The following is a 57,671-nucleotide window of genomic DNA, read 5'->3' as shown; positions in this document are numbered from 1 at the left end:
ATTTACCAATTGAAGGCCAGAGCGACCACACGGTTGCGAATCGCGAACGTCGACAATACCATTACTTACCCGATTGCAGTGGAAGGTGCTGAGGCATGGGTCATCGCTATCGATGGTAACCCTGTTAAAACGCCCTATAAGCTATCTCAGCATAAAATTGGCCCAGGAATGAGGGTTGATATAGGTCTTATCGCTCCTCAAGCTGGTGAGCGTGTCTATGTTCGTCAAATGAAGGGGCGTTTCCCATTTCCTCTGTGTGAATTCGAAGTTGTCGAATCTTCTTTGCCTGAGTCTCAAGCGTTGCCCGAATTACCATTGAACCCAGTGCCGCAGCTTGATTTGGCTAATGCTGAGGAAATTGACTTTGTTTTTGAGTGGGAAGGAGCTGTTACTCCAACGAGTAAAGATGGCAAAGCTATGCCTAAATTCTGGCTAACCAACAAGCGAGCGTGGGAAGGAATGAGTAAAGATAATATCCCGGCTCCGTTGGCGACGCTCGAGTACGGTAAAACTTATATATTTGATTTAAAGAACGTTACCCAATATCACCACCCGATTCATATTCACGGTCATACATTCACAGTTCTAGAAATGGACGGTAAAAAGATTGCAGAACCGTTCCATACCGATACCGTACTGCTAGGTAAAAACGGTAGAGCCAAAGCGGCGTTTGTTGCAGATAACCCAGGACGCTGGATGTATCACTGCCACGTGATTGAACACATGAAAACCGGACTAATGGGTTACATCGAAGTAAAGTGACTCCTGTAACTTTTTAAATCTCAAAATTAATTTGAGACAATGTGTTGCGATTTTGATTCGAAAATAGCCTTATTCCAGATACAATACGGCAGAATTTGACAGGAGGAACCATGGGACAACTTTCTATACTTGGATTTATCGCATTAGGTGGTGCTTTTGGTGCATGCTCGCGATACTTGGTTTCAGAATTGTGTGTGGTATTGCTCGGGCGAGGTTTCCCCTATGGTACGCTGACGGTCAACGTTGTGGGTTCATTTATTATGGGCTTGTTGATTGCCGCATTTGAAAATGAAATGTTGGCCACCGAACCATGGCGTCAGATCATCGGCCTAGGCTTCCTTGGCGCGCTGACTACCTTCTCAACCTTTTCAATGGATAATGTACTTCTTATGCAGCAAGGTGCATTTTTCAAGATGGGGCTAAATGTACTGCTCAATGTTGTCTTGAGCATATCGGCGGCTTGGATAGGGTTTCAAATTCTGATCAAAAGCTAATACTTGATAAAATTGTTCTAAAAATAGACAACTCGGCTTGGTTTCACCAGGCCGTTTTTATATACTGATTTTACTTGTCGGAGTGCCATAAGGCTGAGACCGTTAATTCGGGATCCGTTGAACCTGATCAGGCTAACACCTGCGAAGGGAACAAGAGAAGATACCTACACCAGAACTCTCTCTGGGTGCATCTATCAAATAGTCGAAGTTGTTTCGGTGATCATTAGTCAACACTCTAATCGCATCACCTGTATTTTGACTCCTCTTGTCGCATCTATCCGCCAAGCATTTTTATCCAAACTCTTTTTATCTAGAATAACAAAGCAAGGAAAAATGCTATGTCGAGTCGCAAGCAAGCGAGACTGGAAGCAAAACAGTTCATTGATTCTCTTTCGGTACAACCGTACCCAAATTCGCACAAAATATATGTAGAGGGTTCACGCCCCGATATTCGTGTCCCGATGCGCGAAATATCTCTCGCAGATAGCTTAATTGGGGGTACCAAAGACTCTCCAATTTTCGAGCCAAATGAGCCAGTACGCGTCTATGATACTTCAGGTGTCTATACCGATCCTACTCATACAATAGACCTGTACAGCGGTTTACCTAAGCTGAGAGAGGAGTGGATAGAAGAGCGTAGCGATACAGAAGTACTCGATGATGTCAGCTCTGTGTACACCAAGCAGCGACTGGAAGATGAAACACTCGATGAGCTTCGATATGGCAATCTGCCACGCATCCGCCGTGCGAAAGATGGTCAATGTGTTACTCAGCTGCACTATGCACGCAAAGGCATCATCACACCTGAGATGGAGTATATTGCGTTACGCGAAAATATGGGCCGTGCAAAGTATCGCGATCAGGTTCTGAATCAGCAGCACCCAGGGCAAAGCTTTGGTGCTAATCTTCCCGACGAAATCAGCGCTGAATTCGTGCGAAAAGAAGTCGCCGAAGGTCGCGCCATTATCCCTTCAAACATCAATCACCCAGAATCTGAGCCTATGATCATTGGCCGTAACTTTCTTGTGAAGGTAAACGCCAACATTGGTAACTCCTCTGTGACCTCATCAATTGAGGAAGAAGTTGAAAAGCTGGTTTGGTCGACACGTTGGGGTGGCGATACAGTGATGGACCTGTCTACTGGTCGTAACATTCACGAGACTCGCGAATGGATTCTGCGTAATAGCCCAGTCCCAATTGGTACAGTTCCTATGTATCAGGCATTGGAGAAAGTGAACGGCATTGCCGAGAATCTCAATTGGGAGGTAATGCGTGACACCTTAATAGAGCAAGCGGAGCAGGGCGTGGATTACTTTACCATCCATGCAGGTTTACTCCTTCGCTACGTACCTATGACAGCCAAACGTGTGACAGGCATTGTCTCACGCGGTGGTTCTATCATTGCTAAATGGTGTCTTGCTCATCATCAGGAAAGCTTCCTCTATACCAACTTCCGCGAGATCTGTGAAATCTGTGCTAAATACGATGTAGCCCTATCGCTTGGTGATGGCCTACGTCCTGGCTCTGTCGCCGATGCAAATGATGAAGCCCAGTTTGCAGAATTACGCACCCTTGGAGAGCTTACAAAGATCGCATGGGAGTATGATGTTCAGGTGATCATTGAAGGCCCTGGGCATGTGCCAATGCATATGATTAAAGAGAACATGGAAGAGCAGCTAGAGCATTGCCATGAAGCCCCTTTCTATACGCTTGGCCCGCTAACCACAGATATTGCTCCCGGCTATGACCACATTACATCAGGTATTGGTGCGGCGATGATCGGTTGGTACGGGTGTGCGATGCTGTGTTATGTGACCCCAAAAGAACACTTAGGCTTGCCTAATAAAGAAGATGTAAAAACCGGACTGATTACCTATAAACTTGCCGCGCACGCTGCCGACTTAGCTAAGGGGCACCCTGGGGCACAAGTGCGCGATAATGCGTTGTCAAAAGCTCGATTTGAGTTCCGTTGGGAAGACCAGTTTAACCTTGCGCTCGATCCTGATACCGCGCGAGCTTTCCATGATGAAACCTTGCCTCAAGAATCCGGTAAGGTTGCCCATTTCTGCTCTATGTGTGGTCCAAAATTCTGCTCAATGAAGATCTCACAAGAAGTGCGTGAATACGCCAAAGATACCGAGCAAGTAGCAGCGGACCAAGCGATCAGTGTCAAAATGTTGGATGATCCACTTGAAGGAATGCGCCAGAAATCGAAGGAGTTTCGTGACACAGGCTCAGAGCTCTACCATCCTGCTGCTACGGCTGTAACGGAGGAGTAATGGCAACGATCCTTATTCCTACCGCGTTGGCTGACGTCAAACCCGAAATTGAGCAATGCTTACAGCTGGCCAAGGAAAAAGGCTTCGAGATAGAAAGTATTGAGCTGGGTGTCAGCCCAGCTCAAACAGTTCATATATCTCATGGCTCAGAATGGACAAAGCTGGCTACAGATTTAGTTGAGCCCGGTGTGGTGGGCGATGAACGTACGTTCTTTATCGAGTATTACTCTGGTATCACTATCGAGCCATCTAGGCCAAAAATAGATTCATCGCACGTTTACATTAATGTCTTGGATGTAAATCAGGTTCTAGATATTTGGTTAGACCCTAGTCGTGATCAAGCATGTGCGTTAGCGAGTTCAGTCAATCAATCAGAGTTTGATCGTAAACGTCACTTTGCATGGGTTGTCACCCTCATCAGCTTGGCGTTTACGTTTGAAGATGCTCTTACACTTGCACGAGCCATGGCGAATGTTTCACGTGAAACATGGGCAGAGAATATTATCGATTTTCCTTCCCCTGTTCTCGAAGAGCACCGACTAGGGATTAGCGCTGGTTGGACTAAATCAGGTAATCAATTGGCATTTCCATCGGTATCTAAATGTGATTTAGGGCTTTACCCAGTTGTTGATAGCGTTGAATGGGTCAAGAAGCTTTTAGAGAGTGGCGTCAAAACCGTTCAGTTGAGAATTAAAGATCCACTGGCAGATGAGTTGGAGCAACAAATTGAAGATGCAGTTGCACTTGGTCGCAGATATGACGCTCAGGTATTTATCAACGATTATTGGCGTCTAGCAATTAAGCATCAAGCTTATGGTGTTCATCTAGGTCAAGAGGATATTGAGGAAAGCAACTTAGCTGAATTAGCTAAATCCAGTTTGCGTTTAGGGCTATCGACCCATGGTTATTATGAATTGCTTCGAGTCGCACAGACTAATCCAAGTTATCTCGCTTTGGGGCACATATTTCCTACCCAGACAAAACAAATCGCAACCAACCCTCAAGGGCTAGTAAAGCTTGCTCTCTATCAAAAGCTGGTTAATACCATGCCTTATTTAAATTCATCAGGCGTACCTACTGTGGCGATTGGTGGTATCACGCAATCCAATGCGCATCTAGTTTGGAACTGTGGCGTTACTAGTTTGGCGTTGGTGAGCGCTATCACTCAAGCACCTTCGCTGGAACAAGCGATTGAATTCTTTACTCAGTTAACTGCCGATGAGCAGCGAAAAATCAGTACTGATGTTTCGAATGAGGTATCGGCATGCTAAGCGACCAAGATTTCTTACGTTATCAAAGGCAGATTTCACTGCCGGAAATTGGCGAATGCGGGCAGGAAAAGATTACTAAATCGCATGTTTTGATTATTGGCTGTGGCGGATTAGGCAGTGCGGCGAGTCTATATTTAGCTGCTGCTGGAGTAGGCCGAATGGTGTTGGTCGACGATGATGATGTTGATACTAGTAATCTGCAACGTCAAATTGTCTATCGCGAGGGCAATCTCGGTAAAGCCAAAATCGAGGCTATGCGCCAACAGTTAAACCAGCTTAATTCTGGTGTGCAAATACGTACCATCGGCAAGCGGCTATCAGCATATCAATTAGCACTAGAAGTGATGTTAGCGGATGTGGTGTTGGATTGTACCGACAATATTCAAACGCGTCAGTTGATCAATTTAGTCTGCTACCAACAGAGTAAGCCGCTTGTTTCCGCTGCCGCTATTGGTTGGCAAGGACAATTTGCTGTATTCGATTATTCATCGAGCAAAGAGTCAGGATGTTATCGCTGTCTCTACCCCTTTGATGAGCTAAGTCAGCCGAGCAAATGCAGTGAAAATGGGATCTTAGGTCCTGTCGTAGGTACCTTAGGCAACTATCAAGCATTAGCGACATTACAGAAATTGGCATTAGGACATTTTGATTTTCCTGTTGGCCAATTGCACTTATTCAATGGACTAAAACTCAACTGGCAAGTGATGACGATTGCGCGCGACCAGCAGTGTTCGGTGTGCAGTTAATGACAACCAAATTATATAAACAAGAAGTGAAGCAATGAGCGAGATACACATAATCATCAACGAACAGTCTCAGCGTGTCAGCGTAGGCGCGAGCCTAGAAAACATCATTCAGCAGTTTTCATTGCCTGAAGTCGGATGCGTCTTTGCTATTAACAATACCGTTGTGCCACGTAGCGAGTGGCCAACTACTTGCCTGAATGAAGGCGATGCGATTTCACTTTTTCAAGCCATTGCTGGAGGGTAACAACGATGCTTAAGATTGCAGACAGAGAATTCAAGTCACGACTGTTTACGGGCACTGGAAAGTTTGCCAACAAATTTTTAATGGAACAGGCGATTAAGGTGTCGGGCTCACAATTGGCCACCATGGCGTTGAAGCGTGTTGATATATACGATCAACAAGATGACATTCTTCAGCCTTTAATTGAAGCAGGAGTGCATTTATTGCCTAACACTTCAGGGGCGAAAAATGCCAAAGACGCAGTATTTGCTGCGCATTTAGCAAGAGAGGCTCTGGGTACCAATTGGCTCAAACTCGAGATTCATCCAGACCCTAAGTATCTAATGCCTGATCCGATAGAAACTTTAGCGGCAGCAGAGCAACTGGTCAAAGATGGATTTACGGTACTGCCTTACTGTCATGCTGATCCTGTTTTGTGTAAGCGATTGGAAGAGGTGGGATGTGCAGCAGTAATGCCTTTAGGAGCTCCAATTGGCTCAAATAAGGGCATAGCATCGCATGATTTTCTTGAGATCATTATTGACCAAGCTAACGTTCCCGTTATCGTCGATGCTGGTATTGGCGCGCCTTCTCATGCTGCGCGTGCGATGGAAATGGGTGCAGACGCCGTATTGGTCAATACTGCGATTGCAGCAGCAGCCGACCCGGTTGCGATGGCGACTGCATTTAAAATGGCCGTTGAATCTGGGCGAATGGCGTATGAGGCCGGTTTAGCTGGCCAGGTTTCTCACGCGGTAGCATCAAGTCCGTTGACGTCTTTTCTCGATGAACTGTAGTTAAAGTAGGTATTGAGAATGACTTTCGTTGATCAATTCAAAAAGCTGAACTGGGATGACATTTCGATGTCAATTTATGCCAAGACAGCTAAGGATGTTGAGCGAGCGCTAGCGAAACCCAAACGAGATCTAGAAGATTTCAAGGCGCTACTCTCACCAGCAGCTGAACCTTACTTGGAACAAATGGCGCAGCTATCATACGCGTTAACTAGAAAGCGATTTGGCAATACGCTTTCATTGTACATTCCTCTGTACTTATCAAACCTGTGTGCGAATGCTTGTACCTATTGTGGTTTTTCAATGGAGAATCGTATTAAACGCCGAACATTGAATAAGGATGAAATAGAAGCCGAGGTTGAAGCAATTAAACGCATGAAGTTTGATAGCGTGCTTCTAGTCACTGGTGAGCATGAAACTAAAGTCGGGATGAAATATTTCCGCGAGATGTTGCCCATCATTAAAGAAAAATTTAATTACTTAGCGATGGAAGTGCAGCCGCTTGATCAAGACCAGTATGCAGAGCTCAAAACATTAGGTCTCGATGCTATCATGGTGTATCAGGAAACTTATCACCCTTCGACGTATGCGGAACATCATCTGCGTGGCAACAAAACGGATTTTGAGTATCGCTTAGAAACACCGGATCGATTAGCAAAAGCAGGTATTGATAAGATTGGAATTGGTGCACTTATAGGGCTAGAAGAGTGGAGGACTGATTGCTTTTATGTTGCAACCCATCTCGATTATCTTGAACGTACCTATTGGCAAACACGTTACTCGATCTCTTTCCCTCGTCTAAGACCTTGTGAGGGAGCGCTTCAACCTAAGTCGGTGATGACAGACAAGCAACTAGTCCAGTTGATTTGTGCGTTTCGCTTACTAAACCCTGAAGTGGAACTTTCGTTGTCTACTCGCGAGTCACCTGAATTTAGAGACAATGTATTACCCCTTGGTGTGACATCAATGTCTGCCGCGTCGAAGACTCAACCCGGTGGTTATGCAAATGATGAAGCTGAATTAGAACAGTTTGAGATAAGTGATGAAAGAAGTGCGAGCTCGGTAGAGGCGATGATTCGAGCAAAAGGGTTTGACCCGGTTTGGAAAGACTGGCATTCAGCATACTCAGGCTGATATGTTTCACGTGAAACATCAAAGAAAGCTCTCCATAGGAGAGCTTTTTTATTTCTAGAAAAATAGCGATCAGCTATGCGCTATTGGCTGAGTGGCTGTTTCCAACCAGGCTTTGACATCGCCTTCTACTAATGGGCTGATATCGTTCCAAACTTTCTGGTGATATTCATTTACCCAATTCAATTCTGGCTTAGTCAACATGTCGACATTGATGTTTCTAGTATCAATAGGACAACGAGTCAGGGACTCGAAGCAAAGGACTGGGAAGTCACCATTAGTTTTTGTTTCTACGACCAGCTCAAGGTTTTCGATACGAATACCAAAAGCATCAGCGCGGTAATAGCCCGGCTCGTTTGAAAGCACCATACCTTCGACTAAAGGAACATCAATCTGTCGCTTCGATATACTAGCAGGGCCTTCATGGACGTTTAGGAAGTGGCCAACACCGTGGCCAGTGCCGTGGTCATAATCAAATCCCTCGGCCCACAAATGTTGGCGCGCTAGTGTGTCAATCTGATAACCACGTGTACCTTTCGGGAAACGAGCACGAGCAACACCAATATGGCCTTTCAGAGCAAGCGTGAATTGCTTAATCATTTCGTCACTTGGTTGACCAATAGCAATTGTACGGGTGATATCTGTGGTGCCATCGAGATACTGACCGCCAGAGTCGACTAGATAAAGTGTATTGAGTTCTAGCTTACCAGGCTCAGGTTGATTCTCATGATTATAGTGACACATGGCTGCGTTACCGCCTGCTGCGGAAATAGTATCAAAGCTAAGATCCATCAAGGTTGGATCTTGCCTGCGGAATGATTCCAGCTTGTCTGACAAAGTAGCTTCATCATGCAGTCTTTCATTTGCTATTTCATCATCTAGCCAACACAAAAACTGACTCATCGCTACGCCATCACGAATATGACAGGCTTTCATTCCAGCAATTTCAACAGCGTTTTTCGCTGCTTTTGGCATAAGACATGGATCGGTAGCACTTACAACGTTAGCACCATTGTTCTGAAGAACTAACTTAAACCATGCGTTGCTTGTTGCTGGATCGACTAAGACACTTTTTCCTGACAAAGCTTCGAGGCGCGTTTTTAGGGCTTCTGGGTGATGCACACTTACGCCTTCACCTACGTGTTGAGCGAAACCTTCAGGTAAGCGAGTAGGGTCTAGGAAATATTCCAAAGTTGAATCGGCATGGAGAATGACATGTGATAACAAAACAGGAAGACGAGATACATCTAAACCGCGCACGTTGAGCAGCCAGCAGACGGAATCCAAAGCGGTTATTACCGCGCTATCGGCACCTGCCTGAGCGACCAACTGGGCAATCTCTTTTCGCTTAGACTCACATGATTGCCCCACAGCTTCTGTTGCCATCAGACGCACGTCTGAAACGATGGGAGCTGGGCGGTCATGCCAAAGTTCGTCGATAGGGTTACTAGCAAGTACCTTTAGTTCCAGTGAACCTGAAAGCTTTGATTGTGCCATCGTTAGCCAAGCGGAATTGTGCATTCTTGGGTCTATCGCGACCGTTTGGCCCTGAGAAAGCTGGCCTTTCAACCAATCCAAAGCAGGTTCTTCGATCAAGTGACGATACTCGAATAGATCGGCTGGTACTTCTTTAGTCACCTGAACGGTGTAGCGGCCATCGACAAACATCGCTGCTTTGTCTTGTGTAATTACTGCTGCACCCGCAGAACCAGTAAAGCCCGTCAACCAGTGCAAGCGTTCGTTATGAGCGGGCACATATTCGCCTAAGTACTCATCTTCATGTGGGATGAGCAACGCATCAATATTGTGCTGAACCAGCCATTCACGAATGGCCGCCAAACGTTGTTCAGTAGTGGTAAGCATCTATTAATCCTTTATCATTTATTCACGCGTCCTTTCTAAAAAGCGGACGATGTGGCAATAAGCTACTCCTTTTACCGTCAGCCTGCAAATCATCTCAATGCGGTGGTTTTGTCTTTAATTATTCGACGTAACCAAGACAACGCAGGATCATTTTCTCTGTCTCTATGCCAGAACAAGGTGTAGGCCATCGGAGGGAATTCCAGTGGTAGAGGCAATACGGTGAGGCCCAGTTGTTTGGACGATAATTTCACGAAATGACTAGGTGCTGTGAAGATGAAATCGGTATAGGAACAGAGGCTGGCTGCGCTATTAAAGTCTGGTACTGTGATGGCGATATCACGCTCTTTACCTATGTCAGCCAGCCTGTAATCCAATAACCAGCGATCATTACCATCACAGCGAACCTGAACATGCCTTTGCTCAAGATAAGTATCAAGATTCCAGCTACCCGAGAGAATCGGGTGGTTGTGGCGCAACAGGCACATTTGGTTGTCGCGATAGATTTCCTGCTCACAGATGTCGTTGGGCGGTAGCATGGTCAACTTAGCATCGTTGATATCGATGTCCTTCCCCGTGATACCAAGGTCTATCTCACCACGTTGGATCTGTTTAAAAGTTTGGTCAGCCCAAGAATGTGTGCTGATGGTAACGCCTGGTGCCCGTTTAAAAATCTCCGGCAAGAAATGGGGCAAGATTAACGGATAAACACTTTCTACAGCGGCAATTTGAAATTTGTGATCACTCGAATCTGGAGCGAATTGCTCGGGTTGAGTGATTTGCTCCAAGTGGTTAATCAAGCTATCCAATTTGGGCTTGAGGAAGAGCGTTTTTGGTGTCGGCTTTAGCCCATGAGCGTGGCGAACAAACAGTGGATCTTCAAACTGTACGCGCAGCTTGGCGAGATTTTTACTGACTGCCGATTGGCTTAAACACAAACGATGCGCGGCACGAGTGACATTAAGTTCCTCTGCAAGCACTTTAAGGCACACCAAAAGATTGAGGTCGAGACGGGCTAGTTTTTCTATATGCACATGAAATTCCTTAGGGGAATATCTTTAATGATAAAGTGTCATTGGATGTCATATCTAGACTAGCTTACACTGCAAACAATTTCATCAATTCTTGGCGGGAGTCTTCTTCGTGCAAACTGCTTCTCAACAAAATCACGGTAAAATGCAAATGGTGTTGCTCACCTTGTTGGTGCTATTCAGCCCCTTGGCAATTGATATCTATCTGCCTGCTTTACCTCAGATTTCTCAGGCGTTTCACGTGGAACACGCACTTGCACAAGATACGATTACATGGTTTTTGTTCGCTATGGGTGTCGGTCAATTATTTGCCGGCCCTTTGGCAGACAAAGTAGGACGTCGAACTGTTGCATTGGGTGGTATTAGTATCTACGCATTGAGTGCCTTATTGGCGTGGGGTGCTCAAAACATTGAATGGATGCTAGCTGCTAGGCTGCTGCAAGGCTTAGGTGCGTGCGCGACATCGGTAGCAGCCTTTGCAACAGTTCGCGATATTTTTGGGCCGCAGAAAAGTGGCAAGATGATCAGTTATCTGAATGGTGCAATTTGCTTTATTCCTGCACTGGCGCCTATCTTGGGCAGCTGGCTTACACAGCAATTCGGTTGGCGCTCAAACTTCTCGTTTATGGCAGGCTTTGCCATGGTGGCTTTGGTTGCGATGTTCATCGGAATGAAAGAAACCAATCCTGCACCGAGCAAAGAACCAGTTTTTCGTCCCAGTCGTTATATGGCGGTGCTCAAAACACCTTCGTTCATCTTTCATGCTTCGCTGTGTATGCTCGCGATGGCCGTGATTCTTGCTTACGTAACATCAGCGCCAGTGGTGTTGATGGAGAACCTGGGTCTGAGCATGAACGAGTTTACTCTGTGGTTTGGTATCAACGCCGTGATTAACATTGCGGCTTGTATGACCGCGCCTAAATTTATGGATAAGTATGGTACGCATAAAACACTAGTTGTAGGAATCATGACCCTTGGCCTAGGTGGCGTTGTGATGTTGGTGATGGCACAGCAGCAATCGGCACTGGCCTTCATGTTGCCAATCTTTTTGTCGTCAGTCGGTTTCGCATGGGTGCTAGGTGCAGCTGCTGGTAAGGCATTGGCTCCGTTTGGTGACAAAGCGGGCACGGCTGCGGCGTTATTGGGTCTTTTCCAGATGAGCGGCTCAGGGCTGGTCGTAGGTACAGTGCAGCGCTTAGGTATGGAGCCTCAGGTGATGATCGCTGTGCAAATGTTTATCATCGTACCGGGTATTTTTGTACTGATGAGTAAAGCTGGTAAAAAATGGCATGCGGCAATTGCGTAAGTTTTGTCTAATTGCTTTGAACGACTAAAAAAACATTGTATATTTGTCCTTCACTTCTAATAACTACTGTGGATGCTAAACCTCGATGTCGATGACAACTTACGAAATGGCTCGTGTACTGGAGCAACTGGAAGATGCTCCGGAAAAAGTTATGTTTGGAAAACTATTAAACGAGCTGGGTAACCAAAGTGGTGAGCGCATTCGTAGTGCGGCGAAACAAGTCCCACTTCATATGTTGCGTGACATCGTTTACCAGTTTCAGCAAGTCGTTGAAGATCGCAAAGGGGAAGAAATTGCCTCGATTGCTAAAACCATTGCCGAGCAGGGCATCTCCGCTGAAGAGCTTAAGAAGTACCTCGAATCAAAATAATAAAAAGGCCCGCATCATGCGGGTCTTTTTATTGGATAATTTATTACGGATTTACGTTGCGATTGATTGGGTTTTGTAGGGAGATAAGAGTTTCAGTCGATTGCACTTCGTCAATCGCCTGAAGCTTATCAATCAGCACAAACTGTAGTTCTTCAATCGAGCGGCACATCAGCTTAACGAAAATATTGTATGCACCTGTGGTGTAATAGGCCTCAACCACTTCTTCTAATGCGTTGAGCTTTTCTAGAGCGGAGTGATAGTCACGCGCGGCATTGAGGTTAATACCGATAAAGCAGCACACGTCATAGCCCAGCTTTTTAGTATCGACGATCACTTCTGTTCCCTGAATAATGTCCGCGGCTTTCATCTTTTCAATGCGCACATGAATCGTGGCTGGGCTGACTTCAAACTGCTTAGCCATTTCAGCATAAGGCGTTCGGGCATCTTCCATCAGAGTTTTTAAAATGGCACGGTCGAGGTCGTCGAGCTTGGTGTTGTGAGCTTGCATCTTCATCTCTACTTAACGCTATGTCTTTAGTTCAAAATATCAACAACAGTGATACTATTAAACTAATCGCTAACTTTATCTGAGAGCTATTTTAGTGCGCTTTTGTCTGATTCTTCTAGCTGTATTTTTAACAAGCCTTTCTCATGCACACGCTAAAGATAAAGATGTACTGATTGTTCACTCTTACCATCCGGGCTTTTTCTGGACCGACGCCTTCCAATATGGTCTGGAAGATATTTTGCGTGGAGAAAGTATCACGACACGAGTGGTGTACCTTGATTCAAAACGACTACAGAACCCTGCCTACCTAGAGCAACTCTACAAGCTCTACCAAACCAAATTCTCTCAGGAAACCTTCTCTGCCATTGTTGTCAGTGACAATAATGCACTTAACCTGATGCAGCGTTTAGCGCCGGAAATTGGTGAGACACCTGTGATATTTGGCGGTATCAATAACTACAACCCGCAGATGCATTCTCAGCTCAGAGCGACAGGCGTGGTAGAAGATATTGATATCTACAGTAATGTCACGCTCATTGAACGTGTTCAACCAGAGGTGGAGACAATATACATTTTAAGCGATCACTCGGTGACAGGTGAGGCTGTCAGGCGCCAGGTCGAGCAATTTCTGACGCTCAATACCGAGTATCAAACTATGGTTGAACAATTGGTTCCGGAAACGTACCAACAACTGATCGAATTTACTTCTTCATTAGACAAATCCAGTGCTGTTTTGTTTTGGGTTTATTACCGAGACAAGAACGGGCGCGTTGCGACAGAAGATGAATGGGAGCAGCTCAATCAAGAGTCTAAATCGCCGATTTATATGGTACATGATTTAGGACTAGGTCATGGAGCGGTTGGCGGGGTAATTTTGAGTGGCAGAACACAAGGCCAGCAAGCCGCCCAGCAATTATTGAAAGTGCTGAATTCCACCTCGAAAACTCTACCTAAAGTGGAGGCGGGCATTCCGGAAATTAAACTTGATTATCAGGCGGTAGTGAGATGGGGATTAGGCATTGAAGGCGAAGCAATATCCACTTTATTTAACAAGCCTCAACCTTTCACAGTGCGGTTTCAAAAGGAACTTCGAGCGGTTGCCAGTCTGGTCGTGCTCTTATCCGTCATCATTGTGGTTTTGGTTTACTACCTGAGCCGAATGAAAAAAAGCGAGACCCTAGCCAAGGAAAGCCAGACATTAATCGAAATGGTCTTTGATCAGAGCTATCACTTTATCGGCTTGCTAGACGCTCAGGGACGGACTGTTTCAAGCAACAGTAAGCTCCAGGAATTGTTTTACCATCAGGACTTTAGTGTTGATCGGCCTATCTGGCAGCATCAGCATTGGGAAGATCAAGCAGCCCAGCAGTTGAAAAGCTACTTTAACACCGATAAATCAGAGCAAAACACTCAGTTTGAAGCCGAAATCTGGCACTCAGAACAAGGTTCAATTGTACTGGAAATCTCGCTTAAGCCTTTACCTAAGACTGGGCAGGGGGCTGATTTTCTGCTCGAAGCACGAGATATTACCTCAAGGAAAATTACCGAAGCGCGGCTGTACCAAAGGGAAGCGAATCTAAGCCATTACTACGACCAGCAACCTGTAATGATGATCACCTTAGATGACCACAACTGTATTCAGCAGGTTAATCACTTTGCTGAACAGCTGCTCGGCTATACCTCGAACCAAGTACTGGGCCACTCGTTGGGTGAATTCTATTTTCATCAAGATGCAGTCACTCCAAGGCAAGTTCTGTTGCAACCTAAGCAAGCGATGCGCGGCGTGTGGCGACGTGAAATTGAATATCGTCACGCGGACGGAAGAGCAGTCTGGGTTCGCGAGAACATTCGCCCGTTGGTTGAGTCTGGGCATTTGCTGATTGTTGGTGAGGATATTACCGAGACTAAGAAGCTGGCAGAGCAGTTGGAATATCAGGCTCGTCACGATTTGCTGACAGGAACGTTTAACCGAAATCATTTTGAAATGGAGCTGGCAAAATCGTTGCTGGAAGTAGAAAGCTACACCCGGACTCACGCTATGCTGTACTTGGACCTCGACCAGCTTAAAGTGCTCAATGATACTGCGGGCCATGAGGCAGGAGATACCGCTATCCAGTTCTGTGCCAGCATGCTGGAAGAGGTGCTGCCTTATAACGCTATTTTGGCGCGTATGGGTGGTGATGAGTTTGCAGTACTACTCAAAGACTGCACTGAGCGTGATGCTAAAAACGTTGCCAATACGATTGTCATGACACTCAGTGAGCAACCTTTTGTCTGGGATGACATCCGTCTCAATATGACGTGCTCGATTGGTATCCGTTTGATTGACCATACCGCTGACTCTCCACAAATGGTTCATGCTCAGGCGGATACGGCTTGTCATGCCGCCAAAGAGGAAGGGCGTAACCGCTACAACCTTTACTGTCAGGATGATGCTGATCTGCAGCGACGTGAGCAGGAAATGGAATGTGTCAGCTTAGTGCACAATGCGTTGGCGAATGATCGGATTGAATTGTTTGCCCAGCAGATTCTGGCTTTGAGCCAAGACGATGCGCCGATGCATTTCGAGATCCTCATCCGTATTCGCAATGCCGAAGGGGAATACATTTCTCCGGGTATCTTTATGCCAGCGTCAGAACGCTACAATATCGCACAGTTGCTGGATAAGCAGGTAGTGACTCAAACCCTAAATTGGCTGGCTGCCAATCCTGAGGCGTTGGCGAATCTTGGCATGTGTTCGATTAACCTCTCTGGCCACTCGATGGGTAATAAGGAGTTTATTGCTTTCCTACTGGATACGCTTCAGCACAGCCCTGTGCCGTGTGAAAAAATCTGTCTTGAAATTACTGAAACGGCCGCGATGAGTAACATGAATCAAGCGATAGAGCTGTTCTCTCAGTTTAAGCGGTTGGGCTGCAAAATTGCATTGGACGACTTTGGTTCAGGCCTCTCTTCGTTTGGTTATCTGAAGAAACTGCCAGTCGACATCGTGAAAATCGATGGCTTGTTTGTTCGCGATATCGACGTTAATGAAGTCGACCACCTAATGGTGCGTTCGATTAATGATTTAGCTAAGCAGATGGGCAAACAAACCGTTGCCGAATTCGTTGAGAATACCCGCATCATTGATCTTCTGGTGGAGCTGGGTGTGGATTACGCCCAAGGTTATGTGATTGGCAAACCCAAACCACTTGAAGAGCTGGTCGATGAGCTGCTGACTGACAAGCGTAGTGTCGGATAGCAAAATCCATTACACTGGCGCCCGAGAAATTTGACCACCCCTATGGAGCCTATCGTGCAGCTACAACTCATTAGTGAAGACCCGAACCGAAATGAGCAACTGAATCAGTTGGCTCAACGCTGGGGGCTGTCACACGATGAACAAAGCGCTTTTGCTTTGGTTTTGACTGCAGAACGCTTAGAGCTGCGTAAAGTCGATGAGCCTAAGTTGGGCGCTATCTTCGTCGACCTAGCGGGTGGTGCAGTGGCTCACAGGCGCAAATTTGGTGGTGGAAAAGGGCAAGCTATTGCGAAAGCCGCCGGTTTGAACAAAGGTGTGACTCCCACTGTGCTCGATGGTACGGCGGGTTTGGGGCGTGATGCGTTTGTACTGGCTTCACTTGGGTGTAAAGTGCAAATGGTGGAACGTCACCCTGTTGTGGCAGCCCTGTTAGATGATGGTCTTGAACGTGCGAAGCAGGACCCAGAAATCGGAGACTGGGTCAGCGAGCGGATGTCTCTGCTGCATGCTTCTAGCCATAACGCCCTAGAATCTCTCGCCAGCGACGCCGAGTTTACTAAGCCTGATGTGGTTTACTTGGACCCTATGTACCCGCACCCGGAAGGCAAAAAGAAGAGCGCATTAGTCAAAAAAGAAATGCGAGTGTTTCAGTCTTTGGTCGGGGCTGATCTGGATGCTGATAAGCTGTTAGAACCTGCGTTAGCCCTTGCGAGCAAAAGGGTGGTGGTTAAGAGACCTGACTATGCCGAATGGCTGGGTGGACGAAAGCCCACGATGGCTATTGAGACGAAAAAAAATCGTTTTGACGTTTATGTGAATGCATCAATGACTTAGCACTCAATTGCGTTTTACAGCGTTATTTTGTGCTTGCTTAATCGTCACCATGCAGGTATATCATACTAAGAATTATTCGTATTCTTAGCTGGAGTGGTAGCATGGCTAAACGACTTTGTAAGATGAATCGCAAGCAAATTGCCGATGGATTAAATGAAATTCATCGCTTGGTGGTCGCACCTAAGTTTGTCTGTCGTTCTTGTGCTCGCTCTTCAGCAGAGAAAACCTCTTTGTGCAAACCTGCCGCCATTCCTCCTCAGCAGTGCCAGAACAAACCTATAGAGCAACAACGCGCCTGTGGTTTGTTAGCGGAAGCTTTACCACCTCAAGAGACTCAAGTCCCTCGTCTTTCTGAAGAGAAGTCCCAAGCGGTGCGCCGCGTGGTGGAGCGGGTTAAAGAGAAAGCGCAGCCTAAGGTGTCTACAGAAGCCAAAGCCACTGCCGATGAACTGACGCTGGACTTGTCCGATAAGAAAGCGATTAAGAAGGCTAAGAAAGCACTTAAGAAACACTACAAGCAGCAGAAGAAGCTATTGAAGCTGGCTAAGAAACAACACAAACTGCAAAAGCACGAGGCTAAAATTAAGGCACGTCTCAGTCAAAACCCTGCCTTGAACCTGCCACCAGAAATGTTCGAACCGGCATCGACACCCAATATGCATTGATAAAAAACGCTCTCCAACTGGAGAGCGTTTTTTTGTTAGCTTGCGGCTTGATAACCTTGGGCGACTTTACGTTTGACCCAGGTTTCGTTAATCCACAACGACAGCATGATGATCGCACCGCCAATCGCTAGGCGGGTTAGGTCAACGTCTCGATTCCAAATCACTATGTTGACGATTAGCCCGGCAGGAACCAGCGCGTTGTTCATAACTGCTAGCGCGCCAGCGTTCACCATAGTCGCTCCTTTGTTCCAGGCAAAGTAGCCGAAACCTGAAGCGATCAGACCTAGATAAATCAGAATGCCCCATTGCGTGCTGGTGGTTGGCATCTTATCGATATTGCCCATCAGCGCAAACGCCACCAAGGCAACACACAGAGCACCTAAGTAGAAATAACCAAAGATCGTATGCTGGGGTAAATCAACCGGTTGCTTCTCCATCAGGTATTTGTAACCCACCTGACCGATGGCAAAACATACGTTAGCACCTTGCACGACAAGGAAACCGATCAGGAAGTTCTCATTGATACCTGCAAATTTAATAAAGGCTGCGCCCGCCACCGCTATAGCGGCAGTTACTAGGTACCAAGGTGAGAATCGACCTTTGAGTAAATCGTAAATCAAGGTGACGTAGATAGGTGTGAATACGGTGAACAGTAGAACTTCCGGTACAGAGAGTAAAAGAAAAGACTGGTAGTAGAAGCAATACATTAAACCAAGCTGGAAACCGCCCACGGTCATCAGCTTAATGATTAGCGATTTATCGACTCCTTTAAATTTAAGGAATGGAATAAACACCAAACTGGCTAGCGCAACGCGCATCAGCACAGAGAACCAAGAATCGACCTGACCAGCAAGGTAAACGCCAATCAGGCTAAACGAGAACGCCCACAATAGGGTGACTGCAGATAGATAACCCATAATTAATACTCATTATCAACAACTGTTCTGCAGTCTATACGAAAACTCTGTCGCGATCAGTCTTTAAGTGGCACGACCAACATGTCGACCGGAGAGCAATTGATCAGCTGTCGGGTGGAAGACAGAAGCTTGCTCCAGAAATCCTGATGATGACCGCATACCACCATATCGATATTGAACTCTTTGATGGTATCGCACAGCTCATTACCCAAATCACCGCTACCAACCAGCGTATGTTTGATCGGGTAGTTGGCGTGCTCTGCAAAGCTCTGCAGTTGCTGTTGTGAGGCTTCAATCGCCTGGTGTTGAGTCTCGGCCAGATTGATGTCAATCAGCCCGGTATACAGCTCTGCGTAGTTGACATCGATGTGAATGAAAGAGACATCGGCCTGAAGAGGTTTGGCGAGAGCAACCGCTTTGTCGACCAAAACCTTACTGTCTTCAGATAGGTCAACGGCAACCAAAATATGCTGATAACTCATAGTGCTATCTCCTTTAGGTGTCTAATTACAGGTTAGCATTAAGGTTAGAATATTTTTGCCGTAGTGATCTCAGATCCACATTCATTCGTCAAAGTGTTATGGTTGGCTAATGATATAGTTCATTGAAGTTCATCGAGTTAATTAGGAGTGATAAATGCTTTCACAGGCAATGGTTGATCAATTGAATGAGCAAATTAATCTCGAATTTTTCTCATCCAATCTATACTTACAAATGAGTGCTTGGTGTGAAGACAATGGTTTCGAAGGTGCTGCTGAGTTTTTACGTACACACGCCGTAGAAGAAATGGAGCATATGCAGCGACTATTCACTTATGTGAGCGAGACTGGCGCGATGCCAATTCTGGGTGCGATCGATGCACCAAAACATGAGTTTGGCAGCCTAGGCGATGTTTTCCGTGAAACCTACGAGCATGAGCAGATGATTACTCAGAAAATCAACACGCTGGCTCACGTAGCGTTTACATCCCAAGATTACTCTACTTTCAACTTCTTGCAGTGGTACGTCGCTGAGCAGCACGAGGAAGAGAAGTTGTTTAAAGGGATTTTAGACAAGCTAGAGTTGGTTGGTGAAGACGGCAAAGCGCTGTTCTTTATCGATAAAGACCTAGCGGCTCTAGCGAAAGAAGGTTCATCTTCTATCATGGATGCCCCTGCTGAATAAACTTCAGCGAAAGACTCTCTAAGCAGATCGTCTTTTTCTTCTGGGCTTCAGGTAGAAGGTGTAGGGAGGAAAAGATGATCAATGCTGATACCATTCTATTCACGCTTATGTTGGTAACTCTGGTGAACATGGCCAGATACTTGACTGCACTGCGTTCTCTCATCTACATCATGCGTGAAGCGCACCCGCTGCTCTATCAGCAAGTCGACGGAAACGGCTTCTTTACCACTCATGGTAATGTCACTAAACAAGTGCGTCTGTTTCATTATCTGAAGAGCAAAGAGTACCACCATCACCATGATGAAGTGTTTACCGGAAAATGCGAACGGGTCAGAGAACTCTTTATTCTTTCTACGTCACTACTCGGGGTAACTTTACTTGCGGCATTCATCTTATAACAGGTGATTTGGCAAGCGTTCCATTTGTGGTTAGAATAGCGCCGAAACTGGCTAAGGATGTGCTAAATGCACATCCTTTTTTATTGGATTTTGGTTGAGAAAAGGTCATGGCGGAAAAGTTTGATGTGGTCGTCATCGGTGCAGGTGCGGCAGGATTAATGTGTGCTGCAGAAGCGGGTAAGCGTGGGCGAAAAGTGCTTGTGCTGGATCACGCTAAAAAACCGGGCCGCAAGATTCTTATTTCGGGTGGTGGGCGTTGTAATTTCACTAACTACGATGTCTCAGCCAAAAACTACCTGTGCAGTAATCCGCATTTCGTAAAATCGGCACTGGCCCAGTACACCAACTGGGACTTTATCTCGATGATCTACAAACATGAAATCCAGTTTGAGGAGCGCGATCATGGTCAGCTGTTCTGTGTTGGTGATTGCGACTCGAAAGACATCGTCAAAATGCTACTTGCAGAGTGTGATTTGCCGACGGTCGAGCAACGTTATCGTCAGGACATTCACCATATAGAAAAAACCGACACGGGCTTTGAGCTGCACGCTAATACCGATGGGATTGAATGTCACTCCTTGGTGGTAGCGACTGGCGGATTGTCGATGCCAAAACTGGGTGCTACACCCTTTGGCTACAAAGTCGCAGAGCAGTTTGGGCTACCCGTGTTGCCGACGACGGCGGGCTTGGTGCCATTTACCTTACACAAAGAAGATAAAGAGGATTTCGCCGAGCTGTCCGGTATCGCGATTCCTGTCGAAATTACCACGCAAAACAATACCACCTTCAAAGAAGCCTTGCTGTTTACTCACAGAGGGTTATCTGGCCCGTCTGTCCTGCAGGTTTCCTCCTACTGGAAGCCCGGCGAGGCAGTGACCGTGAATCTGGTACCGGAAGCTGACATTGATACCTTGTTGAGCCGTTCTTTGGAAAAGCACCCCAACCAAAGCCTGAAAAACACCCTAGCCAAAGTCTTACCGAAGCGCTTAGTAGAAGTGCTGATTGAGCGTAAAGTGTTGACCGATCTGCCACTCAAGCAGTTTGGTGTGAATCAGCTGAAGCAGATTGCTCAGCAACTAGAAAATTGGACCATCGCGCCTAACGGAACGGAAGGGTACCGCACTGCGGAAGTAACGCTAGGTGGCGTTGATACCGATCACCTGTCTTCAAAAACGATGGAGTGCAAGGATATCAAAGGCCTGTATTTCATCGGCGAAGTGATGGACGTGACGGGTTGGCTTGGAGGGTACAACTTCCAGTGGTGCTGGAGCTCAGGGTTTGTTGCCGGGCAGTGGGTATAAGTCTTATCAAGAAAAAAACGGAAGAGTGGGGAGCTCTTCCGTTTTTCGTTTCGGGCTACAGGCAAAGTTATTTGGCTGGTGTGATGGTCAGCTGAGCATCACCAAAGCCAAGTGCCTCAAGTTCTTGTGCGTCAAAGTTGGTTGTGACTTCTATATCACCGATATGTTCACTAACCAGAGCTTCCGCAGAGCGTTTGACGCGGCTGCTTTGTGCAGCGTTGCCAATTGGTGTGGCTTGACCGATTTCGATCGTGCCAGCAAATTGCGATTCCGCGTAGAAATCGCCGGAAACATGAGAGTAAAACGGACGTAGGCTTGCTCCTGTTGCGTACTGCATGTTACCTAAACCGTTTTCATTGATCGCCCAGCTCCAATCCCACCATTTGACTTCACCTGGAATATAACGGTGATCCCATTGATAACGAATATCTGCGGAGTTCTCACTACCGCGTCCCATTGTAAAGGTGTGTGCTTTGTATGGACGGTTGTCTGGGTGAGAATGCCAAGCGTTGCCACCCCAGCGCAGGAAGCCATTAAATTCGACGTCGTAGCTGATATCTGCGCCAAAGCGGTATGGATAAGAGATGCTGGAACGGTAAAGCTCGACACGAATCGGGATTTCAGAGTGAGCAGGCACCGTAGGCCTTGCCTGAAGCGTCACCTGTTCGCTGGTGGATCCGCCATTCGTGCTGGCGAAGCTCTGATTGGCTTCGAGCGTAATCGTCAGCTTAGTGTCGCCGACCAAAGGCCACTTAAAGGTGTTTTCGGTCGATACCTTCTGAGCAAAGCCATAGCTGTTGGTTTTTGACCAGTTGGTTGATTCATCCACTTTCAGGTCCACTACCACTTGCTGTGGGATGTCACTGTTGTTGCGAGCAACCGCCGTTACGGTTTTCACCAGCTGGCGATCCGATTCGGTCACCGTACCGTGCCAGAAATCGCTGTCGTTAAGGGTATAGGCAAAGTTATCGACAGTGATTTTGGTTTTCTCATCGCAGCGATAGCCATCGCATGAACCGTCATTATTGCCTTGAATCACCCAACCGTTGCCTTCACGTCTGACATCCATATCTTCGCCGACATATTGGCTATGGTTGCCACCAACCCAAGCATAACCGAGGTAATGGGCGAGGTAGCTCAACGGACGGACGAAATTAGAGTGGTTGGTTACCAGTTCATACTGAATATCCAGCTCGTCACCTTCTGGAATGGATTTTGAGGAGTAGTTTGGAATTTCAGACAATGCATCGTCAGGGTAACACCAAGTACTGCCATTGGGATTATCCTGCTTAATTTGACCATGGTAGCCAGGTCCCATGATCACCCAATTGTCTTTTAAGCCAGCAATTTGCCACTGACCCATGCGAGAAACAATATAGTCCTTCTGTTCGGATGCTTCGAAGCGGTCAATCGGGCGGTAGCCAGAACGGCAGATATCTTCACCCAGTTGATCAAGCACTAACTGGTCAGGATAAATCTTAGCTTGCGCGCCTGCAGATAGAACGGAAAGAACAGCTGCTGATAACACATGTTTTTTCACCGTAGACATAGACGTTTCCTTTCGTGATTTTTGTTAGTTTTATGATGTTGTGTTGTCATTGTTGGCTGCTTGTCAAAAGCAACAGGTTTACCTTTCCATAGTCATATAATTTACAGTACTGAAAAGAGTTGAATTTTATTCCCTTTAAAATTCAGTGGGATGTATTGTTTTTATTATTGGTTTTATGCAACGCAAACACGGACTGTTTACAGCTTGTGATCTTGCTTCGATAAGATTTAGAAAAATTGTGGTGCGTTTAGATAGCGGAAAAGCAGAGGTACTTGCACAGGCGAAGCCCGTGCGAAGAGAAAGAACAAATATGAGGTAAGAATCTAGTGATAGGCTTAGCGTTTGGCGAGCAGTTGAGCTCGGCCGGTTTGTCTATCGCGGACTATCACAAAGCAGTTGGCTGAATAGAGGATATCGATATCCAGCGTGTAAGGATCATCATTGAGCAGTAGATATGGCGAAATGGTGGCGTCATTCATCACAGGTCTTAACTTCTGTACTGAGAGTAAGTTAATGATGCCGGAGAGTGAAAAGCCGAACTGGCTGAACGATTCCGCTTGGCCCTGAAAACGAATCACTATCGGTTGCTCCATTTTGTCATCCTGAAGTGAAGCAAGGTGAACGACTTCGTTGTTTTCAATCCGAGTCAGTCCATCAGAGCGAAAAATTTGGTTGTCGGGTTGGATATGGATTTCGCTGTGCTGATAACGGTTATCCTCAATACGGTTCGACCAAGGTAGGTTAAGGACAATAGAAAAGATGATCGTAGCGATTATTAGAGTGAGGTATGGGATCATTGTTGTCCCTCCTGAATAAAACGTTCTACCTGAGCCGAGACTTGTTTTAACTGTCCCGGTGCATAAAAGACATTAATCGACTGGCGACGCTGCCTGTCGAGCCACGACAGCTCTGAAAAGCGCTCGTTTTTTTCTATGTATACCACGCAATCGCACTGATTCTGTGAGAGCAACTGGCGTAGCGGTAAACTCAGGCGAGTTTCCGATTCCGTGAAGACTTGGAGTTGTCCGACCGTGTGCCTTGCCAGATGTTGATCGCTCGGAATGTCTTCCCAACGCCAGCCATGCACCTTACTTAATGCCAAGATGCTGGAAGCAAATAACAGCGCAATCGCGGTGACATAACACACAGGAGATTTGCACTCTTTCAAAGACAAGTTGGATGTAACACTCTGGTTCGATATTACAGTCGACGTAGGGAGGTTGGGCGCTGGGCTGGATTTGTCTACTTGTGGTGGCGGGTCAGCGGGCGCATATTCAATACAATGGCTGACCAATCGGTAGCCGACTTTAGGCACAGTCACAATCGGGGACTCCTTGGCTCCTAGTTTTAGTAGGGCCTGCCTAAGCGTACTGATGCTTTTCGCGAGTGACGTTTCGCCAATATATTCACTTCCCCAAACGTGTTGAATGATGTCAGACTTTTTGACAACTTCAGGGGAGTGCTTGAGCAGCAGGTCAAGAACCTGTGCTTCTCGGTAACCAATCTTAATGACGCGTTGTGTGTTAGAAAGCTTATTCTGAACAGAGTGAAATATAATCATACAGCCAGCTTTTTATAGTTATTGTTGTCATCTCAAATCTTATTGAGAGGATCAATATACTATTATGACAATGCAACCGCATGAATATTTTTTAATCAATTATTGGCTCTGTCTCATTGAATCGACAGTCGATGTTGATGTAATGAGAACAAGTGATTGAAAGTGGGAGTGGGAATCCTTTGGCTGGGCAGGAAGGAAAAGATGCGCCCCTGAATTGAGGCGCAGCCGTGTTACAGTTGATCAGCCGCAACGGTTTTAATTGTTGGCCAATTGCCGTTGGCATCCTGAATAAAGCCTTGAGTGTCTTCCAACCAACGCTTTTGCACGGTCTTATCTAAATTTAGGTACAACTTGCCGTCTTCTATCTTCCAAGCTTGTGGATCAGTCTCAAACTTTTTACCCATGGCAACCCCAAAGGCGCAATAGCCACCGTATTGAGGCGCGTATGCCTGAGGGTCTGCACGAAACTGATCGCGGTTTTCGCTGCTGGCAAAGTGATAAATGGCATTTTTATACGTTGCCGTAAACTGTGAGTTGCCTTGGACAGCGCCTTGGTCAGTAAAGTAAGCGACAGGGTCATATCCCTTGATCGCTAAGTCGTTTTGGTCGACGCTCATATCAATATCGGCTGCCATTAATGAAAAGCTGGTACCGAGCATTGCAGCCATTAAAGTGAGTTTTTGACCCGTGGATTTGATGCGTGACATAGCAAGCTCCTTGTCTGTTTTGATTACCTTGCCTGAAAGAATTTAGTCGACTTATCCGGTCTATAGAGGGACTAAGAGCCAAAAAACTATGCGAAAAGTCCGGAGATGAAATGGATTTACTCTCACAACTCATGGAGCACTGCTCAATACGTACTGGTGTGTTTTATTCCGGTCACTTATGTGGTGTGTCTTCATTCCAAGCAAACCCGCAAAACAGTGGCCATCTACACGTTTTGCATTCTGGTGAGCTGACGCTCAATAAAGCACACAGTGAATCACGCCATATTATTGAGCCGTCTATTCTCTACCTGCCACATGGGACCACGCACGCGATTGAAGGTGTTGAGTCCGGAGCGGAGCTGGTATGCGCAAATGTGGAATATCGTGTTGGGCAGATGAACCCTTTGTTGTCTGCACTTCCAGAGGTGGTGGTGATCCCTTTTAGCGCTGCGCCAAGCCTGATACCTGTCATTGACGCCTTGTTTTGTGAATCCGGCAACGATGTGGCGGGGCAACAGTTTCTGATGGACAAACTGAGTGACGCCCTGATGGCGCTGATTTTCCGCCATTTGGTGGAAGAGAAGAAAATAGAGCAGGGGCTGTTTGCCGCGCTGGCCCACCCTCGGCTTGCTGCTGTGGCCTCTGCTGTGCACCAGTTACCTACAAGGCATTTCAGTTTGGCCGAGCTTGCCTCGGTGGCGGCTATGTCACGCACTCAGTTCATCGATACGTTTAAAGCGGTGGTTGGAGAAACGCCCGGAGATTATGTACAGAAATGGCGCATCTCAGTCGCACAATCATTATTGTTGCAGCGTAAACCGTTGAACTGGGTCGCGGATGAAGTGGGTTACAGTAGTTACTCGGGGTTTTCGCGCGCCTTTCATAATATTTCCGGAATGTCGCCACGCCAGTGGCTGCGGGACAAACAGTGTTGATCGCAAGTGCTTAGCACAACCGTTATCGATCTTTTGCTCAATTTCTGTCCTATATTAAATGGACAGAACTTGCTGAAGGAGTGGTATATGAGCTATCAAGCGCTGATCTCAAGAATCAATGAATTACCCAGAATCGAAAGCGTACTTCAGGAATTGCTGGAGATGGTTAACAGGGAGCAAATCGATTTTGGTGAGCTGGCAAAGAAAATGGCCATGGATCAGGTGTTGTTAGCTCGTGTGTTAAGGATGGCAAACTCAGCGCAATTCGGTGGTGTTAAAGGGGTTTCCAACATCAATGATGCGATTGTACGAATTGGTGTTGGTGCGATTCGAAATTTAATTTCTTCTTCTATTCTCGCCTCAACATTTCCTAAACTGGAAACCCTCAATATCAAAGATTACTGGGCCAGTACCTTTGAAGTGGCAACCATTGCCAGTACAGTTGCTAAAGACGTCAAAGTTGATCCTAATGAAGCTTTTATTGCCGGTATTCTACACAACATTGGTGAGCTGATGATTCACTCTTTAGAACCTGAGCAGGCACTGGAAATCAGCCGTCGGGTGGAAAATGGCGAAAACCCTGTAGACGTACAGCGTGAAGTGTTAGGTACGGACGCACAGCAGTTGGGAGCAGCCTTAGCGGAAAGCTGGAAGTTTCCCTCTGAACTGGTTGATGCTATTGCTAATGTTAATCATCCAGGCAAAGCGGTGGAATCGAAAAGGCTGGCTTGCTTGATGTTTCTAGCTCGTGATATTGATCATCAGTGGGACTCAATGCTCAGTGTTGATGAAAAACAAGGGTATTTGAGCAGGCATAAGGCCGCAGCAGCATTGCGAGTTTCCCCTGACCTCACTGATAAAATTGATGAGGTGCGAGGCCAGGGAAGTGAGATGGCTTACCAATTGTTCTAGAAATGTTAACTCACGGATTGTGTGAGATCTTTTTTGCCAAATTTGATCTGCTGGATCACAAGTCCGGTAATGATCAACACTAAGCCGATCAAGGTTGTGGGATGTATTTCTTCACCAATGATGGTCGCCAGTAACGCCAGAGAAATAAACGGTGAAGCGAATATCAGATTGCTGATACGCGCAGTGTTTTGCGTTAATTTAAGTGCGCTGAGCCACAGGACAAAGGTTACCCCCATTTCAAATAGGCCAACATAGCTGACCGCGAGCCAACCTTGCAGAGAAATACCGTTCCAGCCGGCACCTTCGTAGAGGCTTAGGCCAATTGCGAATGGAATCGCAACCAAAAACCCGAGTAACACGCCGACGATAGGGTCGGCTTTGTTTTTAGTGTTGAGTATCCAGTAGCTGGCCCAAAGCAGAGTTGATAGCAGAGCCAGTCCCACCCCTAACGGGCTCTCGAAACTCAGGCCCAGTACATCACCTTTAGTAGCAATGACAATCACGCCAAAGTAACTCAGCGTGCAGGCTATCCAGTCCTGCTTGCGGATTTTCTGGCCGAGGAAGACGGCAGCCATCAGAGTCAAAGTAATCGCCCAGCTATAGTTGATCGCTTGTGCTTGTGAGGCGGGAAGTAAGTCATAGGCTTTGAATAAGATGACGTAGTACGCCAGTGGATTGATCAAGCCAAGCAATAAGTAATACCAAGGATTCGCGAAGAAGGTACTAGCCAGCGAAGACAGTTTGCCCTGAATGGTACATACAGCGGTCAGAGCAATCGCTGAGACCATGCTGGCAACGGTCAGCATTTGAATCGGGGTAAGCTCTGCAAGAGTTAATTTAAAGGCGGTGGCTACGGTAGACCACAATAGGACGGCAGACAGACCAAAGCCTAAAGCACGACGCTCGTTCATGATGTTCCTTTATTAAAACCAACAAGTTAAATTCGTTGGCGATTGGCGGTAGGGCAGATTAGAGAGCGCTTAGTCTAGCTGTTCGATATCTAGCCGACAAACTGGACATTTATCCAGTGGTAAAATACCATTGAAACAGTACCTGAAATAAGAGTTAACCCTTTATTATGCAATGGATTCTGGACAACCAAGCCCTACTTATTAGCGCTATTAGCAGTGCGGCGATCAGCGGAGTCGGAGTAGGCTGGTGGATCAGGCAGAAAACACGCTTTGATCAACAGCTTTTAAAACAACAACTTGAATCCAATCAGCAACTAGCAACAACGCAAATCGGCCAGTTACAGAAAGAGCTAGAGCAAGCACAACAGGAGCTGGATGAACTAGATAGCGAGCGAGATAAAGCCGCGTATGAGCTCAAACAGTCCCACGGTAAATTGATGGCGGTTCTAGAAAAATTGCGTTACTTCGAGGCGGTTAAGCAAGAAAGGCAACAATACGCTGAGGAGCTGACTCAAAGCCGCGATCAGAAAGCTCAGCTTGAAGCCCAGCTCAGAGAACAAGAAGCTCGCCATCAAGAAGAGAACAAAGCCAACCACGACAAATTGCAACTGCTGGAACAGGCGGAGTCTCGTCTCAAGCAGCAATTCGAACACCTAGCCAATCAGTTATTTGAGGCCAAGACCGCCAAAGTCGACCAACAAAACCGCCAAAGTCTGGAAGGGTTGCTATCGCCACTGAAAGAACAGTTGGAAGGGTTTAAGAAACAGGTCAATGACAGTTTTACGGTTGAAGCGAAAGAGCGACACACCTTGGTACATGAACTGAAGAACCTGCAACGCCTCAATGAACAGATGACGCGTGAAGCGGTCAACCTGACTCAGGCGCTCAAAGGCGATAACAAGCAGCAAGGTAACTGGGGAGAGGTCGTCCTTGCGCGTGTGTTGGCGGAGTCCGGATTGCGTGAAGGGCACGAGTACCAGACTCAGGTGAGCCTACAAAATGAAGCGGGTAAGCGCTATCAGCCGGATGTGATTGTCCACTTGCCGCAAGATAAGCAGGTGGTGGTCGACTCTAAAATGACGCTAGTCGCCTATGAGCGTTACTTCAATGCCGAATCAGAGTTAGATCAAGAACAAGCACTAAGTGACCACTTACTATCGGTTAGGAATCATATTAAAGGGCTATCACAAAAGGACTATCATCAGCTTAAAGGGATTCAGAGCCTTGATTACGTGCTGATGTTTATCCCAGTTGAGCCAGCGTTTCAGGTTGCGATTCAGGCCGATCCGGATCTGGTCAAGGATGCGATGGAGCAAAACATTATTCTGGTCAGCCCGACGACCTTGCTGGTGGCATTGCGTACGATCGATAACTTGTGGCGCAACGAACGACAGAATCAAAATGCGCAAATCATTGCCGAGCGAGCCAGTAAGCTGTACGACAAGTTGCGTTTGTTTGTCGATGACATGGAAAGCCTGGGCGGTGCGCTGGATAAAGCGAACCAGAGTTATCAAGGCGCGATGAACAAGCTCGCGACTGGCCGAGGCAATGTGATTCGCCAGGCGGAAAGCTTTAAGCAGCTTGGTGTTGAGGTGAAAAAGCCAATCTCGTCGAGCCTGACAGAACTGGCTCAATATGATGGGCTCACAGAAAATAACTCGATGAGTGAAAATGATTCTATCGCTGAAAGACATCCGGCTGAGGATAAAGTAAACTAATCGCCCGCAGCGCTCAGGTCGTATTTATTCATAGCGTTGCTTGAAGAGGAATCATCATGACGGATACAAGCGTGCAGTCGAATACAGCTTTAGAATCAAATGAAACCACGCATTTTGGTTTCACCACAGTCGCCAAAGAAGAGAAAGTCGCCAAGGTAGCAGAGGTATTCCACTCTGTAGCGGCCAAATACGACATCATGAACGACTTAATGTCGGGTGGTGTGCATCGTCTTTGGAAACGATTCACGATCGATTGCAGTGGTGTGCGTCCGGGTCAGCGTGTGCTGGACCTCGGTGGTGGTACGGGCGATCTGACGGCGAAGTTCTCTCGCATTGTTGGTGAAAAGGGCCATGTGGTTCTGGCTGACATCAACAACTCAATGCTGAATGTTGGTCGCGACAAACTGCGTGACAACGGCATTGTAGGCAACGTGCATTATGTTCAGGCTAACGCTGAAGAATTGCCTTTCCCAGATGATTACTTCGATGCCATCACCATCAGCTTCTGTCTACGTAACGTGACAGACAAAGACAAAGCCCTACGCTCGATGTTCCGCGTTTTGAAGCCTGGCGGTCGTCTTCTTGTGCTCGAATTCTCTAAGCCTGTGCTTGAGCCTTTGTCAAAAATCTACGATGCGTACTCATTCCACCTATTGCCGAAAATGGGTGAGCTGGTAGCAAATGATTCTGAGAGCTACCGTTATCTGGCAGAGTCTATTCGTATGCACCCGGATCAGGAAACCTTGAAAGGGATGATGGAAAATGCTGGATTTGAGAAAGCCAGCTACTACAACCTGACCGGCGGCATCGTTGCGCTGCATCGTGGCTACAAATTCTGAGGTTAAAGGATCGCTATGCCATTTGAACCTCTTGTTACTGCTGCGATTGAATCAACACTCAATACACTTATTAACGACGACCCAGAGCTGGGGCGTCGTCTTGCCCGTCTTAAAGGCCAGGTGATTCAAGTTCACCTCAAAGAGCTCAATAAGACGCTGACTTTTGTCTTCAGCCAGCAAATTGATGTTCTGGCGAATTACGAAGGTCAACCAGACTGCTACCTATCATTAAACCTATCGGTGTTGCCAGAGCTGCGCGAGCAATCCAATATCACCAAGCTGATCAAGCAAGACAAAGTGATACTGGAAGGCGATATTCAACTGGCGCAGAAATTCTCTCAGCTAATGACGGATTGCAAACCGGACATTGAAGAGTGGTTGTCGCGCGTCACGGGGGATGTGGTGGCGTATAGCTTAGTTCAAGGCGTGTCCAATTTAGGACAGTTTGTTAAAGCAAAAGCGGACAAACATCAAAACCACCTTGCTCAGGTCATTACCGAAGAGTGGAAACTGGCGCCAGCGCCATTAGAAATTGCCCATTTCTGCGATCAGGTTGACGACGTCAGAAGTCAGGCTGCTCGTATTGAAGCTAAGTTGAATCAGCTGCTGGAGCGCGCATGACTCCGGCCGAACTGAAACGACTCTATCGCATAATCAAAGTTCAGCTTGAATACGGTCTTGACGAACTGCTGCCTAATCACCAGTTAACCAAAGCCCCTTTGCTTGCTCGTAAAGCGCTGTTTTGGATTAAAAACCAACACGCTGACAAAGAGTTAGGTGAAAGGTTGCGCCTTGCTCTGCAGGAGCTTGGTCCGGTATGGATCAAGTTTGGCCAGATGATGTCGACCCGACGTGATCTCTTCCCTGCGCACATTGCCGATCCGTTGGCGCTGCTTCAAGACCAAGTTTCTCCCTTTGATGGTCAGCTAGCCAAAGAGCAGATTGAGCTGGCGTTAGGTGGCCCTTTGGAAAATTGGTTTACCGACTTTGATATCAAACCACTGGCCTCCGCATCGATCGCTCAAGTCCATACCGCCAAGCTCAAATCGACTAACCAAGAAGTGGTATTAAAGGTTATCCGGCCAGATATTCGTCCGGTCATTGATGCAGATCTAAAACTGATGTACCGAATGGCGCGTATAGTCGCCAAAGCACTTCCTGAAGCACGTCGTTTGAAACCGGTTGAAGTGGTGCGTGAGTATGAAAAAACGCTCCTCGATGAGTTGGACTTACGACGAGAAGCGGCAAATGCGATTCAGCTGAGAAGAAACTTTGAAGGCAGCGATGAATTGTATGTTCCTGAAGTAATTACGGACTTTAGTAATGAAACTGTAATGGTTTCTGAGCGAATATACGGCATCCAAGTTTCTGACATAGAAGGCTTGAAGGCCAATGGCACCAATATGAAGCTATTGGCCGAGCGCGGTGTGAGTGTCTTTTTCACTCAGGTGTTCCGCGACAGCTTTTTCCATGCCGATATGCATCCGGGCAACGTTTTTGTTAACCCTGAGCATCCGGACAATCCACAGTGGATTGGTTTGGACTGTGGCATCGTTGGAACGTTGAATAGTGAAGACAAACGCTATCTGGCGGAAAACTTCCTCGCCTTCTTTAACCGTGATTACCGCCGTGTGGCTGAGTTACACGTTGAATCAGGTTGGGTTCCACGTGAAACGAACGTTGATGAGTTTGAATTCGCCATTCGCATTGTGTGTGAACCGATTTTTGCTAAGCCGCTGTGTGAGATCTCGTTCGGACATGTGTTACTGAACCTATTTAACACCGCACGCCGCTTCAATATGGAAGTACAGCCACAGCTGGTGCTGCTGCAGAAAACCCTATTGTATGTGGAAGGCTTGGGGCGTCAGCTCTACCCACAGCTTGATTTATGGGAAACTGCAAAGCCATTCCTTGAAGAGTGGATGATGAATCAAGTAGGGCCGCAGGCAGTGATTAATGCGGTCAAGGATCGCGCGCCGTTTTGGGCCGAGAAGCTGCCTGAATTGCCAGAGCTACTGTATGACAGTTTACGTCAGGGCAAGATGATGAATCAGCGTATGGATCAGCTCTATCAAGGCTACCGCACTACGAAACGTCAGCAGGCAACGGGGAAATTTTTATTTGGTATTGGGGCCACATTAGTCGTATGCTCGGCAATATTGGTCAACAGTGCGTATGAGCAGCTATCCATGGCAAGCGCTATCGGTGGTGTCACATTTTGGCTGCTCAGTTGGCGAGCTTATCGTCAATAGACGTTAAGCTATTGAAATGATTTGTTTAGTAAAACCCGAGGTATAGAAAATGGGTGGTATTAGTATTTGGCAACTTCTGATTATTGCTGTCATTGTTATTCTTCTATTCGGTACTAAGAAACTACGTGGTATCGGTGGTGATCTAGGTGGCGCAGTGAAGGGCTTCAAGAAAGCCATGAACGACGAAGACCCGGCGAAAAAAGACGCGGACTTTGAGCCCAAAAACATTGAGCAGCAGAAGACAGACGCTTCTGCTGAAACAAAGAAAGATAAAGAGCAGGCGTAACACGTGTTTGATATCGGTTTCTGGGAACTGGTATTAATATCTGTCGTCGGGCTGGTGGTTCTTGGTCCTGAGCGTTTGCCTCATGCGATTCGCAGCGTGTCACGATTTGTCGGGGCGGCGAAAAACATGGCAAACAGCGTGAAAGATGAACTTTCACATGAATTAAAGGTTCAGGAACTGCAAGAAAACTTGCGCAAAGCAGAGAAAATGGGGATGGAAGATCTGTCGCCAGAGCTGAAGTCTTCTGTTGAAGAACTCAAGCAAGCCGCGCAAGATGTGCAGCGCCCATATGCGAGTAAAAGCGACTCAGCGTCTACCAACGTTGAATCTGAAGTGGACAAACCGTCCGCTGCAGAAGCGAAACACTCCGCAGATGCGGTCGAGTCACTGGATGCCCAGCCGGCACCTCAGGCAGATAAAAAAGCCGAATAGTCTCGCATTAGGGGAGCTGCTGTGAGCAGCTCCTTTTCGATCTTTTAGAGTAGAGGTTTTCATGTCTTCTGTTGAGCAGACACAACCTTTGATCAGCCATCTGCTGGAACTGCGTAATCGCCTGCTACGTGCGATTGTCGCTGTACTGGTGGTGTTTGTTGGCCTGATCTATTTCGCGAATGACATCTATGAGTTTGTCTCGTCGCCTCTCGTTGAACGCCTGCCTGAAGGGGCGACAATGATTGCGACTGATGTTGCATCGCCATTTTTCACCCCGCTAAAGCTGACTTTAATCGCGTCAATTTTTGTGGCTGTGCCGTACATTCTTTATCAGGTTTGGGCGTTTGTTGCTCCTGGCTTGTACAAGCATGAACGACGCCTGATTATGCCATTGATGTTTTCCAGCTCGCTGCTGTTCTATTGTGGCGTGGCTTTCGCGTATTTCGTGGTATTCCCACTGGTATTTGGCTTCTTTACGGCGATATCACTGGGTGGCGTAGAGTTCGCCACGGATATTTCCAGCTACCTCGACTTTGTGCTGGCGTTGTTCTTAGCCTTTGGTATTGCGTTTGAAGTGCCGGTGGCAATCATATTGCTGTGCTGGACGGGGGCGACGGATCCGAAAAGCTTAAGTGAAAAGCGCCCATACATTATCGTTGGTGCGTTTATCGTCGGCATGATGCTGACGCCGCCGGATATGATTTCGCAGACCTTGCTGGCGATCCCAATGTGCTTATTATTTGAGGTCGGCTTGTTCTTTGCGCGCTTCTATGTGCGCAAGAGTGACGATGAAGAAGAACAAGAAGAGGCCTGATATTAGGTCCTGACATAAGAGAAAGGCTTGCCAAGTGGCAAGCCTTTTTTGTATTACAGTTGGAATAGCTTAGTGGCGTTGGACGTGGTGATGGCATCGACCTGGTCGACACTTATGCCACGTAAATCAGCGACTCGTTGAGCAACCAAGGATGTGTATGCAGGTTCATTGCGTTTGCCACGGTGTGGTACTGGAGCTAGGTAAGGGCAGTCCGTTTCAAGAATGACATAGTCCATATCCAGCGACGGAATGACTTTGTCCATCCCGCCATTTTTAAAAGTGGACACGCCACCCAAACCGAGGTGGAAGCCTAATCCATTGATTGCCTTGGCTTCTTCTACACTGCCGCCAAAACAGTGGAATACGCCAGACAACGAGCCATCCTGTTCCTGTTCAAGCAGCTGAAGCGTTTCTTCAATGGAATCACGGGTGTGGATGACGACAGGTAGCTTCATCTCTTTGGCCCAGTTGAGCTGGGTGACAAACGCCATTTCCTGCTCGGCTTTATAGGTTTTATCCCAGTAGAGATCGATGCCGATTTCGCCCACAGCAATGAAGTTGTGTTTCTCAAACCAATGGCGAATTACTTGCAGTGTCTGTTCAACATTGCCATCGACATAACATGGGTGAAGCCCCATCATAGAACGACACACCTGCGGATAGGCCGCCTCGGTTTTTAGCATCGGCTCAATCGAGTCCAGATCGATGTTTGGCAGCAGGATTCTGTCTATCCCCTGAGCCAAGGCTCTCTCTACCACTTGGTCGCGGTCATTATCAAATTCGCTGGCATAAATATGGGCGTGAGTATCGATCATGGTTTGTCTCTGTAAAGCTGGATTGGCCAGAGTATACGGCAGTGTGAGCATTTGGTCATTTTTTGCATTTTTATCGCTTGCTGCTAGCGTCATTACTCAAGAGTGATATCATGCAAATCAAGCACTTTCACCACACAAGGAGAACAGAGTGTCAGTTTCCATTCAAGGTCAGTTCCCTGGCCGTCGCATGCGTCGTATACGTAAACATGACTTTAGTCGTCGCCTAATGGCTGAGAACCAACTAACGGCAAGTGATCTGATTTACCCAATGTTTATTCTGATGGGGAAAGACCGCCGCGAAACCGTTGACTCTATGCCTGGGATTGAGCGCCTGTCTATCGACCTGATGTTGGAAGAAGCACAGTACTTAGCCAGACTTGGTGTGCCGGCGATTGCATTGTTCCCTGTGGTGAATCAGGACGCAAAAAGTTTGTGTGCAGCTGAAGCGTACAACCCAGAAGGTTTGGTTCAGCGCGCGGTACGTTCTTTGAAAGAGCATGTGCCAGAAATTGGCGTAATTACTGATGTGGCACTTGACCCATTCACAACGCACGGCCAAGACGGCATCATCGATGAAGAAGGTTACGTCCTGAATGACGCGACGACAGAAGTTCTGGTCAAACAGGCTTTGTCTCACGCAGAAGCGGGCGCTGATGTCGTTGCGCCATCAGATATGATGGATGGTCGCATTGGCGCGATTCGTGAAGCGCTGGAAGAAGCAGGCCATATCAATACTCAGATCATGGCTTACTCTGCGAAATACGCGTCTTATTACTATGGGCCTTTCCGTGATGCAGTCGGCTCAGCGGGTAACCTTAAAGGTGGTAACAAGAAAAACTACCAGATGGATCCTGCCAACAGTGATGAAGCGGTGCATGAGGTCGCAATGGATGTCAACGAAGGCGCGGACATGGTGATGGTCAAGCCGGGTATGCCATATCTTGACGTGGTGCGCCGTGTTAAATCGGAACTGCAAGTCCCGACGTTTGCTTATCAAGTCTCGGGTGAATACGCGATGCACAAGGCGGCATTCCAAAACGGTTGGCTTAAAGAGCGTGAGACTGTGATGGAATCACTGCTTTGCTTTAAGCGTGCAGGTGCAGACGGTATCCTGACTTACTTTGCTAAAGATGTCGCTGAGTGGTTGGCAGAAGAAAATGCTCAGCCTGCTCAGTTTCTAAAAGACGCTGAATAACTCAGTTTACAAATATTAAAAGGCTGGCTTTTGCCAGCCTTTGTTGTTTAAGGAGAACCGATGAGCGTTGAATATCGACTTGGAACACTAGAAGAGTGTGTTGAGATTGTCGCGACTATCAAAGAGTTCATACACAAAGAAAGCGTAGAAAGCTTGTCCGAACGATTAGACGGTAAGCGACACCTCATTCAGGTGGCTGAAGAAAATGGCCAGCTACTTGGGTTTAAAATTGGATATGAAATCGACGAAAACACATTTTATAGCTGGTTCGGTGGGGTATCACCACTAGCTAGAAATAAAGGGGTGGCACAGAAGTTACTCGATTATCAGGAGATCTGGGTCAAAAAACACGCTTATTCTCAACTTAAGGTGAAATCCCGTAATCAATTTCCTTCCATGTTAAGACTCTTGCTGAGGAATGGTTATCTAATTGAAAAGTTTGAAGTAAAAGATCCCCTAGTCGAATCTAGAATTCATTTCGTGAAGCAGTTGTAGCACTGTCATAAAAATTAAATGAGATTTTTTCTCATTTAGGGGTTGACGGGATAAATGAGAATAATTATTATTTATCTCGTCTTAGGGAATAAGAGAAGTTCACAAGGACGTCGAGTTACCAGATTCAACTTGGAGACGGTGATGACACTGAACTTAATTGAACTTGCACTAGTTCTTTTTGACACGACATTGCTCACATTGCTTCCAGTGTAATTTATAGCTTTATGGCAAAGCTAACGATTCAATTGAATACGCTTTGACCCCTTTTTGCTAGGCGACATCGATACGATGTCGCTTTTTTTATGCCTGAAATCTGTGGTTGGATAAAAGGACACCAGTAGTCTTTTCCACAGTTGAGGATCGTTTCAAGATCGATCTATTTACGATCGATCTAATTCATTTGTTATATTTTTCAGTATCTTAAATTGTTTAATTACAGTTTTGTGACGATACAAAGCGTTAGTGGATAAATAATATAAACAGAGTTATCCACAGTTGAGGCTGTGGTGTGAAAGATTATTCGCCAAATGTGTGAGTAGTGCATGCAGAGTTAAAATGGATCCACTGTCAGAGTCATGGCATTCTAGGCAGATCTTTTTTCTTTGGATGCTTAAAGACTATGGCTCGTATTCCTGACAACCCGTTGATTTTGATTGACGGCTCTTCTTATCTTTACCGCGCATTTCATGCTTATCCGGGCACTATGAGCAACGGTGATATCCCGACGAACGCTGTTTATGGTGTGGTAAACATGCTACGCAGTATGATGCGTCAGTTCGCCTCTGAGCGTATCGCAGTGGTCTTTGATGCTAAGGGAAAAACCTTCCGTGATGAGATGTATCCGGAATACAAAGCCAACCGTCCTCCGATGCCAGATGATCTCCGTTGTCAGATTGAACCTCTGCACAATGTGATTCGCGCAATGGGCTTGCCTCTGATCTGTGTTCCGGGTGTGGAAGCGGATGATGTGATTGGTACGCTGGCGTATCAGGCTTCACAAGCGGGGATGCCAGTGTTGATCAGTACCGGCGATAAAGATATGGCGCAGTTGGTGGATGACAACGTGACTCTGATCAACACCATGACCAATGTGGTGATGGATCGAGAAGGCGTGATTGAAAAGTTTGGTATCCCACCAGAGCTGATTATCGATTATCTCGCTTTGATGGGCGATAAAGTTGATAACATCCCAGGTGTACCGGGTGTTGGTGATAAGACCGCAACTGCATTACTGCAGGGTATCGGCAGTTTGGAGAAGTTGTACGACAATCTTGATGACATCGCACCGCTTGGGTTCCGTGGCTCGAAGACCATGGCGAAAAAGCTGGTCGATAACAAAGAAGAAGCGTTTCTTTCTTACGAGCTTGCCACGATTAAGTTGGATGTTGAGCTGGAAGAGACGCCAGACTCACTGCTCAAGGCCGAACCGAATACCGATGAGCTGATCAAACTGTATGGCCAGTTGGTGTTCAAATCTTGGCTCAATGAATTACTGGAAGGTGGTACGGGTGTTGTCGTGGCAGATGAAAAGTCCGGCGCAGCGTCGGGGGCTGGAGCCTCTGCTACAGCCAGCGAGATCGATACCTCTGCAGTGACGATTGATCGCAGCCAGTACGAAACCATTCTTGACCAACAGGCATTCAATACTTGGTTAGATAAACTCAAAGCGGCGAATGTCTTCGCGTTTGATACCGAAACCGACAGCCTCGATTACATGGTGGCGAATCTGGTTGGTGTGTCGTTTGCGACAGAAGAAGGCGTCGCTGCATACGTGCCTGTGGCGCATGATTATCTTGATGCGCCAGAGCAGCTTGATCGCGATTGGGTACTAGAGCAATTGAAGCCGATTCTTGAAGATGATGCTCAGGCGAAAGTGGGGCAGAATCTAAAATACGATGCGTCGGTATTGGCTCGCTACGGCATTGAGATGAAAGGCATTAAGCATGACACCATGCTCGCGTCATACGTTTATAACAGCGTGGGTGGCAAGCATGATATGGACAGCCTGGCACTGCGATTCCTTCAGCACAGCTGTATTTCTTTTGAGCAGATTGCGGGTAAAGGCAAGAAGCAGCTGACGTTCAATCAGATTGAACTGGAACAAGCTTCACCATACGCCGCAGAAGATGCTGATGTGACCCTCCGTTTACACAATCGCTTGCTCGCCAACATTGAGCAGGATGAAAAGCTGAAGACCATCTATGAAGAGGTCGAAGTGCCGCTGGTTCCCGTTTTATCACGTATTGAACGCACAGGCGTGTTGATTGATGACATGAAGCTGGCCGCTCAGTCGCAGGAAATTGCGTTGCGCCTTGATGAGTTGGAGCAGCAAGCGTTTGAAATCGCGGAGCAAGAGTTCAACATGAATTCGCCAAAGCAGCTGCAAGCGATTCTGTTTGAGAAAATGGGTCTGCCAGTTGTGAAGAAAACGCCATCGGGTACGCCTTCAACTAATGAAGAGGTTCTGCAGGAGTTGGCGCTGGATTACCCGTTGCCAAAATTGATCCTCGAATATCGTGGCTTAGCGAAGCTCAAATCAACTTATACTGATAAGCTGCCGAAAATGATTAATCCTGAAACAGGCCGTGTCCATACGTCTTATCATCAGGCTGTAACCGCGACTGGCCGTCTATCTTCGACCGATCCTAACCTGCAGAATATCCCAATCCGTAATGATGAAGGTAGACGTATTCGCCAGGCGTTTATTGCACCACATGGTTACAAGATCATGGCGGTCGATTACTCCCAGATTGAATTGCGTATTATGGCGCACCTTTCAGGAGACAAAGCGCTACTAGATGCCTTCCAGCAAGGAAAAGACATTCATGCAGCGACAGCGGCTGAAATCATTGGTGTGGACATCGAGCAGGTGTCAGCTGAACAGCGTCGTCGTGCGAAAGCGGTCAACTTTGGCCTTATTTATGGTATGAGTGCTTTTGGCCTGGCAAAACAGTTGGGTATTCCACGTGGCGAAGCACAGCAATACATGGATACCTACTTTGAGCGCTACCCAGGTGTGATGCAATACATGGAAGACACACGTAGTGCCGCAGCTGAACAAGGTTATGTCGAAACCATCTTTGGCCGTCGTCTGCATCTGCCAGAAATAAAATCACGCAACGGCATGCGTCGTAAAGCGGCAGAACGTGCTGCGATCAACGCTCCAATGCAGGGCACAGCAGCGGACATTATCAAGAAAGCCATGCTATTGGTGGATGAATGGATTGAGAGCCAAGGCCAGGGTCGAGTGAAATTGCTGATGCAGGTGCACGATGAACTGGTCTTCGAAGTTCAGGAGTCAGCATTAGCCGAAATTGAAAGTAAAGTACAAGAATTGATGGAATCCGCTGCTCAGCTGGATGTACCTTTGATTGCGGAAGCGGGTCATGGTGACAACTGGGATCAGGCGCACTAGACAAAAAATAGCCAAAATTGATTGAATAATATGAGCCAGCGCCCAATCGCTGGCTTTTTTTTGTTCCTAAAAAAGCAACCATTCAAAAGTGAGTATTGTAGTTTAATAAAATTTTAATGAAAAAAAATTACAAAAAGAGTTTTCATTTCTGACCAATTGTTGTACATTAAACGGCGTAGGGTACAGAGGTAAGATGTTCTATCTTTCAGACCTTTTGTTTCACGTTATTGGATTAGGCTGATTCAGCCGCCCCAGTCAGTATTTGACTGGGGCGTTTTTTATTGTGCTAAAGAAAATTTCAATACATTTCAAATCTTTATTGCCATTCTCATAGATAGTACAGCTTTAGCGGCTTCTCACTACCACATCACTTGTTCCTAATATTCACTAATCACAGCATTTGGTAACTCAGACCAATTTTGTAAGAAAACTTCAGTCACACTTTTATTTTTTTAAACAGAAAACCAAACCAGAACTCGCGCGCCTTGTTGGATGTTAATAATGAATTTTTTCATATTTTTTAGAGTTTTATCGGTAGAAGGGGTTGTTGGAGAGGGAAGTGGAAGAGGAAAAATCAGACGTTGCATTGTTTGCGGCTTTGAACAATCCTATTCGCATAATAATAACTACCTCCTATTTCTCTCCCGTTGCCCCACCAGGATGGTGGGGATTTTTATTTCTAAGCCTTTTCTTTTTCAGCGTTACTCTTCAGACACAAAAAAGCCCCACTGAATAGTGAGGCTGGTTTCATCCGGCAGTGCGCCTATTCTTGTTCGTCGCTTTGCTGGTCTTCAATAATCTCATCAGTCAATTGCTCTGCAACGGCAGGGGCAAACCACTCATCAAGTTTATTACGCAGTACGTCAACGCCAATGCCTTTCAGAGAAGAAAACGCGGCGACACTCACGTCACCACCGAACCCAGCAGAATCCTTCTTGATCTTAAGCACCTGAGCTTTGCGCGCGCCACTTTTCAGCTTGTCTGCTTTGGTCAGTAGGACCTGTACAGGGATGCCGCTGTCGACCGCCCAGAAAATAAGTTGCTGATCGAGGTCCTTCATTGGGTGGCGAATATCCATTAATACGACTAAACCTTTTAGGCTTTGACGCTTTTGTAGGTATTCACCGAGTGATTTTTGCCACTTCTTTTTCATTTCCAGCGGTACTTGAGCAAAGCCATATCCCGGTAAATCGACGATGTGGCAGCCATCGGTCACTTTAAACAGGTTGATTAACTGAGTTCGACCTGGTGTTTTACTGGTTTTTGCTAAACTTCTCTGATTCGTCAGTCGGTTAAGAGAACTCGATTTGCCCGCGTTGGAGCGTCCTGCGAACGCAACTTCGATACCTTCATCTTCAGGCATGTGACGAATATCAGGTGCACTGGTGATGAAATGGGTGTTTTGATAATGAATTTTTACGCTCACTGTTAACTCCATCTCGACTTTGTGTAGTCGATTGATTACTTTTTTGTGAAATTGTGTAAAATAACCGTGCTCGGCATAAGGTCGCCTATTGTACCATGAGTGGCAACTCTGAGTGGTACTGGAAGCTTGATAATTATAATGGAATGTCATGAAGAAATTAGCGCTAATCTTGAGTCTTTTAGCCAGCTGCTCTGTATGGGCCCAAGGCAGTATTGAAGCTGGTAAAGCAAAATCCCAAACTTGTGTTGCCTGCCACGGTGCTGATGGCAACAGTCAACTCGCAATGTACCCTAAGCTAGCAGGTCAGCATGCTAAATATATTGAGAAGCAGCTGAAAGACCTCAAGCTGGGTATGACCAGTGGTGGTAAGCAGGGTCGTGTTGATCCAGTAATGGGTGGTATGGCAATGCCACTGTCTGAGCAGGATATGAAAGATCTTGCGGCTTACTATGCATCACTACCAATTTCGCACAACACTACGCCTGAAAATGTAGTGGAACAAGGCAAAACCCTCTATACAGCGGGTGATGCTTCACGTGGTCTGACAGCATGTATTGCTTGTCATGGTCCTCGTGGTAACGGCACTGAGCTTTCAGGTTTCCCTAAAATTTCTGGTCAGCACGCTGACTACATTAAAGCTCAGCTAGTTAAATTCCGCGATGGCTCTCGTGCTAACGACATGAACGGCATGATGCAAGATATCGCAAAGAAACTGACAGACGAAGACATCGATACTTTGTCTAAATATGTTGGCGGCCTACACTAAGCCCTATTAAATACTGCCCGAGCAATGTTGTATTGAATGAGCCCAGACGAAAGTCTGGGCTTTTTCGTATGACACAGGTCACATCACCTTTTTGCTTGTGTGGCTCCATCTTTCCCGAGCTTTTGTAAGAGATCGGCTATCCTCGCTGGTGCTCATTTCTTTGCCTTGTTTGTAACTATTTGAAAAGTAATAAAAGAAGATCGGTGATCGAAAAAAGGCCGATTTTTTTCTTCAGGTGGATTGTTCAAAATTGGTCAATCGTTAAAGTGTACTCATCGGCAGGGCGCTGATACGGAATTTAGACCATGATGGTCTCCAAGGATGCAGGCGATGGATGCTTGGAGGTCTTAAAGGAATTTAGGTAAGCAGGAAGCTTACTGGATAGGGATGGTCGACTCGTCTAATGGTTTAGACAGCGAAAAGGATCAGGCTAAGGATTAGCCCAGATACGGGAAGTAAACGGAAAGCCAAAATTCACCAGGACGGTGAAAAACGACACCTTTTGCAGGGAAAGCGCCAAAAACAAATGGAAATTTGATGCACGATAATCCGTGCAACACAGTTTCGCCGAAAGGCATTTTTAGAAAGCGATAGAGTTATCTATCGCTTTTTTTATATCTGAAATCCACCGAGCTCCATCTCTCGCCAACACGGTTCCTTTATTCCTTCGATAATATTATTGGTCGGAGAGGGAATATTTCACTGAATCGATGATTATTTGCACAATAGTGCTCCACTCTCTTGCCACTTTCTGGTATGTTTCGCATCCCTGTTTGAGGATGTCATCATGCGCCACTGTCCACTTTGCCATAACCCGGAATCACTGCATTACTTCGAAGATAAACGTCGCGAGTATCTTCAATGTGCGCAATGTGAGCTGGTGTTTGTTAATCCAGAGCAAAGATTGGATGCAAAGGCTGAAAAAGCCCACTACGATCTGCATGAGAACGATCCAAATGATGCTGGCTATCGTACCTTTTTATCGCGGGTTGCAGACCCCATATTGGAACGTATTGAGCCAGGCTCAACAGGAATAGATTTTGGTTGTGGCCCCGGGCCCACACTCTCTTTGATGTTGCAGGAGCAGGGACACAACATGTCGTTGTACGACCTTTATTATCACCCTAATACTGAGGTGCTAGATTGTACGTATGACTTTATGACTGCCACTGAAGTGATAGAGCATTTGTATCATCCGGATCAGATATGGCAGCAATGGTTGAATTTAGTTAAGCCAGGTGGCTGGATTGGTCTGATGACCAAGATGGTCATTGATGTCGAAGCGTTTGCCAAATGGCACTATAAAAATGACCCAACGCATGTGGTCTTTTTTAGCCGCAATACGTTTAAGTACTTGGCAGAGCGGGATCAGCTCAAGCTTGAATTTATTGGTAATGATGTAATTTTACTGAGGAAAGCCCAGTAATGAGCCGTAGTAAGAAAGTAAGATCGGGCGGTAATGGCGACGTTATCGTCGTTCGTAATCGCACAGAATCAGACGTTGAAGGGCGTCTGCGCAAGAAAGAGAAAAAACGCAAAGGTCTAAAGACGGGCGGTCGTAACTCTGAAGCGAAGCAAAATAAACAGCAGACAGCTGGACAAAAGCGCGACCCACGTTTAGGAAGCAAGAAGAAAATTCCTCTTGTGGTTGAAGCGGTGAAGAAGCCAACCAAAGCAGAACGTCGAGTCAACGCAGAACAAGAGCTAGAGATGCTGGAAAATGATGCTCAGCTGAATGTCTTGCTTGATCGCCTTGATAACGGTGAAAGCCTAGGCGCAGGTCTACAGAAATACGTCGATGAGAAATTGGCGCGTATTGAAATTCTGATGAAGCAACTTGGCCTCTATGAAGAGGAAGAAGAGCCAGAAGTCGTTGAAGAGCCAAGCGCTCCTGTGGCGAAAAAGGTGAGTAAGAAAGCCTCATCAGAAGATGAACTGCTGTCGCAGTTTGAAGATCTGGATTTGGACCAGTTTAAAGGGTAAAGCGATTCATGAACGTAACCTTGTTAGCCATTGCTGGTGGAGTCATTGTTCTCGGCTTAGCGTCCTATGCAGGTTACCTTCTGCTCCAGTTGAAGAAGCAAAAGGAATTGCAGGAACAGCATAAGAAGCTGGCCATCGAAAAGCGTAACGCCAACATCTTTGAAAACGTCCATATATTGTGTATGGCCGGTATTCAGGGCCAGTGTGATTTATCGGAAATCAGTATTCGTGTCTACAACATCATGGACTACGTTCAGGGTGAAGACCGTGTTGATTTTGATAAGGAATTCCCGGCGACAGCCGAGCTTTTCCACATTGTAAAAGATATGCCTCGCGGTGAAGATCGCCAACAAATGGCGAAGAAAGAGCGCATGAAGCAAAATCTGGAACGCCACAAAGCCGAGTCGCGCCTTCAGGATGCGATTGTCGAAGAGCTCAAACTGCTGCAGAAAAAAGTTCAACCTTTAAACAACCAGATCAACATTCAGATGATCTAGATTGATACTTTAGTCACTCGATCACTTACACTTATGGGGAGTGATCGAGTTATCAATTCTGACTATTGTTACTCAAAAAGCGCTATGCCACCCGGCGACCAGCCTCAGCGTGTGGCAAAATAGCCCGCAAAAATATAACGGTTAATCACACCGGATACGCAATATAGCACTAACGGAAGAACACCATGTCTCAGCAAGTCGTCGCAAGCCAACAAATAGTATGGGATCAAGCCATCCTCGATAAGTACAACTATTCTGGTCCGCGTTATACGTCTTACCCTACCGCGTTGGAATTTCACGAAGCGTTTACCATTGCCGACTACGACATGGCTTGTACTGAGTATCCGGAACGTCCGCTGTCGCTCTACATTCATATTCCGTTCTGCCACAAGCTTTGCTATTACTGTGGCTGTAATAAGGTCATCACCCGTCACGCACATAAAGCCGATGAGTATCTTGATGTTCTGGAGCAGGAAATCCTGACGCGCGCGTCTTTACTGCAAGGGCGTAAAGTGACTCAGTTGCACTTTGGTGGGGGAACTCCCACGTTTCTGACCAAAGCTCAAATCAGCCGTTTGATGAACATTCTGCGCGCTGAGTTCAGCTTTGAAGCTGAATCGGAAATCAGTATTGAAGTCGATCCGCGTGAGATTGAACTGGATATGCTCGATCACCTGCGTGAAGAAGGTTTTAACCGTTTAAGTATTGGTGTTCAGGATTTCAATAAAGAAGTGCAGAAGCTGGTCAATCGTGAACAGGACGAAGAATTCATCTTTGCTATGGTTGAGCGTGCGAAAAAGCTTGGTTTCCGTTCGACCAATCTCGACCTGATTTACGGGTTACCAAAACAAACCAAAGCACGTTTCGCTGAAACGTTAGCTCAGGTGCTTGAGATGCAGCCGGGTCGACTATCTATCTTTAACTATGCTCACATGCCGCAACTGTTTGCTGCACAGCGTAAGATTAAAGACGAAGACCTGCCACAAGCGGAAGAAAAAATGGCTATCCTGCAGGATACCATCGCAACGTTGACTAACGCTGGCTATCAGTTTATCGGTATGGACCACTTTGCTCAGCCGGATGATGAATTAGCTGTCGCTCAGCGTAAAGGCATCTTGCATCGCAACTTCCAAGGCTACACTACGCAAGGTGAATGTGACTTGGTTGGCTTTGGGGTTTCTGCTATCTCTATGATTGGCGATGCGTACGCACAGAATCAGAAAGAACTGAAAAAGTACTACGCTCAGGTTAATGAGCAGCGCCATGCACTGTGGAAAGGGGTTGCTTTAGATGGCGATGACCTTCTGCGCCGTGAAGTCATCAAGCAGCTAATCTGTAACTTCAAACTTGATAAAGTATCAGTTGAGACGGAGTTTGATGTCGAATTTAATCACTACTTCAAAGAAGATCTCGAGCTGCTGCAAACCTTTATTGATGATGAGCTAGTGGAAGTCGACAACAAAGAGATTCGAGTGACATTACGCGGTCGTCTACTGATTCGCAATATCTGTATGTGTTTTGATAAATATCTCCGAGCAAAGGCGCGTCAGCAGCAATTCTCACGAGTGATTTAATCGCAGCCGACCATGAACAATAAAGCCACCGAGAACGGTGGCTTTATTGTTTCTGCGGGTAACCAGTTAGGGCGCGATGTAAGCGTCCTGTGCGACTTCCCATAAAGCTTTAACCAGCGGATTATCCAGTTGCGAACGCTTGCAGCATACTCCGAGCTTAAAGGGTTTAATCGACGCTACTTTGAGCCGTTGAATCTTCTCTTTGACAGGGCTGTTGTTGATCACCACATCTGGTGCAATCCCAACACCACAACCAAGTGCAACCATACTGACAATAGCCTCATGCCCTGAAACCTGCGCATAGATGTTTGGTTTGATTCTCATCGCCTTAAACCAAGTATTGGCGCGGTCTCGTGCGGTACCTGATTCAGGCACAATAAAAGGAATGGACGACCAGTCAGGTTTGTCCTTTTGCAGTGCTTCTGCAAAGTTGCTCACGCCGACAGGGGCGATTACTGAAAGAGGAATTTCACTAATGGTTTCAAATTTGAGCTTGGCGGGTAGTGCTTCTGGTTGAGCGGAGATTGCGACATCCACTTCATCATTAAGGACTTTGTTTATTGCCTGAGCCGGATCGCCGGTAGACAGCTTAAACTCGATAAACGGATGCTGAAGGCGAAACTCTGACAACAGCTCAGGCAGGTGGCTGTAGCTGGCAGTCACCGAGCAAAACAGGCGAATCTCACCTTTTAACTCTTCTTCGTGCCCTTGAAGCTGCGCATTGAAGTTCTGCCATTCTCCAAGAATCTTTAAAGCCACTGGCAAAAGTTTTTTTGCCGCTGGGGTCAGCTCAACGCTGCGGTTATCCCGTACGAACAACTCTTGCCCGGTTTCTGCTTCCAACTTTTGTACCTGACGGCTGAGTGCAGAAGGGCTGATGTGCATGGCAGAAGCGGTTTTTGCGAAGCTTTTGCTATCACACAGGTGAATGAACAATTGCAGACTTTTAATGTTCATGAAATAAGTGCGTCCTTGTTGCATTTTTTGCAATAACTAATTGTGAATATATCACTTTAAGCAACCCGATGTCTGATTTAGTATCGAGGCATTCGGTAATGAAACACCGACCCAAACGGATAAATTCTCAAAGGAGAGCCCTAACATGGCTAACTATTTCAATACTTTAAACCTACGTGAGCAGCTAGATCAGCTTGGCCGTTGTCGCTTTATGGACCGCAGTGAATTCGCTACAGAAGCGGATTACCTGAAAGGTAAGAAAGTGGTTATCGTTGGTTGTGGTGCACAAGGTCTTAACCAAGGTCTGAACATGCGTGACTCAGGTCTTGATGTAGCGTACGCACTGCGTCAGGCAGCGATTGATGAGCAGCGTCAGTCGTTCAAAAACGCGAAAGAAAATGGTTTTGAAGTAGGTAGCTACGAGACGCTTATTCCTCAAGCAGACCTAGTGGTTAACCTAACGCCAGACAAGCAGCACACGAACGTGGTTGAGACGGTGATGCCACTAATGAAAGAAGGCGCAGCACTAGGTTACTCACACGGTTTCAACATTGTTGAAGAAGGTATGCAGATTCGTAAAGACCTAACAGTCGTGATGGTTGCACCTAAGTGTCCAGGTACAGAAGTACGTGAAGAGTACAAGCGTGGCTTCGGTGTTCCTACACTAATCGCGGTTCACCCAGAGAACGATCCAAAAGGTGAAGGTTGGGATATCGCCAAAGCTTGGGCTGCTGGTACTGGTGGTCACCGCGCGGGTTGTCTAGAGTCTTCATTCGTTGCTGAAGTGAAATCTGACCTAGTGGGCGAGCAAACTATTCTATGTGGCATGCTACAAGCAGGTTCAATCGTTTCTTACGAGAAGATGGTTGCTGAAGGTATTGACCCAAGCTACGCAGGTAAACTTATCCAGTACGGTTGGGAGACCATCACTGAAGCACTGAAGTTTGGTGGCATCACACACATGATGGATCGCCTATCAAACCCAGCTAAAATCAAAGCGTTCGAGCTTTCTGAAGAGCTTAAAGAGCTGATGCGTCCACTGTACAACAAGCACATGGATGACGTAATCACAGGCCATTTCTCTAGCACTATGATGGCTGACTGGGCAAACGACGATGCGAACCTACTAGGCTGGCGTGCAGAAACAGGTGAAACAGCATTTGAAAACTATCCAGCAGGTGACGTTGAGATCTCAGAGCAAGAGTACTTCGACAACGGTATCTTAATGGTTGCAATGGTTCGCGCAGGTGTTGAGCTAGCATTTGAAGCAATGACGGCATCAGGCATCATTGATGAGTCTGCGTACTACGAGTCACTACACGAGCTACCACTAATCGCAAACACAGTAGCACGTAAGCGTCTGTACGAAATGAACGTTGTTATCTCTGATACAGCTGAATACGGTAACTACCTATTCGCTAACGTAGCAACTCCGCTACTGCGTGAGAAGTTCATGCCTTCAATTGGCACTGACGTTATCGGTAAAGGCCTAGGTGAAGAATCTAACCAAGTTGACAACGCAACACTAATCGCTGTGAACGAAACTATCCGTAACCACCCGGTAGAGTACATTGGTGAAGAGCTACGTGGCTACATGACAGATATGAAGCGTATCGCAGTAGGCGGCTAATTACTTGTCTTAAGGTTCCATTTCGGTGTCGAAGCCTTAATTTCAAGTAATTCACTAATCTAGATAACAGATTAGTAAAAACTCCAGACAGACTGGAGTAATAAATACAAAATAAACACAACATCTAAATGAAAAGGCTTGGTCGCCGTTGACCAAGCCTTTTTTGTGTCTGGGGAATAGCCGAAGGTATAGCTCAGCGTCTGCTGTGGTTATTGAGTCAGCAAAAGAAAAGGGCTGACGCAGTACGCCAACCCTTGAACCTTATCGCTTGTATAAAGCGTTTATTTGTCTGCTAGCTTCTCTTCCAGCTCAGCCAGCTTCTGCTCCATTTCGGTCAGCTTTTGGCGAGTACGTAGCAGTACTTGAGTCTGCACATCAAACTCTTCACGGCTAACGACATCCAGCTTATTCAGCTGGCCTTGGATGACTTGGCGAACTTTCTGATCAACGTCTGCGCCAAGCTCTTTAACCGGTGCTGGCATTGAATCATGTATCTGTTTAGCAATTTGCTCTAGTTTCTTTGGGTCAAACATGTGACGAAAACTCCTGTCTCTATTGTTTGTATTCTATGTAATTGGTACCAGAAAGTCGCTACTTCGATAGTAAAAATTCGAAGTGGCTAGTGGCAGATCGTAACCAATAAAAAAGGCCACCGAAGTGGCCTTTTGGCAAACGTTGAGTTTAGCTGTTGTCAGATAACTGACGTTGCGCCGCTTTTGCTTCGTCAACACGGGCCAGCTTTTCCAAGTCTTTGTCTTCAACAAACACTGGTAGCGGCTTGTGTTTCTCAGCTAGGTAGCTGTAGATAACCGGCAGTACGAACAGGGTAAACAGAGTACCAATCGCCAGACCAGCAACGATAACGATACCGATACTGAAACGCTGAGCGGCACCTGCGCCCGTTGCGTACATCAGTGGGATCAGACCTGCAATCATCGCCGCAGTCGTCATTAGGATAGGACGTAGACGAACTTTCGCCGCTTCCATGACCGCTTCTGTCTTACCAAGTTTGTTATGTAACTGCTCTTCTTTGGCAACTTCACAGATCAAGATACCGTGCTTGGTAATCAGACCAACCAAGGTGATCAGACCGACCTGCGAGTAGATGTTCATTGAGGCTGCGCCCCATGCCAAAGCTATCAAAGCACCACAGATCGCCAGCGGTACGGAAACCATGATAACGATTGGGTCTTTGAGTGATTCAAACTGAATCGCCAGAACCAAGAAGATGATCGCCAGTGCCAGACCAAATGTGGCGTACAGTGCGCTACCTTCTGTCACATACTGACGAGCTTCACCCATGTAATCATGGTTGTAACCGTTTGGCAGTTTTTCAGTCGCAATACTTTCGAGCCAGTTTACAGCATCACCCATGGCTGTGCCTGGTGCATTTACAGCACCAATGGTGGCTGAATTCAGCTGGTTGAAGTGCGGCAGTGAGCGTGGCTCAGCGACAACATCAATGGTGATCAGGCTACCTAGTGGAACTGCGCGGTTGTCTGCAGCACGCACGTAGTAGTTGTTCATCGATTCAGGGTTAAGACGCCATTTACGCTCGACCTGAGGGATCACTTCGTACGAACGACCATTGAGGTCAATTCGGTTGACGTAGCCATCAGACATCATAGTGCTCAGCGTGGTACCAATGTCCTGCATTGTTACGCCATACGCACCCGCTTTGTCTTTATCGATGTTGATCTTCATTGTCGCTGAGTCGTAGTTCAGGTCCAGCTCAGAATAAACAAACATCGGGTTAGACTTCACTTCGCCAAGAATATCGGTCGCGATAGTGAACAAGCTTTCGAACGCGTTTGGTGTGGTAATCACGAATTGAACCGGAAGGCCTGAACCTGCACCTGGTAGTTCTGGCATCTGGAATGCCGTTACCGCCATGCCTGGTACGTGACCGACTAAACCTGTCACGCGGTTAGCAACTTCAGACTGGCTCGCTTCACGCTCACTCCAAGGCACCATAGATGCGATACCAAATGCCTGGTTCGAGTTAGGTACACCAGTAAACACCTGCGCGTACGCTACTTCTGGCTGGTCAGACAGAATTCGGTTCACGTCGTTCATGGTGTTTTGCATGAAGTCGAGGTTGGCATTCGATGGAGCTGTACCCATCAGCATGACCACGCCTTTATCTTCTGACGGTGCCAGTTCACTTGGGATGAACTTGAACAGCATCGGCAAGCTAGCAAACACTATGATAGCGAAACCAATCACCACAGGGCGGTGTTTCATGACCGCACCCAGCATTCGCTCGTAACGATTGGTCATGCCATCCAATACGCTATGTACCTTTTGTTCGAACTTGCTTGGCGTTTCATTTGCCTTAAGCATTTTTGAACACATCATAGGCGACAGCGTCAGAGCGACGATACCGGATACGAATACCGAACCTGCGAGGGTGAGGGCAAACTCTTTAAATAACGAGCCCGTGATACCACCCATCAAGGCAATCGGCGCGTATACCGCACCCAGTGTCAGGGTCATAGCGATAACCGGAACCGCGATTTCACGTGTACCGATAATCGCAGCACGGAAAGGAGACTCTCCCAGTTTGATGTGTCGGTCGACGTTCTCAAGAACAACGATCGCATCATCCACCACCAGACCGATGGCCAATACCATCGCCAGTAGCGTCATCAGGTTCCATGAGAAGCCCATTGCCTGCATCACCATTGCCACACCAATCAGAGATAGCGGAATGGTAACGATAGGAATCATAACCGCACGGAAAGAACCGAGGAACAGCGTAATTACGATCAGTACAATCAATGCCGCTTCAGCGATGGTCTTAATAACCTCGTTGATCGACTCATTGATGGCGATGGTCGAGTCATACATCACGTTCATGTCGATGTTACTTGGCAGGTTACGCTCTAGCTGAGGTAACAGGTCAAGGACATCGGCTGCGATGTTGATTGGGTTCGCACTTGGCGCCGCGTTGATCGCAACTACGACCGCTTCTTTACCATTGGCACTTGCACGGTAAACATCGTGGCTCTTCTCAAGTGTGACTTTTGCGATATCGCTTAAGCGAGTGACATCACCTTCATCAGAGCTTACAACAAGGTTCTTTAGCTCCTCGACGTTAGATACCTGAGTATCAGCGCTACCGTTATACAGAACGAATTCGCCCACAGCCTGACCAGCCGCTGACTGGTAGTTGTTGGCATTTAGCACGTTCATGACATCAGTAGCTGTTTTGCCCAGTGCTGCCATTTTTGCAGGGTCTAGCCAAATACGCAGTGCGTATTTCATACCACCGTAGAGGTCAACCTTAGAGACACCATTAACGGTGAACAGCTGCGGGTTGATTACACGCTCTAGGTAGTCTGTGATCTGGCTTGATGAAAGTTCATCACTGGTAAAGCCGATGTAGAGAACCGCGGTTGTAGAACCCGTTGACATGGTCACAGTTGGGTCTTCGGCTTCTTTTGGAAGCTGAGATCGAACCGAGTTGGTCTTAGCCAGAATGTCAGACAGGGCAGCATTCGGGTCAGTGTTCAACTTCATGTTAACGGTAATGGTCGATGTACCGAGTACCGACGATGAAGTCATGTAATCGATATTGTCGGCCTGAGCCACAGCCTGTTCCAGAGGTTGGGTAATAAAGCCCTGGATAAGGTCGGCACTGGCGCCGTAGTAACTGGTGGTTACCGTTACTACCGTATTTGTCATTTCAGGGTATTCTCGGACCTGCATCTTGAACACCGCTTGCAAACCAAGCAAGGCGATCAAAAAGCTGATCGATACCGCTAAAACTGGACGTTTAATAAAAACATCAGTAAAGCGCATGAGGCCTCCAATTACAGCATTGGTGTTTCAGCTGGTGGAGTAGTTGCATCGCTTTCTACTACACGAACTTTCGCGTCATTGCTCAGACGAACCTGACCAGATGTCACTACAACATCACCAGGCTTAACGCCATCTAGGATGTGAGCGATGTCTTTCACGCGTTCACCAACTTTAACCACGTGCTGCTTAACGCGCTTCTCACCGTTCTCTTCAGAGATGATGTAAACATTGTCACCGTAGAGTGTGAAGGTAATGGCGGTTTGCGGCAGAGTCACCTGATTGTCCAGCGTTGGCAGAATGATATTGGCACGCGCGAACATACCGCTACGTAGCTTACCATCGCTGTTTGGAATATCGGCTTGAACCTGAATCAGACCACTTTGGATGTTAACCGCGGGTTCAATCGCGGTGATTGAGCCTTCAAATGGTGTTTCAGGGTAAGCATCAACGAAGATATCCACTTGCTGACCTAGCTTGATGCGTGAGATGTCAGTCTGAGGCACAGTGAAGCGCAAGCGCATAACACTAGTATCTTCCAGGCGAACAATGTCCGTACCTGCTTGCAAGTATTGACCTAGGTAAACATTACGAATACCAACTACGCCTGCGAAAGGAGCTTTGATTTCACGGCGGTCGATGGTCGCTTTTAAGCTTTCGATATCCGCTTTAAGCGAGAAATAGCTTGCTTCGGCGTCATCAAACGCTTCTTTCGATACAGACCCTTTTTTGTACAGGCCTTGGTAACGCTTATATTTAGCCTGAGCTGCCGGCAGCTTCGCCTGAGAGCTCTTCAGGTCTGCTTTTTCCACTTCAGAGTCAAGTAGAACAAGAGGCTGACCTTCTTCAACGGCAGTACCTGAGTCGAAAGTAATTTTATCAATCACACCCGCTGTTTCATTGGCAACTGTGACACCTTGGTTCGGTTCGATGAAACCGATCGCTTCGATCACAGGTACCCAATCAACAGGCTTCACTTCCGTTACGGTCACCGGAAACTCAGGCTCTGGGCGATTAGCCAAATATTCGGCTATCTTCTGTTGCTTGAATAGATTGAAGCCTATCACGCTACCAAATAGTAGTATTGCGATAAGCAACATAAAGAAAGTCCACTTTTTCATTCTGATCAGAACTCCAAGTTAGTGTTGAATTATTGCATCCCAGCTAGCTTCGATTGCGGCTTCTAAGGCTGCTTCATCCAGCTGGTAGTATCCCAAAGCATGTTTTCGGGCCAGTGCAACACTGGCTTCAAAGCTCAGCCCTGAAAGAATCTCATTGTCGAGAGGTTTAAAAATCCCTTGCTCTTTTCCTTGATTAAACAACCGATCCACTTGGGCAAACATTTGTCGCTCAAGTTCCCGAGTTTTTCGCTTATTTGCACAGGGAAGAGATTCATATTGAACGCGATTACTCAGGGTTTCCATATTGGAACCTGCAAGGTTCCAGATGTTTAACCACATAGTGCGATAGCGTGTTTTCAAGGGCATATCGTCATTGACGCCAGCTTGGACGGCAGTTGCAATCCGTTCGGCGACATTTAAACGCACTTCATCCAGGAGATGCTCTTTATCTGAGAAATAACGATAGATAGTACCTGCAGCCACCCCAGCTTCTTTAGCCAGCTTTTGCATCGACAGGCCTTGAAAACCCGACTCTGCAATCAGCTTTTCTGCTGCTGTGAGGATCTGCTCGTGTTTATCTATTGCCGTGTTACTAGACATAGTCTCACTATCAATGAATGAACGTTCATTCATTATAGCCCAATAACTGCACACTAGTGCAATAAAACATTTCGTTAATTATGTAAATTTACAGTCAATGAGATCATTTTAGCTGGAATTGGTGCACTACGATTAAACATAGCAATCGAACTATTGCACCATTATTATAGGCGCCAAAGATTTTGACCTCAGAGACTCCTATGAAGCTGAACCCCAATCAAGATGAAGCCGTAAAGTACGTATCGGGACCATGTCTGGTCTTGGCGGGGGCGGGATCGGGTAAAACACGTGTTATTACCAATAAGATTGCGTATTTGGTTCAGCAGTGCGGTTACAAAGCTCGAAATATTGCTGCGGTGACATTCACCAACAAAGCAGCACGTGAAATGAAAGAGCGTGTCGGTCAGACGTTAGGCAAGAACGAATCGAAAGGTTTGATGGTGTCGACGTTCCACACCTTAGGTCTCAACATTATTAAACGTGAATACAAGGCGTTGGGGTTAAAGTCAGGTTTTTCTCTGTTTGACGACCAAGATCAGCTAGCACTATTGAAAGAGCTGACTGAGAAACAGCTCGATGGCGATAAAGATTTACTACGCCAGCTACTCAGTACCATTTCCAACTGGAAAAATGACATGCTGACTCCGGAGCAGGCGAAAGCATATGCTCAAGGGGAACAGCAGCAACTGTTTGCCTTCTGTTTCGATATGTATCAGAAACAGATGAAAGCCTACAATGCGCTCGACTTTGATGACTTGATCGCTTTACCGGTTCTGCTGCTGCGTACCAATGAAGAAGTCCGTCAGCGTTGGCAGAATCGTATTCGCTATTTATTGGTCGATGAGTATCAGGATACCAACACCAGTCAGTACGAGTTGGTCAAACTGATTGTTGGCGAGCGGGGTCGCCTGACGGTGGTAGGAGATGATGACCAGTCAATCTATTCTTGGCGTGGTGCGAAACCACAGAACTTAGTGTTATTGGGTGAAGATTACCCAAGTCTTCGTTTGATAAAGCTGGAGCAAAACTATCGTTCTACCAGCCGAATTCTGCGCGCTGCCAATATTTTAATTGCCAACAACCCGCACGTGTATGAGAAGTCGCTGTTTTCTGAAATCCCCGATGGCGAAAAGCTCAAAGTGTTGCTGGCGAAAGATGAAGAACATGAAGCGGAGCGAGTGACGGGTGAGCTGATCGCCCATAAGTTCCTCAATCGTACTGATTACCGCGATTACGCTATCTTATATCGTGGTAACCATCAGTCTCGTCTGATTGAAAAATCGCTGATGCAAAACCGAGTGCCTTACAAGCTCTCTGGCGGTACCTCATTTTTTGCTCGTGCTGAAATCAAAGACATCATGGCGTATTTACGTGTGTTGGTGAACCCGGATGATGACAATGCATTTTTGCGTATTGTGAACACGCCACGGCGTGAGATTGGCCCAGTAACCTTGGAAAAACTGGGCAGTTACGCCAATATGCGCGGTAAGAGCCTGTTTGAGTGCAGTTTTGAGATCGGACTGGAGCAGCACTTGTCTGGCCGTGGGTTAGAAAATTTGCGCCGCTTTAGTCAGTGGTTAGTCAAGATTGCCGATCAGGCTGAGCGAGGAGACACTGTAGAAGCGGTGCGTTCATTGGTGCGGGACATCAACTACGAAGACTGGCTATATGAAACCTCTGCGAGTCCAAAAGCAGCAGAAATGCGGATGAAAAACGTCTCGGACCTGTATTCTTGGATTGTGGCTGACCTAGAAGGGGACAATTATGATCAGGAAGAAAAGACCATTAAAGAGGTGGTTCAACGTCTGACACTGCGAGACATGATGGAGCGGGGTGAAGAAGATGATGACAGTGATGCGGTGCAACTGATGACCTTACATGCGTCAAAAGGTTTGGAGTTTCCTTATGTCTACTTGATTGGTTCGGAAGAGGGCATTTTACCTCACCAGACCAGCATTGATGAAGATAATGTCGAGGAAGAACGCCGTCTGATGTACGTAGGGATCACACGAGCCCAGCGCGAGTTAACTTTTACCATGTGTAAAGAGCGCCGCCAGTTTGGTGAGTTGATAAAGCCGACCCAGAGTCGCTTCCTTGATGAGCTTCCATTTGATGATGTGGAGTGGGAAGTGAATAAAAAGCCCCAGACGCAAGAAGAGCGCATGGCCAAAGGGCAGGCTCACATCGCTAATATTCGTGCGATGTTCAATAAGAAGTAGTTGCCACTTATAAGGCGCACAGACAAAAAAGAAGGGCTTGGTAAAAACCAAGCCCTTCTTCTATATAAGGTGGGATTACAGACCAGCAATCATGTGCTCAATCGCAGCAACGATTTCGTCATCTGAACAATCCATACAAGACCCTTTCGCTGGCATCGCGTTGAAGCCGTTAATTGCGTGGTCTTTCAGCACGTCTTTACCTTGTGCGATACGAGGACCCCAGTCACCAGCATCACCAGTTTTTGGTGCGCCGCTTACACCTGATGCGTGACAAGCGATACAGAATGTGCCGTATACTGTCGCACCATCACGTGGGCCAGTTGGCTCTTCTTTTACTGGCTCTGCGCCTGCCAGATAAACACCACCAACAGGTTTAATGCGTTCTGCAATCGCATCGTATTCTTCTTGGCTTACATTAGCTGCAAAAGAGGCGCTAGAAAAAGTGATCGCAGCGACCAAAGCGGTTAAGATTTTTCGAGACATATCCATTAAACTCACTTTACATTCCTGAAGGTAAGTTCGTGCTTACCTATTATTAGAGTGTGGTTTGATCCACAGCGTTTTGCTGTTAAATCAATGTAAATATTGGGTGATTATATCCTGATAACTTGTTGCAATAAACAACAAGTTACCCGCTTCCATGGGGTTATCTAATGGGAAATAGGGGTTTATCACACTTTAATTGCCGAAAAAGGCACCAAACGATAAAAAAAGTTTAAAAAGTACTAGACGGCCTAGTGTGATATACGTATTATTCCACTCCGCCGATAGGGCATGCGCCCGTAGCTCAGCTGGATAGAGCGTTGGCCTCCGGAGCCAAAGGTCGAAGGTTCGAATCCTTTCGGGCGCGCCATCCGGACGCTTACTAAGGTAAGTTAAATTGGCAAATATAATGGTGGCTATAGCTCAGTTGGTAGAGCCCTGGATTGTGATTCCAGTTGTCGCGGGTTCAAGTCCCGTTAGCCACCC

General features: G+C 46.8%; 53 protein-coding genes, 2 tRNA genes and 1 riboswitch (1 of these 56 running past the window's edge). Of the genes, 37 read left to right on the top strand and 18 right to left on the bottom strand.

Annotation, left to right across the window (positions count from 1 at the left end; genetic code table 11):
- The 8 genes from QMA41_RS24290 to thiH form a co-directional block, all read left to right on the top strand.
- Positions 1–762, top strand: the 3' portion of a protein-coding gene (locus QMA41_RS24290; RefSeq protein WP_281630791.1) for a multicopper oxidase family protein. It extends 621 nt beyond the left edge of the window; only the last 762 of its 1,383 coding nucleotides appear in the window; its start codon lies beyond the left edge, outside the window; it ends in the stop codon at positions 760–762.
- A gap of 110 nt (positions 763–872) precedes the next feature.
- On the top strand, positions 873–1,256 hold the full coding sequence (gene crcB, locus QMA41_RS24285; RefSeq protein ID WP_006957531.1) for a fluoride efflux transporter CrcB: 384 nt from the start codon (positions 873–875) through the stop codon (positions 1,254–1,256).
- Between the two features lie 68 nt (positions 1,257–1,324).
- Positions 1,325–1,423, top strand: a riboswitch (TPP riboswitch).
- A 171-nt stretch (positions 1,424–1,594) separates the two neighbouring features.
- Positions 1,595–3,535 (top strand): phosphomethylpyrimidine synthase ThiC, encoded by a 1,941-nt coding sequence (gene thiC, locus QMA41_RS24280; RefSeq protein WP_281630790.1) that lies wholly within the window; start codon positions 1,595–1,597, stop codon positions 3,533–3,535.
- Entirely contained in the window at positions 3,535–4,806 is a 1,272-nt protein-coding gene (locus tag QMA41_RS24275; protein WP_281630789.1) for a thiamine phosphate synthase, read from the top strand. Before thiC ends, QMA41_RS24275 begins: the two co-directional genes overlap by 1 nt.
- A complete protein-coding gene (locus QMA41_RS24270) occupies positions 4,800–5,552 on the top strand; it encodes a HesA/MoeB/ThiF family protein (protein WP_095665841.1) in 753 nt (250 codons plus the stop codon). The genes QMA41_RS24275 and QMA41_RS24270 overlap by 7 nt, the downstream gene beginning before the upstream one ends.
- Positions 5,553–5,586: 34 nt before the next feature.
- Positions 5,587–5,796: a sulfur carrier protein ThiS gene (gene thiS, locus QMA41_RS24265; protein ID WP_038514297.1), complete on the top strand. Its 210-nt coding sequence runs from the start codon at positions 5,587–5,589 to the stop codon at positions 5,794–5,796.
- Positions 5,797–5,801: 5 nt separating this feature from the next.
- Positions 5,802–6,569, top strand: a complete 768-nt coding sequence (locus tag QMA41_RS24260; protein ID WP_171353561.1) for a thiazole synthase — start codon at positions 5,802–5,804, stop codon at positions 6,567–6,569.
- A gap of 18 nt (positions 6,570–6,587) precedes the next feature.
- Complete coding sequence (thiH, locus tag QMA41_RS24255) at positions 6,588–7,700, top strand: 2-iminoacetate synthase ThiH (RefSeq protein ID WP_281630788.1); 1,113 nt, start codon at positions 6,588–6,590, stop codon at positions 7,698–7,700.
- 69 nt (positions 7,701–7,769) lie between these two features.
- Here thiH and QMA41_RS24250 read toward each other — a convergent pair whose 3' ends face one another.
- A complete protein-coding gene (locus QMA41_RS24250) occupies positions 7,770–9,560 on the bottom strand; it encodes an aminopeptidase P family protein (RefSeq protein ID WP_171353563.1) in 1,791 nt (596 codons plus the stop codon).
- Positions 9,561–9,649: 89 nt separating this feature from the next.
- The gene (locus QMA41_RS24245) at positions 9,650–10,591 is read right to left on the bottom strand and encodes a LysR family transcriptional regulator (RefSeq protein WP_281630787.1); all 942 of its coding nucleotides are present in this window, start codon (positions 10,589–10,591) and stop codon (positions 9,650–9,652) included.
- Positions 10,592–10,733: 142 nt separating this feature from the next.
- Here QMA41_RS24245 and QMA41_RS24240 point away from each other — a divergent pair, with 142 nt between their 5' ends.
- Together QMA41_RS24240 and QMA41_RS24235 are read left to right on the top strand one after the other, a co-directional pair.
- Positions 10,734–11,894 carry a multidrug effflux MFS transporter gene (locus QMA41_RS24240; RefSeq protein ID WP_216609669.1) on the top strand — a complete coding sequence of 387 codons (1,161 nt, stop codon included), beginning with the start codon at positions 10,734–10,736 and terminating at the stop codon, positions 11,892–11,894.
- Positions 11,895–11,979: 85 nt separating this feature from the next.
- Positions 11,980–12,264 carry a hypothetical protein gene (locus tag QMA41_RS24235; RefSeq protein ID WP_006957541.1) on the top strand — a complete coding sequence of 95 codons (285 nt, stop codon included), beginning with the start codon at positions 11,980–11,982 and terminating at the stop codon, positions 12,262–12,264.
- Positions 12,265–12,307: 43 nt separating this feature from the next.
- Here QMA41_RS24235 and asnC read toward each other — a convergent pair whose 3' ends face one another.
- A complete protein-coding gene (gene asnC, locus QMA41_RS24230) occupies positions 12,308–12,772 on the bottom strand; it encodes a transcriptional regulator AsnC (protein ID WP_006957542.1) in 465 nt (154 codons plus the stop codon).
- A gap of 94 nt (positions 12,773–12,866) precedes the next feature.
- On the opposite strand from asnC, the gene QMA41_RS24225 reads away from it, so the two are divergent.
- The 3 genes from QMA41_RS24225 (at position 12,867) to QMA41_RS24215 (ending at position 17,512) form a co-directional block, all read left to right on the top strand.
- On the top strand, positions 12,867–16,013 hold the full coding sequence (locus QMA41_RS24225) for an EAL domain-containing protein (RefSeq protein WP_281630786.1): 3,147 nt from the start codon (positions 12,867–12,869) through the stop codon (positions 16,011–16,013).
- Between the two features lie 54 nt (positions 16,014–16,067).
- Complete coding sequence (locus QMA41_RS24220) at positions 16,068–16,847, top strand: class I SAM-dependent methyltransferase (protein WP_281630785.1); 780 nt, start codon at positions 16,068–16,070, stop codon at positions 16,845–16,847.
- A gap of 101 nt (positions 16,848–16,948) precedes the next feature.
- Positions 16,949–17,512 carry a hypothetical protein gene (locus tag QMA41_RS24215; protein WP_065740970.1) on the top strand — a complete coding sequence of 188 codons (564 nt, stop codon included), beginning with the start codon at positions 16,949–16,951 and terminating at the stop codon, positions 17,510–17,512.
- A gap of 35 nt (positions 17,513–17,547) precedes the next feature.
- Here QMA41_RS24215 and QMA41_RS24210 read toward each other — a convergent pair whose 3' ends face one another.
- Both QMA41_RS24210 and uspA read right to left on the bottom strand, forming a co-directional pair.
- On the bottom strand, positions 17,548–18,429 hold the full coding sequence (locus tag QMA41_RS24210; protein ID WP_043006570.1) for a carboxylate/amino acid/amine transporter: 882 nt from the start codon (positions 18,427–18,429) through the stop codon (positions 17,548–17,550).
- A gap of 56 nt (positions 18,430–18,485) precedes the next feature.
- On the bottom strand, positions 18,486–18,911 hold the full coding sequence (gene uspA, locus QMA41_RS24205; protein ID WP_006957547.1) for a universal stress protein UspA: 426 nt from the start codon (positions 18,909–18,911) through the stop codon (positions 18,486–18,488).
- Between the two features lie 154 nt (positions 18,912–19,065).
- On the opposite strand from uspA, the gene ftnA reads away from it, so the two are divergent.
- The 3 genes from ftnA to QMA41_RS24190 all read left to right on the top strand — a co-directional run bounded on the left by ftnA (position 19,066) and on the right by QMA41_RS24190 (position 21,292).
- Complete coding sequence (gene ftnA, locus QMA41_RS24200) at positions 19,066–19,593, top strand: non-heme ferritin (protein ID WP_006957548.1); 528 nt, start codon at positions 19,066–19,068, stop codon at positions 19,591–19,593.
- Between the two features lie 74 nt (positions 19,594–19,667).
- Positions 19,668–19,991 (top strand): universal stress protein UspB, encoded by a 324-nt coding sequence (uspB, locus tag QMA41_RS24195; protein WP_006957549.1) that lies wholly within the window; start codon positions 19,668–19,670, stop codon positions 19,989–19,991.
- 107 nt (positions 19,992–20,098) lie between these two features.
- Positions 20,099–21,292 (top strand): NAD(P)/FAD-dependent oxidoreductase, encoded by a 1,194-nt coding sequence (locus QMA41_RS24190; protein ID WP_281630784.1) that lies wholly within the window; start codon positions 20,099–20,101, stop codon positions 21,290–21,292.
- A 67-nt stretch (positions 21,293–21,359) separates the two neighbouring features.
- On the opposite strand, the gene QMA41_RS24185 is transcribed toward QMA41_RS24190, so the two are convergent.
- The 4 genes from QMA41_RS24185 to QMA41_RS24170 all read right to left on the bottom strand — a co-directional run bounded on the left by QMA41_RS24185 (position 21,360) and on the right by QMA41_RS24170 (position 25,109).
- Positions 21,360–22,841 carry an aerolysin family beta-barrel pore-forming toxin gene (locus QMA41_RS24185; RefSeq protein WP_064488943.1) on the bottom strand — a complete coding sequence of 494 codons (1,482 nt, stop codon included), beginning with the start codon at positions 22,839–22,841 and terminating at the stop codon, positions 21,360–21,362.
- Between the two features lie 335 nt (positions 22,842–23,176).
- Entirely contained in the window at positions 23,177–23,638 is a 462-nt protein-coding gene (locus tag QMA41_RS24180) for a hypothetical protein (protein WP_019277631.1), read from the bottom strand.
- Positions 23,635–24,402 (bottom strand): winged helix-turn-helix domain-containing protein, encoded by a 768-nt coding sequence (locus QMA41_RS24175; protein ID WP_281630783.1) that lies wholly within the window; start codon positions 24,400–24,402, stop codon positions 23,635–23,637. Before QMA41_RS24175 ends, QMA41_RS24180 begins: the two co-directional genes overlap by 4 nt.
- A gap of 230 nt (positions 24,403–24,632) precedes the next feature.
- A complete protein-coding gene (locus QMA41_RS24170) occupies positions 24,633–25,109 on the bottom strand; it encodes a YHS domain-containing (seleno)protein (protein ID WP_038164562.1) in 477 nt (158 codons plus the stop codon).
- A gap of 110 nt (positions 25,110–25,219) precedes the next feature.
- On the opposite strand from QMA41_RS24170, the gene QMA41_RS24165 reads away from it, so the two are divergent.
- Together QMA41_RS24165 and QMA41_RS24160 are read left to right on the top strand one after the other, a co-directional pair.
- Entirely contained in the window at positions 25,220–26,044 is an 825-nt protein-coding gene (locus QMA41_RS24165; protein ID WP_281630782.1) for an AraC family transcriptional regulator, read from the top strand.
- A gap of 87 nt (positions 26,045–26,131) precedes the next feature.
- Complete coding sequence (locus tag QMA41_RS24160) at positions 26,132–26,956, top strand: HDOD domain-containing protein (RefSeq protein ID WP_019277635.1); 825 nt, start codon at positions 26,132–26,134, stop codon at positions 26,954–26,956.
- Between the two features lie 5 nt (positions 26,957–26,961).
- On the opposite strand, the gene QMA41_RS24155 is transcribed toward QMA41_RS24160, so the two are convergent.
- On the bottom strand, positions 26,962–27,867 hold the full coding sequence (locus QMA41_RS24155) for a DMT family transporter (RefSeq protein WP_281630781.1): 906 nt from the start codon (positions 27,865–27,867) through the stop codon (positions 26,962–26,964).
- 167 nt (positions 27,868–28,034) lie between these two features.
- Here QMA41_RS24155 and rmuC point away from each other — a divergent pair, with 167 nt between their 5' ends.
- The 7 genes from rmuC to tatC all read left to right on the top strand — a co-directional run bounded on the left by rmuC (position 28,035) and on the right by tatC (position 34,208).
- Positions 28,035–29,585 (top strand): DNA recombination protein RmuC, encoded by a 1,551-nt coding sequence (gene rmuC / locus QMA41_RS24150; RefSeq protein WP_172851598.1) that lies wholly within the window; start codon positions 28,035–28,037, stop codon positions 29,583–29,585.
- A 56-nt stretch (positions 29,586–29,641) separates the two neighbouring features.
- Positions 29,642–30,424 (top strand): bifunctional demethylmenaquinone methyltransferase/2-methoxy-6-polyprenyl-1,4-benzoquinol methylase UbiE, encoded by a 783-nt coding sequence (gene ubiE, locus QMA41_RS24145; RefSeq protein ID WP_019277638.1) that lies wholly within the window; start codon positions 29,642–29,644, stop codon positions 30,422–30,424.
- A 15-nt stretch (positions 30,425–30,439) separates the two neighbouring features.
- The gene (locus QMA41_RS24140; RefSeq protein ID WP_171348723.1) at positions 30,440–31,045 is read left to right on the top strand and encodes an SCP2 domain-containing protein; all 606 of its coding nucleotides are present in this window, start codon (positions 30,440–30,442) and stop codon (positions 31,043–31,045) included.
- Complete coding sequence (gene ubiB / locus QMA41_RS24135; protein WP_019277640.1) at positions 31,042–32,676, top strand: ubiquinone biosynthesis regulatory protein kinase UbiB; 1,635 nt, start codon at positions 31,042–31,044, stop codon at positions 32,674–32,676. The genes QMA41_RS24140 and ubiB overlap by 4 nt, the downstream gene beginning before the upstream one ends.
- Positions 32,677–32,725: 49 nt before the next feature.
- A complete protein-coding gene (gene tatA, locus QMA41_RS24130) occupies positions 32,726–32,962 on the top strand; it encodes a Sec-independent protein translocase subunit TatA (RefSeq protein ID WP_019277641.1) in 237 nt (78 codons plus the stop codon).
- A gap of 3 nt (positions 32,963–32,965) precedes the next feature.
- On the top strand, positions 32,966–33,394 hold the full coding sequence (gene tatB / locus QMA41_RS24125; protein ID WP_043006587.1) for a Sec-independent protein translocase protein TatB: 429 nt from the start codon (positions 32,966–32,968) through the stop codon (positions 33,392–33,394).
- A gap of 61 nt (positions 33,395–33,455) precedes the next feature.
- Entirely contained in the window at positions 33,456–34,208 is a 753-nt protein-coding gene (gene tatC / locus QMA41_RS24120; RefSeq protein ID WP_043006588.1) for a twin-arginine translocase subunit TatC, read from the top strand.
- Positions 34,209–34,261: 53 nt separating this feature from the next.
- Here tatC and QMA41_RS24115 read toward each other — a convergent pair whose 3' ends face one another.
- Positions 34,262–35,023, bottom strand: a complete 762-nt coding sequence (locus QMA41_RS24115) for a TatD family hydrolase (RefSeq protein ID WP_281630780.1) — start codon at positions 35,021–35,023, stop codon at positions 34,262–34,264.
- Positions 35,024–35,171: 148 nt separating this feature from the next.
- On the opposite strand from QMA41_RS24115, the gene hemB reads away from it, so the two are divergent.
- From hemB to polA, 3 genes are all read left to right on the top strand, one after another.
- The gene (gene hemB, locus QMA41_RS24110) at positions 35,172–36,218 is read left to right on the top strand and encodes a porphobilinogen synthase (protein ID WP_006957572.1); all 1,047 of its coding nucleotides are present in this window, start codon (positions 35,172–35,174) and stop codon (positions 36,216–36,218) included.
- 60 nt (positions 36,219–36,278) lie between these two features.
- Positions 36,279–36,713 (top strand): GNAT family N-acetyltransferase, encoded by a 435-nt coding sequence (locus tag QMA41_RS24105; protein WP_019277644.1) that lies wholly within the window; start codon positions 36,279–36,281, stop codon positions 36,711–36,713.
- Between the two features lie 619 nt (positions 36,714–37,332).
- The gene (gene polA / locus QMA41_RS24100; protein ID WP_281630779.1) at positions 37,333–40,128 is read left to right on the top strand and encodes a DNA polymerase I; all 2,796 of its coding nucleotides are present in this window, start codon (positions 37,333–37,335) and stop codon (positions 40,126–40,128) included.
- A 763-nt stretch (positions 40,129–40,891) separates the two neighbouring features.
- On the opposite strand, the gene yihA is transcribed toward polA, so the two are convergent.
- A complete protein-coding gene (gene yihA, locus QMA41_RS24095; RefSeq protein WP_065740984.1) occupies positions 40,892–41,554 on the bottom strand; it encodes a ribosome biogenesis GTP-binding protein YihA/YsxC in 663 nt (220 codons plus the stop codon).
- Between the two features lie 148 nt (positions 41,555–41,702).
- Here yihA and QMA41_RS24090 point away from each other — a divergent pair, with 148 nt between their 5' ends.
- The 5 genes from QMA41_RS24090 (at position 41,703) to hemN (ending at position 46,374) form a co-directional block, all read left to right on the top strand.
- On the top strand, positions 41,703–42,320 hold the full coding sequence (locus QMA41_RS24090) for a c-type cytochrome (protein ID WP_006957580.1): 618 nt from the start codon (positions 41,703–41,705) through the stop codon (positions 42,318–42,320).
- Positions 42,321–43,107: 787 nt separating this feature from the next.
- The gene (locus QMA41_RS24085) at positions 43,108–43,746 is read left to right on the top strand and encodes a class I SAM-dependent methyltransferase (RefSeq protein ID WP_281630778.1); all 639 of its coding nucleotides are present in this window, start codon (positions 43,108–43,110) and stop codon (positions 43,744–43,746) included.
- The gene (gene yihI / locus QMA41_RS24080) at positions 43,746–44,303 is read left to right on the top strand and encodes a Der GTPase-activating protein YihI (RefSeq protein WP_006957584.1); all 558 of its coding nucleotides are present in this window, start codon (positions 43,746–43,748) and stop codon (positions 44,301–44,303) included. The genes QMA41_RS24085 and yihI overlap by 1 nt, the downstream gene beginning before the upstream one ends.
- A gap of 8 nt (positions 44,304–44,311) precedes the next feature.
- On the top strand, positions 44,312–44,800 hold the full coding sequence (locus QMA41_RS24075) for a DUF2489 domain-containing protein (RefSeq protein WP_006957586.1): 489 nt from the start codon (positions 44,312–44,314) through the stop codon (positions 44,798–44,800).
- Positions 44,801–44,985: 185 nt separating this feature from the next.
- Entirely contained in the window at positions 44,986–46,374 is a 1,389-nt protein-coding gene (gene hemN, locus QMA41_RS24070; RefSeq protein WP_281630777.1) for an oxygen-independent coproporphyrinogen III oxidase, read from the top strand.
- Between the two features lie 66 nt (positions 46,375–46,440).
- On the opposite strand, the gene ilvY is transcribed toward hemN, so the two are convergent.
- Positions 46,441–47,331, bottom strand: a complete 891-nt coding sequence (gene ilvY, locus QMA41_RS24065; RefSeq protein ID WP_006957590.1) for an HTH-type transcriptional activator IlvY — start codon at positions 47,329–47,331, stop codon at positions 46,441–46,443.
- A 145-nt stretch (positions 47,332–47,476) separates the two neighbouring features.
- On the opposite strand from ilvY, the gene ilvC reads away from it, so the two are divergent.
- Entirely contained in the window at positions 47,477–48,961 is a 1,485-nt protein-coding gene (gene ilvC, locus QMA41_RS24060; RefSeq protein WP_006957592.1) for a ketol-acid reductoisomerase, read from the top strand.
- Positions 48,962–49,242: 281 nt separating this feature from the next.
- Here the strand turns inward: ilvC and QMA41_RS24055 are convergent, their stop codons facing one another.
- The 4 genes from QMA41_RS24055 to QMA41_RS24040 all read right to left on the bottom strand — a co-directional run bounded on the left by QMA41_RS24055 (position 49,243) and on the right by QMA41_RS24040 (position 54,483).
- Positions 49,243–49,494, bottom strand: coding sequence for an accessory factor UbiK family protein (locus QMA41_RS24055; protein ID WP_006957593.1), 252 nt, complete (start codon positions 49,492–49,494; stop codon positions 49,243–49,245).
- A gap of 148 nt (positions 49,495–49,642) precedes the next feature.
- Entirely contained in the window at positions 49,643–52,765 is a 3,123-nt protein-coding gene (locus tag QMA41_RS24050; RefSeq protein ID WP_006957595.1) for a multidrug efflux RND transporter permease subunit, read from the bottom strand.
- 11 nt (positions 52,766–52,776) lie between these two features.
- Positions 52,777–53,883 carry an efflux RND transporter periplasmic adaptor subunit gene (locus QMA41_RS24045; protein WP_006957597.1) on the bottom strand — a complete coding sequence of 369 codons (1,107 nt, stop codon included), beginning with the start codon at positions 53,881–53,883 and terminating at the stop codon, positions 52,777–52,779.
- An 18-nt stretch (positions 53,884–53,901) separates the two neighbouring features.
- Entirely contained in the window at positions 53,902–54,483 is a 582-nt protein-coding gene (locus tag QMA41_RS24040) for a TetR/AcrR family transcriptional regulator (RefSeq protein WP_029236302.1), read from the bottom strand.
- 200 nt (positions 54,484–54,683) lie between these two features.
- Between QMA41_RS24040 and rep the strand changes: the two genes are divergently transcribed.
- On the top strand, positions 54,684–56,702 hold the full coding sequence (rep, locus tag QMA41_RS24035) for a DNA helicase Rep (RefSeq protein WP_006957602.1): 2,019 nt from the start codon (positions 54,684–54,686) through the stop codon (positions 56,700–56,702).
- A 75-nt stretch (positions 56,703–56,777) separates the two neighbouring features.
- Here rep and QMA41_RS24030 read toward each other — a convergent pair whose 3' ends face one another.
- Entirely contained in the window at positions 56,778–57,191 is a 414-nt protein-coding gene (locus QMA41_RS24030) for a cytochrome c5 family protein (RefSeq protein ID WP_281630792.1), read from the bottom strand.
- Between the two features lie 287 nt (positions 57,192–57,478).
- On the opposite strand from QMA41_RS24030, the gene QMA41_RS24025 reads away from it, so the two are divergent.
- Positions 57,479–57,555, top strand: a tRNA-Arg gene (locus QMA41_RS24025).
- Between the two features lie 42 nt (positions 57,556–57,597).
- Positions 57,598–57,670, top strand: a tRNA-His gene (locus QMA41_RS24020).
- Position 57,671 lies beyond the last annotated feature (1 nt).

Source organism: Vibrio sp. St2, assembly GCF_947311885.1.
Lineage (GTDB): Bacteria > Pseudomonadota > Gammaproteobacteria > Enterobacterales > Vibrionaceae > Vibrio > Vibrio coralliilyticus.
This window is presented reverse-complemented; position numbering and strand designations above follow the sequence as displayed.

Coding starts and splice junctions, on each gene's coding strand:
- crcB (WP_006957531.1), top strand. CDS start 873: ATGGGACAACTTTCTATACTTGGATTTATCGCATTAGGTGGTGCTTTT.
- thiC (WP_281630790.1), top strand. CDS start 1,595: ATGTCGAGTCGCAAGCAAGCGAGACTGGAAGCAAAACAGTTCATTGAT.
- QMA41_RS24275 (WP_281630789.1), top strand. CDS start 3,535: ATGGCAACGATCCTTATTCCTACCGCGTTGGCTGACGTCAAACCCGAA.
- QMA41_RS24270 (WP_095665841.1), top strand. CDS start 4,800: ATGCTAAGCGACCAAGATTTCTTACGTTATCAAAGGCAGATTTCACTG.
- thiS (WP_038514297.1), top strand. CDS start 5,587: ATGAGCGAGATACACATAATCATCAACGAACAGTCTCAGCGTGTCAGC.
- QMA41_RS24260 (WP_171353561.1), top strand. CDS start 5,802: ATGCTTAAGATTGCAGACAGAGAATTCAAGTCACGACTGTTTACGGGC.
- thiH (WP_281630788.1), top strand. CDS start 6,588: ATGACTTTCGTTGATCAATTCAAAAAGCTGAACTGGGATGACATTTCG.
- QMA41_RS24250 (WP_171353563.1), bottom strand. CDS start 9,560: ATGCTTACCACTACTGAACAACGTTTGGCGGCCATTCGTGAATGGCTG.
- QMA41_RS24240 (WP_216609669.1), top strand. CDS start 10,734: ATGCAAATGGTGTTGCTCACCTTGTTGGTGCTATTCAGCCCCTTGGCA.
- QMA41_RS24235 (WP_006957541.1), top strand. CDS start 11,980: ATGTCGATGACAACTTACGAAATGGCTCGTGTACTGGAGCAACTGGAA.
- asnC (WP_006957542.1), bottom strand. CDS start 12,772: ATGCAAGCTCACAACACCAAGCTCGACGACCTCGACCGTGCCATTTTA.
- QMA41_RS24215 (WP_065740970.1), top strand. CDS start 16,949: ATGGCTAAACGACTTTGTAAGATGAATCGCAAGCAAATTGCCGATGGA.
- QMA41_RS24210 (WP_043006570.1), bottom strand. CDS start 18,429: ATGGGTTATCTATCTGCAGTCACCCTATTGTGGGCGTTCTCGTTTAGC.
- uspA (WP_006957547.1), bottom strand. CDS start 18,911: ATGAGTTATCAGCATATTTTGGTTGCCGTTGACCTATCTGAAGACAGT.
- ftnA (WP_006957548.1), top strand. CDS start 19,066: ATGCTTTCACAGGCAATGGTTGATCAATTGAATGAGCAAATTAATCTC.
- uspB (WP_006957549.1), top strand. CDS start 19,668: ATGATCAATGCTGATACCATTCTATTCACGCTTATGTTGGTAACTCTG.
- QMA41_RS24190 (WP_281630784.1), top strand. CDS start 20,099: ATGGCGGAAAAGTTTGATGTGGTCGTCATCGGTGCAGGTGCGGCAGGA.
- QMA41_RS24185 (WP_064488943.1), bottom strand. CDS start 22,841: ATGTCTACGGTGAAAAAACATGTGTTATCAGCAGCTGTTCTTTCCGTT.
- QMA41_RS24180 (WP_019277631.1), bottom strand. CDS start 23,638: ATGATCCCATACCTCACTCTAATAATCGCTACGATCATCTTTTCTATT.
- QMA41_RS24175 (WP_281630783.1), bottom strand. CDS start 24,402: ATGATTATATTTCACTCTGTTCAGAATAAGCTTTCTAACACACAACGC.
- QMA41_RS24170 (WP_038164562.1), bottom strand. CDS start 25,109: ATGTCACGCATCAAATCCACGGGTCAAAAACTCACTTTAATGGCTGCA.
- QMA41_RS24165 (WP_281630782.1), top strand. CDS start 25,220: ATGGATTTACTCTCACAACTCATGGAGCACTGCTCAATACGTACTGGT.
- QMA41_RS24160 (WP_019277635.1), top strand. CDS start 26,132: ATGAGCTATCAAGCGCTGATCTCAAGAATCAATGAATTACCCAGAATC.
- QMA41_RS24155 (WP_281630781.1), bottom strand. CDS start 27,867: ATGAACGAGCGTCGTGCTTTAGGCTTTGGTCTGTCTGCCGTCCTATTG.
- rmuC (WP_172851598.1), top strand. CDS start 28,035: ATGCAATGGATTCTGGACAACCAAGCCCTACTTATTAGCGCTATTAGC.
- ubiE (WP_019277638.1), top strand. CDS start 29,642: ATGACGGATACAAGCGTGCAGTCGAATACAGCTTTAGAATCAAATGAA.
- QMA41_RS24140 (WP_171348723.1), top strand. CDS start 30,440: ATGCCATTTGAACCTCTTGTTACTGCTGCGATTGAATCAACACTCAAT.
- ubiB (WP_019277640.1), top strand. CDS start 31,042: ATGACTCCGGCCGAACTGAAACGACTCTATCGCATAATCAAAGTTCAG.
- tatA (WP_019277641.1), top strand. CDS start 32,726: ATGGGTGGTATTAGTATTTGGCAACTTCTGATTATTGCTGTCATTGTT.
- tatC (WP_043006588.1), top strand. CDS start 33,456: ATGTCTTCTGTTGAGCAGACACAACCTTTGATCAGCCATCTGCTGGAA.
- QMA41_RS24115 (WP_281630780.1), bottom strand. CDS start 35,023: ATGATCGATACTCACGCCCATATTTATGCCAGCGAATTTGATAATGAC.
- QMA41_RS24105 (WP_019277644.1), top strand. CDS start 36,279: ATGAGCGTTGAATATCGACTTGGAACACTAGAAGAGTGTGTTGAGATT.
- polA (WP_281630779.1), top strand. CDS start 37,333: ATGGCTCGTATTCCTGACAACCCGTTGATTTTGATTGACGGCTCTTCT.
- QMA41_RS24090 (WP_006957580.1), top strand. CDS start 41,703: ATGAAGAAATTAGCGCTAATCTTGAGTCTTTTAGCCAGCTGCTCTGTA.
- QMA41_RS24085 (WP_281630778.1), top strand. CDS start 43,108: ATGCGCCACTGTCCACTTTGCCATAACCCGGAATCACTGCATTACTTC.
- yihI (WP_006957584.1), top strand. CDS start 43,746: ATGAGCCGTAGTAAGAAAGTAAGATCGGGCGGTAATGGCGACGTTATC.
- QMA41_RS24075 (WP_006957586.1), top strand. CDS start 44,312: ATGAACGTAACCTTGTTAGCCATTGCTGGTGGAGTCATTGTTCTCGGC.
- hemN (WP_281630777.1), top strand. CDS start 44,986: ATGTCTCAGCAAGTCGTCGCAAGCCAACAAATAGTATGGGATCAAGCC.
- ilvY (WP_006957590.1), bottom strand. CDS start 47,331: ATGAACATTAAAAGTCTGCAATTGTTCATTCACCTGTGTGATAGCAAA.
- ilvC (WP_006957592.1), top strand. CDS start 47,477: ATGGCTAACTATTTCAATACTTTAAACCTACGTGAGCAGCTAGATCAG.
- QMA41_RS24055 (WP_006957593.1), bottom strand. CDS start 49,494: ATGTTTGACCCAAAGAAACTAGAGCAAATTGCTAAACAGATACATGAT.
- QMA41_RS24050 (WP_006957595.1), bottom strand. CDS start 52,765: ATGCGCTTTACTGATGTTTTTATTAAACGTCCAGTTTTAGCGGTATCG.
- QMA41_RS24045 (WP_006957597.1), bottom strand. CDS start 53,883: ATGAAAAAGTGGACTTTCTTTATGTTGCTTATCGCAATACTACTATTT.
- QMA41_RS24040 (WP_029236302.1), bottom strand. CDS start 54,483: ATGTCTAGTAACACGGCAATAGATAAACACGAGCAGATCCTCACAGCA.
- rep (WP_006957602.1), top strand. CDS start 54,684: ATGAAGCTGAACCCCAATCAAGATGAAGCCGTAAAGTACGTATCGGGA.
- QMA41_RS24030 (WP_281630792.1), bottom strand. CDS start 57,191: ATGGATATGTCTCGAAAAATCTTAACCGCTTTGGTCGCTGCGATCACT.